The following is a 56212-nucleotide window of genomic DNA, read 5'->3' as shown; positions in this document are numbered from 1 at the left end:
GCCGACGACGGCGACGATGGCCTCGGCGCGGCCGGCGCGGAGTTCGCTGTCGAGATGGCCTCGCCGAAGGCGCCTGACACCGACCTTCCGCCGGGACCGGATAGTGAGGCGATGCAGGAGCAGCAGGCGCTTCCCGAGCAAAAGGCCGAGACCAAGGAAACCGAGCTTCCAAAGGATCAGTCGCAACAGGTCGACGATCCCGATCGGGTCGTCACCGAGAACATCTCGAAGAAGCCGCAGGACGAGGATCCGAAGATTGCGGCGGTCGAAACGCCCGCTGCGGAAGCTTCGCCGAAGTCCGTTGCGACGGCGCGGCAGACGCTCGACGAGGACGCGCGCGAGGCCGAGAAGGCGCTGGCGCCTGTGCTCGGCATCGGCAAGGATATTTTGAAGCTGACAGCCGACTGGAATCGCAAGATCAGCGCGCATCTCACGGCCCACAAGGTCAATCCGGAGGGCAAGGAGCCCAACAATCAGAAGGTCAAGGTCAGCTTCGCGATCAATCGGCGGGGCAACGTGCTTTCAGTCGACGTCGTCGAGTCGTCCGGGGATGCAGCTTACGATGCGGCCGCGATCTCGATTGTCCGCAAGTCCGATCCCATCCCGCAGCCGCCCGCCAGCCTGACCGACGACCGGTTCGAGCGCACCGTCGACATCATCTTCACGCCGCCGGACGCAAAGAAAAAGAAGAAGACGGCTCAGCGCCAGTAGAGCCTGATCCCGACATAGACCACGACAAGGCAGGCGAAGATCAGGGCCACCGGGAGCGGCCGTTTCTGGGTTGTGCCCGCGGTCGCTGCCCCGAAGAAACTGGTCTTCTTCGGCTTCGGTTCTGGGCGGCGGAAAGCGGTAACATTGTCCGCAGCCGGTTCGGCCGCCCGAGGGCGGACATCAGGCGGGGTTCCCGCGCCGCCCATCTCGGCATAGTAGGCCTTGTAGATGGCGCCGATGGTGGCCTCGGTCGCCTCACCCTCGTTCATCTGCGCCTGCAGGTTCTTGTAGCTCACGAGGAACTCCTGCGCCCCAGGAGGCAGCGCGGACGACCCGTTGAGCTTGGCCATCATCTTCCAGGTGGCGAAATCGGCGCGGGCGCGGGTATCGGCGCGTCGCGCGATCAGCATATCGGCAGCTTTGACCAAGTCGGCCTCGAGCCCTTCGGCTTGTGTTCGGGTGTGTCGCTGTTCAACTACGCATTGCCGGTCAGAATGAGAACAGCCTGAATCACATAACCGGTCAACGTTCGCAGTATTGCTGAAATAACATCAAGATTTAGACCGAACTGGGAGCCCGCCAGCGGTAGCAGGATCAGCAAGCCGATCAGGATCAGCATCCCGAACGGCTCGAGCCGCGCCAGGGGCAGGGCGAGCGGCCGCGGCAGCAGCCCGACCGCGACGCGCCCGCCGTCGAGCGGCGGGATCGGCATCATGTTGAACACCGCCAGCACCGCGTTGATCAGCAGTGCGTTCTTGAGATTGTCGAAGATCCATTGCGCCGAGTTCGCGGGAGCCCAGGGCAGGGCGTGCAGGGCAAGAGCTGCGGCCAGCGCCAGCAGGATGTTGGTGGCGGGCCCGGCCAGCGCCACCCCTACCATGCCGAGCCTGGGGTCGTTGAGCTTGCGGAAATTCACCGGCACAGGCTTGGCATAGCCGAACAGGAACGGCGAATGCGCGAACAGCAGCATCGCCGGCAATATCAGCGTGCCGAACGGGTCGATGTGCCTGATAGGGTTGAAGCTGACACGGCCGAGCTGCCATGCCGTGTCGTCACCGAGACGATATGCGACGAAGGCGTGCGCAGCCTCGTGGAAGGTGATGGCGAGCACCAGCGGCAGCACCCACACCGAGAGGTCATACAAAGAAATGTTCACGGCTCGTCCGTCCCGATTTGCCTGCGGTCTTGCAGCCGACCCAGCCAACCGGTGGTGCAGCAACGCTTCACCTCAACATAGGGTGGGCGGTTCCGAAATGCCACGCCGCAAATAATCGGCGAGACCGGCGGCCATGACGTCGAGCCTTGGCGCCGGATGAGCTACGTCGGGATCGTCCCCTCATATCGGATCATGCCGTCCTCGATCGTCACCCAGCCCATCTTTTCGCTGACCCAGATATGCTCGGTCGGCACAAACGCGTTGCGATCGTCGAAGGTCGCCAGCGCGACGCCCGCCAGTGTGCCATTGCGCCGCCAGGCGAACAGGCGCGTGCCGCAGCGTTTGCAGAACACCCGGTCGATGCGCTCGGACGACGCATAGCGGTCGGTGTCGCCCTCGACGGTCAGCGCGCGCTGGTCGAATTGCGCACGGGCGAAATAGGGCGAGCCCATCGCCTTCTGGCAGAGGCGGCAATGGCAGATGCGGACGTTGAGCGGCTCGCCCTCGGCCTTGAATCGCACCGCGCCGCACAGGCATCCGCCTTCCCGGATCATGCGACCCGCCACTCGGCGACCTGACGCGCCATGCTCCAGTTTAGCTTGTCGAGTTCGCCGTCCATGTCGGAACTCCTGCGTCTGGTGTTGGTGAAGGCGGCCCAGCAGAAGCCGCCATGGGTCCGTACCGCAATCGTGCTGGTGCCCGGCAGGCTGCCATTGTGCCACCAATTGTCTGACTTGTTGACGCAGAAGCCTTTGGCGTAGTTGGGGCTGTCAGCGGGTGCGGTGGTCATGATCTCTATGGTGCGCGGCCGTAGGATGTTCGCGGGCTTCGTGTAGCCGTCGACATGCATCAGAAACTGAACCAGATCCGCCGGCGTCGCGATCCAGCCACCATGGGAATCCATCCGCGGGACGTTCATGCCGTAGGGATTTTCGCCCTGGCCGTAATAGACGACTTCGCCGTCCTGGCGCTGCTCGCGCGTGTCGCGCGCGATGGTCATGTCGGTGACGCCGCAGCGTGCGAGCACCTCGCTGCGGACATGCTCGGCATAGGATTGGCCAGTGAGCTTCTCGATGACGCGCCCCAGCACGCAATAGCCGAAATTCGAGTAGGCGTAGCGTTGGCCCGGCAAGAGGTCCAGCGGCCGGTTGGCGAGCGTCCAGGTGATCAGCCCGGCATGATCCATCCGGGTATGCGTGAACATGGGATCGCGGTTGTCGTTGCTCCAGCCGCCGGCGGTGTGCGTCAGGAGATGCTCGAGCGTGATCTGGTCGATACCGGCAGAGTAGGGCGGCGGCCCGTATTCGGTGCCGAGCAGCGCGCCGGGGCCGAACACCCGGTCCGTCAGCTTGAGGCGGCCCGCCTCGATCAGGCGGAAGATCGTGACCGACGTGATCATCTTGCTGACGCTGGCAATCCGGAACAGATGCCGCGGCGTCACGGCCTCGTTCCGCTCGATATCGGCAACACCGAAGGCGTCCTCGTGGACAACAGTGCCGGCATAGCCGATCGCAAAGGACAGCGCCGGCACGCCATATCTGTCCATGAAGCTGTGCGCGAGCCGTGCCATGGCGTCGCGCTCGGCCGGCGACGGCGGGCCGATGTTCGCCGGGTTGGGCGTGAGTTGCGCAAGCGCATCGTGCGAAAGCAACGGCAGCGCGCTCGCCGCGAGCTTCACAAAATCACGCCGCCCAAACCGCATGGTGCGCCCCTTCGGACGGCCGTTGCCTCAGTACGTCGCCCGTCCGCCGGAGATATCAAACACCGCGCCGGTGGAGAAGGCGCAATCTTCGGATGCGAGCCAGCTCACCATCGCGGCTAGCTCTTCCACCAGCACAAAGCGCGCTTTCGGAATCTTCGACAGCATGAAGTCGATATGCTGCTGCGTCATCTGGTCGAAGATCGCGGTCTTCGCAGCCGCGGGCGTGACCGCATTGACGAGGATGTCATGTGCGGCCAATTCCTTGCCGAGCGACTTGGTCAGCGCGATCAGGCCGGCCTTGGAGGCCGAATAGTGCGAGGCGTTCGGATTGCCTTCCTTGCCGGCGATCGAGGCGATGTTGACGATGCGCCCGTATTTCTGCTTGAGCATCGCGGGCACGATCGCCTTGCAGACGATGAAAGGACCGTCGAGGTTGATGCGTAGAACTTTGCGCCATTCCTCGAGGTCGGTCTCCCAGACCGGCTTGTTGACCCCGGCAATGCCGGCATTGTTGACGAGGATGTCGATCTTGCCGAAGGCGGCAAGCGTCGCGTCGCGGGCCTGCTCGACGGCCGCGGTATCGGTGACGTCGACCTTGAAGACTTTTGTTTCGCCGCCAATTTCCTTTGCCGTCTTCTCGGCCAGCGCGGCGTCGAAATCCCAGATCGCGACCTTGGCGCCGGAGGCGACGAAGCGCTGAACGATGGCGCGGCCGAAGCCCTGCGCGCCGCCGGTGACGATGGCGACACGGCCGTTGAGATCGATCTTGTTCATGCCAAATCCCCTTATCTGTCCCTCATGGTGAGGAGCGCGCACTTGCGCGCGTCTCGAACCATAGAGCCCGTGGCCTATCCCTCGAGACGGCGCTGACGCGCTTGCTCGGGATGAGGAGTGATCAGAGCATGTAGCCGCCGTCGACCACGAGGTCGACGCCGGTAGTGAAGGCGCTCTCGTCACTGCCGAGATAGACCGCCATGGACGCGATCTCGTCGGCGGTGCCGAGCCGGCCCATCTTCTGGCGGGAGACGAACATCTCCTTGCCCTGCGGTCCTTGCGCCGCGGCGCGGTCGAGCATCGAAGGCGTCTCGACGGTGCCGGGGCAGATGCTGTTGCAGCGGATGCCCTTGGTGATGAAGTCGAGCGCGACCGCGCGCGTCAGCAGCGACACGGCCGCCTTCGAGGCGCTGTAGACGTAGCGGTTGGCCGGCGGCCGCAGCGCCGCGCAGGAGGAGATGTTGACGATGCTGCCGCCGCCGCCCGCGAGCATGTCCGGCAGGAAGGCCCTGATGGTCCGGTGCATCGACTTGACGTTGAGGTCGAACGAGAAATCAAAATCCTCTTCCGAGCATTCGAGGATGGTGCCGTGGTGCACGAAGCCGGCCGCGTTGAGCAGGATGTCGACCTTGCCGACGCGCTTGGCGAAGGCGTTGACGTCGGCGGTGCTGCGCACGTCGAGCTTGGCGACCTCGGCGATGCCTTCCTTGGTCAGGCTCGCGATGCCGCTCTCGTTGATGTCGGTGGCGATGACGGTTGCGCCTTCACGCGCGAAGGCGACGGCGCATGCGCGTCCGATGCCTGCCGCTGCAGCCGTGACGACGGCGCGCTTTCCCTTGAGGCGGTCTGCCATTTTCTTCTTTCTCCTCGATGTGCTCAGTGCCGTAGCCCGGATGAGCGCGCGAGCGCGATATCCGGGAGCCGATGTCCCGGGTGTCGCTTCGCTCACCCGGGCTACGTGTTCCTAATTCAGTGATTATCCCGCGCCACACCAAAGCTGCCGGCGACGTTCTGGTAGCGCGTGGCGAGCTCCATGCAGGCGCCGGTCGCGTGCTGGCCGACGGTGTTGCGATAAAGCTCCTGCCACGGCGTCTGGTTCGGCGGATGCTTGAAGCCGCCATTGGCCTTGAGCTCGGCGTGGCGCTTCTTCACCTCGTCGTCCGAGATGAGAATGTTGGCGCTGCCCTTGTTCAGATCGACGCGCACCTTGTCGCCGTTCCTGAGGATCGCGAGCCCGCCATTGGCGGCGGCTTCCGGCGAAGCATTGAGAATCGAAGGTGAGCCCGAGGTGCCTGACTGCCGGCCGTCGCCGATGCAGGGCAGGGACATGATGCCGCGCTTGATCAGCGCCGCAGGCGGCTGCATGTTCACGACCTCGGCGCCGCCGGGATAGCCGATCGGGCCGGTGCCGCGGATGAACAGCACGCAGCGCTCGTCGATCTCGAGCGAGGGATCGTCGATCCGCTCGTGATAGTCCTCAGGCCCCTCGAACACGACGGCGCTGCCCTCGAAGGCATTGAGATCGGTCGGATTGCTGAGGTAGCGATCGCGGAATTCCTTGGAGATCACGCTGGTCTTCATGATCGCGGAATCGAACAGATTGCCCTTCAGCACCAGGAAGCCGGCGTCCTTCACCAGCGGCTTGTCGTAAGCCCAGATCACGTCGTTGTCGGGCTTTGGTGCATTGGCGCAATTCTCGCCGATGCCGCGTCCGTTGACCGTGACCGCGTCCTCGTGGATGCGCTTGTGCTTCATCAACTCGCGCACCACGGCCGGCACGCCGCCGGCGCGGTGGAATTCCTCGCCGAGATAGAAGCCGGCCGGCTGCATGTTGACCAGCAGCGGCACGTCGTGACCGACCTTCTGCCAATCGTCGATGGAGAGCTCAACGCCGATGTGGCGCGCCAGCGCGTTGATGTGGATCGGTGCGTTGGTCGAGCCGCCGATCGCCGAATTGATCACGATACAGTTCTCGAACGCCTTGCGGGTCAGGATGTCCGAAGGCTTGAGGTCTTCCCAGACCATGTCGACGATGCGTTTTCCCGTCTCGTAGGCGATCTGGCCGCGCTCGCGATAGGGGGCGGGGATCGCCGCACAGCCCGGAAGCGAGAAGCCGAGCGCTTCGGCGAGCCCGTTCATGGTGGAGGCGGTGCCCATGGTGTTGCAATGGCCGACTGAGGGCGCCGATGACGCCACGATCTCCATGAATTCTTCATAGTCGATCTCGCCGGCGGCGAGCCGCTCGCGCGATTTCCAGACGATGGTGCCAGAGCCGGTGCGTTCGCCATTGTGCCAGCCGTTCAGCATCGGCCCGCCCGACAGCACGATCGCAGGCAGGTTGACGGTCGCCGCCGCCATCATGCAGGCTGGCGTAGTCTTGTCGCAGCCGGTGGTTAGCACCACGCCGTCAAGCGGATAGCCGTAGAGGATTTCGACGAGGCCGAGATAAGCGAGGTTGCGGTCGAGCGCCGCGGTCGGGCGCTTGCCGGTCTCCTGGATCGGATGGGTCGGGAATTCCATCGCAATGCCGCCGGCCTCGCGGATGCCTTCGCGGACGCGGTGGGCAAGCTCGATATGGTGTCGGTTGCAAGGGGAGAGGTCGTTGCCGGTCTGCGCGATGCCGATGATCGGTTTGCCGGACTGGAGCTCGGTGCGGGTGAGACCATAGTTCAGATAGCGCTCCATATAGAGCGCGGTCATGCCCGGATTATGCGGATTGTTGAACCATTCCTGCGAGCGGAGGTGGCGGCGAGCGCCGTTGCCGGCGGGGGCATGCCCATTGGTTGGTCTTTTTGTCATTGGTTTCTCCTGCAATGCAAACGCACTGGCGTCCGTTTTATGGTATCGGCTTGTGCGATGCCCAACGGCGCGAGCGACGATTTGCCTGCCCGCTGGCGGGTCGTTTCCTCACAAATCCGATACTAGTCATGGCCGCTTGGTAACGCTACCATTTTGTTCGCAGCGCCTGTGCCTGAAGCGGCTGGCCGGTTGTCCGACCGCCGGGCCGACGAGCTTTGCCGCTCGATCACCTTGAAGCCAAGATCGAGCACCGGATGTTCCGGGCGCCGTCCGTCGATCGCGTCGATCAGCATGCTGGCGGCCGTGTTGCCCATCTCGTAGCGGTTGGTGCGCACGCTCGTCAGAGTCGGGACCGCGGAGGCCATGAATTCCAGATCGTTGAAGCCGACGATCGCGATCTGTTCGGGGATGGCGATCTCGCGGCGCCTGCATTCGAACAGCACACCCAGCGCGAGGTCGTCATTGGCGCAGAACACCGCATCCATGCCTGGCTCCCGCGCCAGGAGATCGGTGAACAGGGCGCCTCCGAGCGTCACCGAGGTCGGAGTCGCCGTCGTGACGACGAGGCGTTGCTCGAATAGTCCTGCGTCCTTCATGGCCGAGACGTATCCGTCGAGCCGCCGCTGTACCCGCGGATCCATCCGCGCGCCGACGAAGCCGATCTTGCGGTGACCTTGCGCGAACAGATGTGCAACCGCCGCACGGGCTGCGTCATAGTGCGAAAAGCCGATCATCATGTCGACCGGATGGGGCCCGATCTCCATGATTTGCACGATCGGGCAGTCGGCGGCATCGAGCATCGCGCGCGATTCCGTGGTCTGGTCGATGCCGGTGACGATCAGCCCGGCCGGCTTCTGCGCGAGAAACAGGCGCAGCAGCTTCTCCTCCTGGAGAATACTGTAGCGTGTGTTGGACAGCTGGATCGAGTAACGGCTGTTTTCGGAGGCGTCGTAGATGCCGCGCAGCACGTCGGAGAACACGTTATTGGTCAGTGACGGAATCAAGACACCGATCACCTCGGTGCGCTGCGAAGCCAACGCGCGCGCCGCCAGGTTCGGCACATAGCCGAGCTCCCTGGCCGCGCTCTCGACCCGTGTCCGTTTGGCGAGCGACAGCGCCTCGGGATTGCGGAAGAAGCGGGACGCTGTGATCGGGCTTACGCCGGCGAGCTCGGCGACTTCCGCCAGCCGGATTTTGCCTGACTTGGTGCGGTTTCGACCCATTTGCTGCTCTTAACACACTCACTGTCGCAAACAAAGGAACGTTGACAGCGCTACCAGCACGGACTAACCAAAGACAAATTGCCAAAACCGCACAAACTGCCGACAATGTCGCCCGCTAAGGTTGGGCTTCGTTCGGTGAAGTCTGAAAAAACAAGACGGTCGCGGCGCGAGATGCGTCGTGGACTTTCGAGGAGGGAGCTAGATGTCGTCTGTGCAAATCCGCGACGTGCGGAAATCGTTCGGCAATTTTGAAGTCCTGCACGGCGTTTCGATTCCGATCGAGGACGGCCAGTTCGTTGTCCTGGTTGGTCCCTCCGGCTGCGGCAAGTCGACGCTTCTGCGCATGCTCGCCGGTCTCGAGAATATCACCTCAGGTACGATCTCGATCGGCGACCGCGTCGTCAACAATGTCCAGCCGAAGGAGCGGGACATTGCGATGGTGTTCCAGAACTACGCGCTCTATCCGCACATGACGGTCGGCGAGAACATGGGCTTCTCGATGAAGCTGCGGGGCGAGAGCACCGAAGAGATCAACAAGCGCGTCAAGCGCGCCGCCGAGATCCTGGCACTGTCGCCGCTGCTCGAACGCTATCCGCGCCAGCTCTCCGGCGGCCAGCGCCAGCGCGTCGCCATGGGCCGCGCCATCGTGCGCGACCCGCAGGTCTTCCTGTTCGACGAGCCCTTGTCGAACCTCGACGCCAAGCTGCGCGTCGCGATGCGCACCGAGATCAAGGAGCTGCACCAGCGGCTGAAGACCACGACGGTCTACGTCACCCACGATCAGATCGAGGCCATGACCATGGCCGACAAGATCGTCGTCATGCATGACGGCATCGTCGAGCAGATGGGTACGCCGCTCGAGCTCTACGACAAGCCCGAGAACCAGTTCGTCGCCGGCTTTATCGGCTCGCCGTCCATGAACTTCCTGAAGGGGCATGTGCGCGTCAACGGCGTTGCGACCTTCGAGGGGCCGAATGGCGTGAAGCTGCCGCTCAGGAACGCGCCGGCGGCGTCCGACGGGCGTCCTGTCGTTTACGGCGTACGCCCAGAGCATTTCACCATCGCTGACGACGGCGCCGATGCCGAGATCGTCGTGGTCGAGCCGACCGGCTCGGAAACGCAGGTGTTTGCGAAGCTCGGCGGTGAGCAGGTCGTCGCGGTCTTCCGCGAACGTCACCAGTTCAACCCGGGTGACAAGGTCAAGCTGAAGCCCGATCCTTCCGTAATTCATCTGTTCGACGAGGCGACGGGCAAACGCGTGTAGCGACGCCGAAGAACTGCCCAATACAAGACGACCCAATACAAATATAAAATTTAGGGAGAGAACGATGAGCGATTTCGACAGGCGAAGTGTGCTTAAAGTCGGTCTGGGCGGCGCGGCGCTGCTGGCCGGCCCGGGCATCGTCCCGGTGCGCGCGGCGGAGTGGACCAACACGCCCGAGGCGAACGCCTCCATCCGCGTGCTGCGCTGGAAGCAGTTCATTCAGGCCGAGTTCGACAAATTCGCCGAGCAGACCAAGGCGTTTTCCGAGAAGACCGGCGTCAAGGTCAAGCTCGAGGCCGAGAGCTGGGAGGACATCCGCCCGAAAGCCGCGGTCGCCGCCAATGTCGGCGCCGGTCCCGACCTGATCATCGGCACGCTCGATGATCCCCACAAGTTCCCGGAAAAGCTGATCGACATGACTGACGTCGCCGACTATCTCGGCGCGCAATATGGCGGCTGGTATCCGGTTGCTGAACGCTACGGCAAGAAGGGCAACAGCTGGATCGCCATTCCCCAGGGCGCGACCGGCGGCTGCCTCAACTACCGCGTCAGTCACGTGAAGGCCGCCGGCTTCGATGAATTTCCCAAGGACACCGCCGGCTTCCTCAAGCTCTGCCAGGCGCTGAAGAAGAACAACACGCCGGCCGGCTTCGCGCTCGGCCACGCCACGGGTGACGCCAACGGTTGGTGCCAGTGGGCGCTGTGGGCCTTCGGCGGCAAGGTCGTCAACGAGAAGAACGAGGTCGTGATCGACTCGCCGGAGACGATCGCCGCGCTCGAATACGTCAAGCAGCTCTACGAGACCTTCATCCCCGGCGTGCTGTCGTGGAATGACTCGAACAACAACAAGGCGTTCCTCAACGGCGAGCTCAGCCTGACGCTGAACGGCATTTCGATCTGGACCGTCGGAAAGAACTCGACCGATCCGAAGCAGCAGGAGATCGCCAAGGACATGAACCACGCGCCGATGCCGATCGGGCCCGTGGGCGTGTCGACCGAGCAGCAGAACGTACTCGTCTATTACGGCTACAAGCACTCGAAGTATCCGAAGGCGGTCAAGGAATACATCAAGTTCATGATGGACAAGCCGAACTACGACGCCTGGGAGGTCTCCTCCAACGGCTACGTGTCGCCGCCGCTTCCGGCCTACAACGACAACCCGGTGTGGACGTCGGATCCGAAGATCACGCCGTATCGCGACTGCCTGAAGCGCTGCCGCGACAACGGCTATGCCGGCGATCTCGGCTATGCCTCCGCCGCCGTGATGGGCGACTTCGTCGTCGTCGACATGTTCGCCGAGGCGGCGTCGGGCTCCGTGACGCCGAAGGCGGCAGCCGCACGCGCAGCCGAGCGCGCCAAGCGCTACTACCAGGTCTGATCAGCTCCAATCTGCACGGCGTCCGGTTCGCCGGACGCCGCGACTTTTCGTCGAGGGGAATCCGACATGGCAGTTATGGCCGAGTCCACTGTCGCGCAGGCCAAGCGCAGCAGCTTGTGGACCAGAGCATTCGAGAGCCGGCATTTCCTCGGCGCGATGTTCATGGTGCCGGCGATCGCCATCCTCATTCTGTTTCTGGCTTACCCGCTGGCGCTCGGCTTCTGGCTCGGCATGACCGACACCAAGATCGGCGGTGCCGGACGCTACATCGGCTTCCAGAATTTCGTCTCGCTGGCGAAGGACTCGGTGTTCTGGCTGTCGGTGTTCAACACCATCTTCTACACGGTCGCCGCCAGCGCGGTGAAATTCGCCATCGGCCTTTACCTGGCGCTTCTGCTGAACGAGCGGCTGCCGATGAAGTCGATGATCCGGGCAATCGTGCTGTTGCCCTTCGTCGTGCCCACGGTGCTCTCTGCGATCGCGTTCTGGTGGATCTATGACAGCCAGTTCTCGATCATCTCCTGGGTGTTGATCAAGGCCGGCCTGATCACACGCTATATCGATTTCCTTGGCGATCCCTGGAATGCGCGCTGGTCGGTGGTCGCCGCCAATATCTGGCGCGGCGTTCCTTTCGTGGCGATCACGCTGCTGGCGGGACTTCAGACCATCTCGCCCTCGCTCTATGAGGCCGCCAATCTCGACGGCGCCACCAATCTGCAGCGCTTCCGCCACATCACGCTGCCGATGCTGTCGCCGATCATCGCGGTCGTGATGACGTTCTCGGTGCTGATGACCTTCACGGACTTCCAGCTCATCTACACCATCACGCGGGGCGGGCCGATCAACTCCACCCATCTGATGGCGACGCTGTCATTCCAGCGCGCCATCACCGGCGGCAATCTGGGCGAGGGCGCGGCGATCTCGAACGCGATGATTCCGTTCCTGGTCGCGGCGATCCTGCTCAGCTTTTTCGGGCTTCAGCGTTCCCGCTGGCAGCAGGGCGGGAGGGACTGACCATGACCACAGCGGACGACCAAAGCGTCGGAATGGACTATCTGGAAAGTTTTCCGCGGAAGTTTTTTCGCGTCTACCTTCCGCTCGGCCTGATCATCTTCTTCCTGCTATTCCCGTTCTACTGGATGGCGGTCGCGACGTTCAAGCCGGACGCGGAGATGTACGACTATGAAAAGTACAATCCGTTCTGGATTGTGCATCCGACGCTGGAGCACATCAAGAAGCTGTTCTTCGACACCGACTATCCGCTCTGGATGTGGAACACCGTGATCGTCTCGGTGTCCTCGACCTTCATCTCGCTGTTCGCCAGCGTCTGCGCCGCGTACGCGATCGAACGCCTGCGCTACAAAGGCTCGCGCTATGTCGGCCTTGCGATCTTCCTCGGCTATCTCGTGCCGCCCTCGATCCTGTTCATTCCGCTGGCGGCGATCGTGTTTCAGCTCGGGCTGTTCGACGGCAACCTGGCGCTGATCCTGACCTATCCGACCTTCCTGATCCCGTTCTGCACCTGGCTCCTGATGGGTTATTTCCGCACCATTCCCTATGAGCTGGAGGAGTGTGCGCTGATCGACGGGGCGACGCGGCTGCAGATTCTGATGAAGATCACGCTGCCGCTGTCGCTGCCGGGCGTGATCTCGGCGGGCATCTTCGCCTTCACGCTATCCTGGAACGAGTTCATCTACGCGCTGACCTTCATCTCGTCGTCCGAGAACAAGACGATCCCCGTCGGCGCGATCACCGAGCTCGTCAATGGCGACGTCTACCATTGGGGCGCGCTGATGGCGGCGGCCCTGACCGGCTCGGTTCCCGTAGTTATCCTTTATTCCTTCTTCGTGGAGTATTATGTGTCGGCGATGACCGGCGCCGTGAAGGAATGATCGCGGGGCCTGCCTTGAGAGCGCGCCAGGACGAATCGCCGAAATCGGCGCGTTCCGGCCAATAAAAAGGAGTAGGCTCTTGCACATTCTGGTTCTGGGCGCCGCCGGCATGGTCGGCCGCAAATTGTGCGAACGGTTGTTGCGCGACGGCCGGCTTGGCAAGAGCGACATCACCAAGCTGACCATGCATGACGTGGTCGAGCCGAAGGCGCCGGAAAAAGCCGGTTTTGCCATCGAGACGGTGTCGAGCGATTTCGCCATGCCGGGTGCGGCCGAAAAGCTGATCGCCGGCCGTCCGGACGTGATCTTTCATCTCGCCGCGATCGTCTCGGGCGAAGCCGAGCTCGATTTCGACAAGGGCTACCGCATCAATCTCGACGGCACGCGGATGCTGCTCGATGCCGTCAGGCTCGCAGGCGGCAGCTACAAGCCGCGCGTGGTCTTCACGTCCTCGATTGCGGTGTTCGGCGCGCCGTTCCCCGATGCGATCGGCGACGAGTTCTTCCACACGCCGCTTCTGAGCTACGGCACGCAGAAGGCGATTGGCGAACTGCTGCTGGCCGACTATTCCCGCCGCGGCTTCCTCGACGGCATCGGCATCCGCCTGCCGACCATCTGCATTCGGCCCGGCCTGCCCAACAAGGCGGCATCGGGGTTCTTCTCCAATATTCTGCGCGAGCCGCTGGCCGGCAAGGAAGCGGTCCTTCCCGTGTCCGAGGACGTCCGCCATTGGCATGCCACGCCGCGCTCAGCCGTCGGCTTCCTGCTGCATGCCGGCACCATGGACCTCGCCGCGGTGGGGCCGCGCCGTAATTTGACCATGCCGGGCCTGTCGGCGACGGTTGGCGAGCAGATCGCTGCGCTGAAACGCGTCGCCGGCGACAAGGTCGCCGCCCGCATCAAGCGGGAGCCCGATCCCTTCATCGTCGGCATCGTCGGCGGCTGGCCGCGCAACTTCAATGCAAAGCGGTCGCTCGAGCTCGGCTTCACCACCGCCGAAAAGACTTTCGACGACATCATCCGCATTCACATCGAAGACGAGCTCGGCGGCAATTTCGTCGCGTGATCTCTGACTGAGCGGGTAAAGTGATGGCGAGCGTTGCTTGCATCGGCGAATGCATGGTCGAGCTCCGGCAGGCCCAGGGTGGACAATCCGGCGGGCAGGGCGGGGGCCTCTACTCGCGTGGATTCGGCGGCGACACTCTCAACACGGCCGTGTACCTCGCGCGGCTCGAGGTCAAGGTCGACTATTTCACCGCGCTTGGCGACGATGCCCTGAGCGATGAGATGATCGCGGCCTGGACAGCCGAGGGCGTCGGCACGAGGCGCGTCGCGCGGCTGCCGGGCAAGCTGCCCGGCCTCTACATGATCCAGCTGGACGCGAAGGGCGAGCGCCAGTTCTTCCACTGGCGCGACAGTGCGGCGGCGCGCCAGCTGATGAATCTGCCGGAGACGGACGATCTCCTCAACTCCCTGATGAGCTACGACATCGTCTATCTCTCTGCGATCACGCTCTCGATCTACGACGCGGCCGGGCGCGAGCGCCTGTTCGCGGCGATCAAGCGTGCGCGCCTGCTCGGCACCCGCTTCGTGTTCGACACCAATTTCCGCGCGCGGGGATGGCCGGATCGCGATGTCGCGCGCGAGGTGTTTTCGGCTGCTTTCGCGGCTGCCGACATCGTGCTGACCTCGACCGAGGATCTGCTCGCTCTCTATCCCGGCGAGAGCCACGAGCAGTTGATGGCGCGCATCCCGACCCCCGAGCTGGTGTTCCGGCTCGCGGAGCCGGTCAGCCTGCTGCGCTTTCCCGGGGGCCCCTACGAGATCCGCGCCGAGCCCATGACCAAGCCCGTGGTCGACACCACCGCGGCCGGCGACAGCTTTGCGGCGGCCTATATCGCTGCACGGCTCGCCGGTTCCGACCCGGTCGAGGCCGCCCAGGCCGGGCACCGCCTCGCCAGCCTCGTGATCTGCTATTCCGGCGCCATCATTCCGGGTTATGCCATGCCACCGAAGAAACGGCACCGGCCGGCGACCACGCGTCAAGCGACCAAGTGAAACGAAAGCCAAGATGACCACGACTGCCCAACAGAACCACCTCGCCGCGCTGTTCAAGGCCGCGACCGTCATTCCCGTCCTCACCATCGAGCGTATCCAGGATGCTGTGCCGCTGGCGCGTGCGCTGGTCGCCGGCGGCGTCCGCACGCTGGAGGTGACCATGCGTACCCCCGTTGCGATCGAGGCGGCGAGGGCGATGATGGCCGAGGTGCCCGAGGCGATCGTCGGCATCGGCACGATTCTCAATCCGGCCGACTTCACGCGTGTCGAGAAGCTCGGTGTTGCGTTCGGCATCAGCCCCGGCTTGACCCCGGACCTGTTGAAGGCCGCCACCCATAGCTCCTTGCCGTTTGCGCCCGGTATCGCCACGGCGTCCGAGCTGATGATGGCGCTGTCCTACGGCTTCGACATCGCAAAATTTTTCCCGGCCGAGCAGGCTGGCGGCATCAAGGGGCTGCGCTCTCTGGGTGGGCCGTTCCCGAACGTGCGGTTCTGCCCCACTGGCGGGGTCGGCGAGGCCAATGCGGCAACCTGGCTCGCGGAGCCCAATGTGGTCGCTGTCGGCGGTTCCTGGCTGTGCCCGACGGCGGAGATCAGGGCCGGGAACTGGGCCGGCATAACTGCCATCTGCCAGCGCACCCTCCAGGCGCTTAAACCCGCGTGAAGTCTTGCCATCCCTGAGCTAAGACTTAGGTCAGCAAGAGACCGCCAGGGAGAAAGACCATGACCGCCAGCATCGTCGGATGGGCGCATACGCCGTTCGGCAAGTTCGACACCGAGACCGTGGAAAGCCTCGTGGTGAAGGTCGCCAATGAGGCGCTGGCGGATGCCGGCATTTCGGCTGGCGATGTCGACGAGATCGTGCTCGGCCATTTCAACGCCGGCTTCTCGCCCCAGGATTTTACCGCCTCGCTGGTGCTCCAGGCCGACCCGCAGCTGCGTTTCAAGCCGGCGACCCGGGTCGAGAACGCCTGCGCCACCGGCTCCGCCGCCGTCCATCAGGGCGTGCGCGCGATCGCGGCCGGCGCGGCCAGGATTGTCCTCGTTGTCGGCGTCGAACAGATGACGCGCACGCCGGGGCCGGAGATCGGCAAGAATCTGCTCAAGGCGTCCTATCTGCCCGAGGACGGCGACACCGTCGGCGGCTTCGCCGGCGTGTTCGGCAAGATCGCCAGCTCCTATTTCCAGAAATACGGCGACCAGTCCGACGCACTGGCGCTGATCGCGGCCAAGAACCACAAGAACGGTGTCGCCAATCCCTTCGCCCAGATGCGCAAGGACTTTGGCTTCGAGTTCTGCCGCGCCGAGAGCGAGAAGAACCCCTACGTTGCCGGTCCCCTGAAGCGCACCGATTGCTCGCTGGTCTCGGACGGTGCCGCTGCCCTGGTGCTGGCCGACGCGGAAACCGCCAAGGGCATGAGCAAGTCGATCGGCTTCCGCGCCACCGCGCACGCCCAGGATTTCCTGCCGATGTCCAAGCGCGACATCCTCCAGTTCGAGGGCTGCACGGTCGCCTGGCAGCGCGCGCTGGAGAAGGCGGGCGTTACACTGTCGGATCTCTCCTTCGTCGAGACCCATGACTGCTTCACCGTCGCCGAGCTGATCGAGTACGAAGCGATGGGGCTGACGCCGAGGGGGCAGGGCGCCCGCGCCATCAAGGAAGGCTGGACGCTCAAGGACGGTAAGCTCCCGGTCAATCCGTCCGGCGGCCTGAAGGCCAAGGGCCATCCGATCGGCGCCACCGGCGTCTCCATGCACGTGATGACCGCGATGCAGCTCGCCGGCCAAGCGCCCGAGGGCATGCAGCTCAAGAATGCAAAACTCGGCGGCATCTTCAACATGGGCGGTGCGGCGGTTGCCAACTACGTCTCCGTGCTGGAGCCGCTGAAGTAAGCTCCGACCTTGTAGGGTGGGCAAAGGCGCAGCCAGCGCCGTGCCCACCATCTTGTTTGCGCTAGATCATGGTGGGCACGCTTCGCTTTGCCCACCCTACGGCACTGATTGATTCGCGGGACATGCATCATGAGCAATGACTACGAAGATTCGCTGTCGATGGACGCACTCAACGATCGCATCGCGATTCTCGAGGACAATATCCGCCAGCTCATCGAGCAGGCCGCGGCCGCCTCGGGTGAGCAGAACGAGTCGCGGATCGCAGACCGCATCAACCAGCAGAACGAGGAGCTCGACCGTCTCCTCAAGGTTCGCGAATCCCGTCAGAAGAAATAGCCCTTAGCGGCCGGCGCATGCGGCCATACGCCGGCCGCCCTTGCGCATGCGCCGCCGCTGCCGTTAGCTGGACCGAAATCGCAGGGCTCGCTTGAGCCCGCGCAATCGGGAGTGAACGATGGGGCCGCTGAAGGGCATCAAGGTCGTCGACATGACCACCGTGTTGATGGGTCCCTATGCGACCCAGATGCTCGGCGACTATGGCGCAGACGTCATCAAGGTGGAGTCTCTGGACGGTGACGTCACCCGCCTGATCGGTCCGATGCGGCACGCCGGCATGGGCCCGGTGTTCCTCAACACCAACCGCAGCAAACGCTCGATCTGCCTCGACCTGAAGAAGCCCGCCGGCCGCGAGGCCGTGCTGCGCTTGCTGAAAGACGCCGACGTTCTCGTCTACAACGTCCGCCCGCAGGCGATGGCGCGGCTTCAACTGGGCTATGACGTTGTTTCCAAGATCAATCCGCGTCTGGTCTATGCCGGCGTGTTCGGCTTCGGCCAGGACGGGCCGTATGCTGCAAAACCCGCCTATGACGACCTGATCCAGGGCGCCACCGCGCTGCCGGCCTTGATGGCGCAGACGGGCGACGGCGTGCCGCGCTATGTGCCGAACGCACTGGTCGATCGCATCGTCGGCCTCACCGCCGTGGGCGCGATCTGCGCCAGCCTCGTGCATCGCGACCGCACCGGACGCGGCCAGCGCGTCGACATCCCGATGTTCGAGACCATGGCCGGCTTCGTCATGGGCGACCACATGGGCGGGCTCACCTACGAGCCCCCGCTCGACAAGGGCGGTTACGCCCGCCACCTCTCGCGCGATCGCCGGCCCTACAAGACCTCGGACGGTTATCTCAGCGTCATCGTCTACAACGACAAGCAGTGGGAGAACTTCTTCAAGGCGACGGGACGCGACGACCTGCGGGCCGACGCGATGTTCGCGACATTCGCCGGCCGCGCCGCCAATATCGACGTCGTCTATGCCGAGCTCGCGCGCATCTTCGAGACGCGCAGCACCGAGGAATGGATCGACCTGCTGACCAAGGCCGATGTGCCCGTGATGCCGATGCACGACCTCGCGTCGATGCTGCATGATGAGCATCTGGAGGCGACCAACTTTTTCCCGGTGGTGAACCATCCAACAGAAGGGCCGATCCGGAGCATGAGGGTGACGGCGACCTGGTCCGAGACCGGGGCCGAACCGGTGCGGCTCGCGCCGCAGCTCAACGAGCACGGCGCGGAAATCCTGCGTGAGATCGGCTATTCCGCCGACGAGATCGACGCCATGGTCCGCGATGGCGTCACCCGTTCGCCGCCCCGGAATGACGATGCACTGGTGCGCCCATGAGCTTTATCAGGCGTCGGCCTCACGCCTTTCGGCAAGCACGAAGGCTCGTCCTCGCTGGACCTGATGAGCAAGGCCGCGCAGGCCGCGCTCGACGATGCCGGGCTCAGCGCGCCGAGATCGACGGCATCCTCTGCGGCTACTCCACCGTTTCGCCGCACATCATGCTGGCGACCGTCTTTGCCGAGCATTTTGGCATCCGCCCCAGTTACGCCCATGCCGTCCAGGTCGGCGGCGCGACCGGGCTCGCGATGACCATGCTCGCCCATCATCTCGTCGAAGCAGGCGTCGCCCGCAATGTGCTCGTCGTCGCAGGCGAGAACCGTCTCACCGGACAGAGCCGCGATGCCTCGATCCAGGCGCTGGCGCAGGTCGGCCATCCCGATTACGAAGTGCCGCTCGGACCGACGATTCCCGCCTATTACGGCCTGGTCGCGAACAGGTACATGCACGAATACGGCGTGACGGAAGAAGACCTTGCCGAATTCGCGGTGCTGATGCGCACCCACGCCTGCACTCATCCCGGTGCGCAATTCCAAGATCGCATCGAGGTCGCCGACGTCATGGCCTCGAAGCCGGTGGCGATGCCGCTGAAGCTGCTCGATTGCTGCCCGGTGTCCGACGGCGGCGCAGCCTTCGTCGTTAGCCGCGAGCGGACCGGAGAGGCCGGCGTGCGCATTCGCGGCTGTGCCCAGGCCCATACCCATCAGCACGTCACTGCAGCGCCCGCCCTGAGCGAGCTCGGCGCGGAGATCTCCGTCGGCCGCGCCAAGGAGGCGACCGGCCTTGCGATCTCCGACGTGCGCTACGCCGCGATCTATGACAGCTTTACGATCACGCTCGCGATGCTGCTGGAAGACCTTGGCCTTGCTGGCCGGGGCGAGGCAGCCGCGCGCGTGCGCGCAGGCCATTTCAGCCGCGACGGCGCGATGCCGCTGAACACCCATGGCGGCCTGCTCAGCTACGGTCATTGCGGCGTCGGTGGCGCGATGGCGCATCTTGTCGAAACGCATCTGCAGATGACGGGGCGGGCGACGAATCGTCAAGTGCGTGACGCCTCGATCGCGCTCCTGCACGGCGACGGCGGCGTGCTGTCGTCTCACGTCAGCATGTTCCTGGAGCGGGTGCGATGAGCGAGCGAATCGCGGATTGGACCCAAGGTGTGCAAGTCATCACCTTTCAGACCTGCACCTCCTGCAGCCATGTGCAGTATTTCCATCGCGCCTTCTGCGCCGCCTGCGGTGCGCCCGATCCGCGCGAGCAGCGTGCCAGCGGCAAGGGCAGGGTCTACGCGACGTCGCTGGTCTGCCGCGCCGCGACGCCTGAGACGCGGTCGCACGTGCCCTTCAACATCCTGCTGGTCGATTGCGCCGAGGGTTTTCGCATGATGGCGCATGGTGAGAATGATCTCGCCATCGGCGATGAGGTCAGTGCGAGCTTCAAACCGTTCGCTGGCAGGCTGGTGCCGTTCTTCGCCAAAGATGGATAGTGAAATTTGGATGCTCGAATGTAGCCCGGATGGAGCGCAGCGAAATCCGGAATTTTCACCTCACCGATAGACTTTCCCGATTGCGCTTCGCTCCATCCGGGCTACTGCAAAGCCAGCGGTGGGATTCGTCATTCGGGGGCGGTCCTGAGAGACCGAGCCTGGAACGGGAATTCTGGGCCTGGCCTGTGCGAGGGCCACCCCGGAATGACGAAAGCTCTCACCCGACTCTTAACTAGCGCCCGTAGAACAGGATGCTGGCGATGACGAGCATCGCCATCACCGCCAGCATATGCGCGAGCGCCTCCGAGGCCGCCCCCTTGGTGGCTTCCTTCATGCCATTTTCTCCCTAGACTTGGGCGTGACTCATCGATGCGCGGTTAGCGCCCAACGGCCAATTGTTTTTACTCGGAACACCCCTTGCGAGTATCCGCCGCGATCAAGTCCCCACGCGGCGAATATCGACTGTACCAAGGTCGTTCAGCAATGCGGCGGCATTTTGACTCGATGTTGTTGCTCCTGCGGACGCGCAAGAATACAGTTTCGTGGAACTTCCGCCGCTAACGACAAAAAGCATTAAAGGCTTAGGGAAAAACTTCAGGAAAATCATGGCCCGCATCAACTACAGCGACCCGTCCAAGGCATCCGACCGCACCCGCGAGATCCTCGACAAGAACCGCAACGCCAACATCTTCCGGATGATGTCGCATTCGCCGAGCTATTTCGAGCAGTACTGCCGGCTCGGCGGCGCCATCCGTCACAAGGGCGAGCTCGATCCGATCGTGCGCGAACTCGCGATCACCCGCACCGGAATTTTGTGCGAGGCGCCGTACGAGATCGTCGCGCACAAGCGCATCGGCAAGAATGTCGGCGTCACCGACGAGCAGAACGAAGCGCTCGAGAACTGGCAGGACGCCAAGTGCTTCGACGAGGTGCAGCGTGCCGCGCTCGCCTTCACCGACGAGATCGTGAAATTGAACAAGCCGACCGCGGCGATCTTCAACGCGATCGCATCGAAGCTGACACCCGCCGCACTCGTCGAGTTGCAGCTTTCGGTCGGCTTCTACATCATGACGTCAAAGTTTTTGGAGACGTTTGAGATCGATCTTCAGCCGGTCACGGAAGTGGTTGGCTGATCCAAAGCCGCGGCGAGGGATGCCGATGACGATCGATGAATATGCGGCCTGGGCCGCCACCGTTGCAAAAGTCGATGAGCATCCGTCCAACGAACGGCTGTCCTATCTGGGCCTCGGTCTCGCCGGCGAATCCGGCGAGGTCGCCGAGCACATCAAGAAGCTGCTGCGCGATGACTGGCTCGACCAGGCAGGCCTCGTCGAAGAGCTCGGCGATGTCATCTATTACTGGGCCTGCCTATGCGCAGCGACCGGCCAGCAGCCGTCCGAATTGCTCAAGGCGAGTGCGGCCAAGATCAATCGGCGGATCAGTGAGGCGGCGGGCCGCTAGGCCGCTCAGGTCGAGGTCAAGATATCCACCCTGGCGTTGGCGACGATCAGACGGTCGGCGAGAAGCTGCGCAAGATTGCGCATGATGCGTTCGCTGGCGTGCGGGTGCTGCTTGCGGAAGCGCTCGAACGCTTTCAGGGGCGCTTCGAACGCGGTCGCCGCCATGTCCACGAACACGTCGGCGGAGCGAGTGGTCTCGATCAGGGCCATTTCGCCGAAGGCCATGCCGGCGGTGAGCGTCGCCAGCCGCACGCCGTCGGGCAGCGTGACATGCACGGCGCCGCTGCGCAGGAAGAACAGAGCATCGGCGGGATCGCCCGTGGTGAGGATCTTTGTCCCGGATTGATAGGTCCGGATCGTGCAGATCGAGGCGAGGTCGGTCAGCTCTTCCTCGCTCATGCCGGCCAGCAGCGGCTGTTCGGCAAGCTCGGTGGTCTCGTGGAAATCGATCGAGCCTCCGTACCGATAGATGATCTGGTCTTCGGCCCATTCGATCGCGGTGTCGAGCAAATAGAAGTCGCGGACGTTCTTGAGCTCGGCGCTCCATTCCCGCAGGCTGTCCCATTCCTTGGAGGCGCGCCTGACGCCGGACAGTACGACGGTCACATTCAGCGCCGCCAGCTCCTCGAACGCTTCGGCCACCAGCCGCGCCCCGGCGCGCGTGGTGGAGGTGACGCGGTGGAGATCGAAGATCACGAATTGCGGCCGCGGCCGGCCCGCAAGGCGGCGCGAGACATAGTCGACCGCCGACAGCGACAGTGTGCCGACCAGCTCGATGATCCGCACCTCCTGCTCATGCGCCGCGAGAATATCGCGCTCCTGTGGGCGGCGCACGCGCCGCGACGGGCTCTTGCCGATGTCGTAATCGGCGATGACGGCATTGCGCGCATCGTCACTGCGGTTGAGCATGTGCAAATCGTAGTGCGAGGACAGCGCCTCGCAGACCTTGATGCCGCGCACGCTGTTGCCATGCTTGTCGAGCCTTGGCGAATAGCTGCCGAGCCCGAGGCGCGCGGGGAGGGCTGCGAGAATTCCGCCGCCGACGCCGCTCTTGGCGGGGATGCCGATCCGGTAGATCCATTCGCCGGCATAGTCGTACATGCCCGACGACGTCATCACCGACAGCGTGCGCGAGATTGCGTAAGGCGTCAGCACCTGCTCGCCTGTGACCGGGTTGACGCCGCGGTTGGCGAGCGTTGCCGCCATCACCGCGATGTCGCGCGCGGTGACCAGCACCGCGCATTGCCGGAAATAGACGTCGAGCACGGCAGCGACATTGTCCGAGATCACCGCGTTGGTCTTGAGAAGATAGCCGATGGCGCGGTTGCGGTCGCCGGTCTGGCTTTCGGAAGCGTAGACGGCCTCGTCGACGGCGAGGTCGCGGCCGGCAAAACGACTGAGCGCGAGGCGAATTTGCTCGAAGGCGTCCGTACCCTTGCTGTCGTGGATCAGCCCCGTGCAGGCGATCGCGCCGGCATTGACCATCGGGTTGAACGGATGGTTCTCCGAGTTGAGCCGGATCGAGTTGAAGGGATCGCCTGAAGGCTCGACGCCGATCGCGCTCTCGACCCTGTTTGCGCCGAGCAGGTCCAGCGCGAGTGCGAACACGAACGGCTTTGACATCGACTGGATGGTGAAGGGCGCCCTGGAGTCGCCGACCTCGTAGACATGACCGTCCAGGGTCGCGAGGCTGATGCCGAAACAGGCAGGATCGGCCTTGCCGAGCTCGGGAATGTAGTCGGCGACCGCGCCCGAGGTCTCCGCCGAGAATTCGCTGAGGCAATTGTCCAGAAACCGCAGCAAAGGCGGCTTGGAGCGGGTCCAGGCGGTGGCGAGAGGCGAAAGCTGTTTCATCGCCTCTCTTTGTGCAACGCAATCAGGGCACGCGCAACCCGTCCGGCACCATGGTCTGCCGCCGGACCAGCAGCAGGGCGAGCAAAACCGTGGGGACGAGGATGGCGAGGCCGAGCAGCGTCACCTGCATCTGCGACAGCGGCATGATGCCGCCGCCGGGGGTGGCCACCACGAACCCGCCGATCACCAGCAGTACGCGGATCGGCCATTCCAGCGCACCGGCGCCGCGGAGATCGCCAACGAAGGGCTGGTAGCCCTGAATGCCGCCGCAGATGAACAGCGTGCCGAACGCCGCGAGCGCCATCAGCCCGAGACCGGCGAGATAGGGGCTCGGCCCCTGCAGCACCAGCGCGGGATTGAGCACGAAGAAGAACGGGATGAAATAGATGATGCTGCCGACCCACATCGATTCCCAGCCCGTCTTCATCGCCGGCGAACCGGCAATGCCTGCGGCCGCGAACGAGGCGATCGCGACCGGCGGGGTGATCGACGACAGCATGCCCCAGTAGAAGATGAACATGTGCACGGCCATCTTGTTCAGCCCGAGTTTCTCCAGCGCCGGTGCGACCAGGATGGCGAGGAAGATGTAGCAGGCCGTCGTGGTCAACCCGAGGCCGAGGATCAGGCTGGTGAGGGCGCACATGCCGAGCAGCAGGAACGGATTGTCACCGGCAATGCGCAGCAGGTCGTTGGCAAGGCTCGACACCACGCCTGTCATCGAGAAGGCGCCGATCAGCAGGCCGCAGCCGGCGAGGATGCCGACAAGCTCGACGAAGGTGCGGCCGTTGACCTCGAGGAATTTGCCGATGGTCGCGACAGTCCAGCGCGTGTCCTTCGAGAACAGCTGGTTGAGGACCAGAAGCAGGGCGGTAGCGTAGAACGGCGCATGGCTCTCGCGCTTGAAGTAGAGCAGCATCACGATCAGCAGCGCGATCACGAAGACGTAGTACCAGCCGTCCTTGATTGTATCCATGACCCGCGGCAGCTCCGCGCGCGGAATGCCCTTCAGCCCGCGTCGTGCGGCGTAGGAATCGACCTGCATGAACAAGCCGACGTAATAGAGCGCGGCGGGAATGATGGCCGCAATCGCGACGTCGGCGTAGCTGACATTGAGGAACTGCGCGATCACGAACGCGGTCGCACCCATCACCGGCGGAGCCAGCACCGCGCCGGTCGAGGCACACGCCTCGATCGCGCCGGCGTAGGAGGCGCGGAAGCCGCTCTTCTTCATCACCGGAATGGTCATGGTGCCGGCGGTGAGCACGTTGGAGATGATCGAGCCCGACATCATGCCGAGCAGGCCGCTGGCGAAGATGCAGACCTTCGCCGCGCCGCCGCGGAAGGTGCCGCACAGCGCGAAGGCGAGATTGATGAAGAACTTTCCGGCGCCGGTCATCATCAGCGCCGTGCCGAATACCAGGAAGCCGATCACGGTGTCGGCAAACGCCTGGATGGGAATGCCGAGCAGGCTCTCGCCCGACAGCACGTGATAGGCGGTCGCCTGCTCCAGCGTCGATTGTGTGCCGCGGAACGGCCCGAGCCAGCTGGATTCCGCGAACAGCGGATAGACGGTGAAGGGGAGCACGCTCAGTAGCAGGCTCCAGCCCCCGGTCCGCCGCAGCGCCTCCATCAGCATCACCCACATCACGAGACCCGCCGCGGTCACGCTGTTCGGCGCGCCGCCGAATTCCCAGCCGGCCTCCGCGGCTTTGCGGACGTTCAACATCAGCAGCAGCGCCGCGGCAAAAGTTACGACGAAGCAGAGAAGGTCGTACCAGGGAATGCGGTCGAGCGGCGCGCGCGGGGTTCCCGGGAAGATCAGGAACGTGAACGGCAGCATCAGGGCGATCAGGAGATAGAAATACTCCGTGTTGAGCTGGGTGTAGCCGACGAAGAAGCGCAGCGAGAATTGCTGGTTGATGCAGAGCAGGATGGTCGCGGCGGTCGCAACGACGAGCGTCCAGCGCCACGCGCCGCGCAAGCTTCGCACGCGCGTGACCTCCGCTTCCTGCATGTTGGCGGCGGCGCCATGCGGGTCCTCGAACACGATCCGCTTGCCCTCGTCCTGCGGAGCGGTGGACTCTGAAGCAGACATGATCGACCCCGCGCGTGGGTTGCTAAGTGCTGACGAATGCGAATGGGTTGAAGCGGTCGGGCCGTGGGCTCCTCAACCTCTCCCGCTTGCGAGGGCTTTGCTTAATTGGCCGAGCGGGAGTGAGGCTCGATATGGGGTATTTTTTTGTGCGGCCTCGGATGGCGCGCGAACGCAGACGGTCTTGTTTTCGTGGCCGATCGATGGCCTTGGGCTGTGGCGGTCACACCACACCTCCCGCGGGACACAGGACCGCCCATCGTTTGAGGTTCATGGCCAGGCAGAGAAGACGCAGATGGGTATGATTGCGTGCCAGGCCCAGATAGCGGGCTCGCGCCCAGCCGTAGACGCCCTTGAGGCGCGCGAAGACCTGCTCGACCGGGGCGCGGCGCCGTCCCACGGCGTCGTTGAAGCGCTTCTGCCGTTCGGTCAGGGGATGATGCTTGTTGGGCCGGAACATCAGCCGCGGCTTGATGCCCCGGGCAGCCAGCCCGGCGCGACGCTCATGCTTGTCATAGGCCTGGTCGGCGTAGACCGCCTTCTCGTCACCGCTGATCAATTCGTCGGCGGGCACCGTATCGTTGACCGCAGCGTCGGTCAGCTTGCTGCGACGAATGATCGCCGAGCCCTGGTCGACACCGACATGCGCCTTGTAGCCGAAGTATCGCTTGCCACCCTTCTTGGTCCATCGCGCATCCGTATCGCGCTCGCTATTGACCAGCTTGCTCGGCGGGCGTCCGTCCGGGCCGGGAGGCAGCGGGTCCTTTGGCGGCTTCGGCGGTTTCACGGCCGCCGGGATCAGGCTGGCGTCGATCAATGTGCCTCGGCGCAGCACCAGCCCGCGCGCGTCGATCTGGCGCAGCATCTCGGCAAACAGCGTCTCGTCCAGGCCAGCCTGCTGCAAAGCTTCGCGGAAGCGCCAGATCGTCGTGTGGTCGGGCGTCTCGTCGCCCAGCGCAAAGCCGCAGAAGTCGCGGAACGAGGCCCGGTCATCGAGCGCTTCTTCCAGTTCCGGATCGGACAGACCGTACCATTGCTGCAACAGCACAGCCTTGAACATCACCAGCCGAGGATAGGCCGGCGCGCCACGCTCCGGCTCCGGCAGGCCGCTCAGCACGCGCTCGACAGCCGCCCAATCCACCAGTTCGCCAATCCGCCTCAGGACCGCACCCCCTTTGCCCCGCCGCGACGCCAACGCATCTGCGAAGCTCGGTTGCCCCACCTGCCGATATGCCATCCCCAGATCCTCTTCAGATGTCTCTTAGAGAATCGCAGATTCGCGATTTACGCAAAGCCCTCGCTTGCGGGAGAGGTTGCGCCGAAGGCGCGGGTGGGCTCTCTCCTCTGGGGGAATCCCAACGTTGAGGCACCCTCTCCCCAACCCTCTCCCGCAAGCGGGAGAGGGAGCGCAGCTCGCGGGTGGCAACCATCAGGCCCATCGCGAAATTATTCCTCGAACCCGTTCGGCATGTCGGCCTTCGCAAGCGCTGCGGCACGCGCTTTCATCCAGCCGTCGAGAAACGCCTTGTCATCCGCAGGCGGGTTGGACTTTCCGTAGTCGGTCCACGCTGCGCCAAGCACCTCCTGGCGCTTGATCAGTCTGTTGTTGTGCGTGTCCTGCGCGTCGCTCCATTGCCCGGCTTCCTTCAGCGCCTTTACCGCGCCGGGATGCACCGGCACCACCCAGTTCTTGGTCTGGCGATCGGCCGCAAGCCCGCCGGCGCCGGGTGCGGCGTCCTTGTAGGAATCGTAGTTCACGATCATCGCTTTGGTGATCGCATAGACCTGGTCGGGGGCTTGCGAGGCGTAGGCGACGAAAATCGGGTAGGGGTAGTTGCCGAGCTCGATCGGTTTGTCCGGCGAGATGCCGGCGCCGCAGGTCGCGGTCTGCGGGAAGAAGAACGAGCCGACCTTCTGCATCCGCGCCCAGCCTTCCTTGTCCTTGGCGGGCAGCGGCGGCCAGATCAGGCCGCGCGGCGAGGCCTCGGCTTCCTTGGCGGGGCCGGTGATGGTGGTGCCGAAGGCTGCGTCGGTGTCGTTGTTGATCAGGCCCTTCCACATCGCGCCGTAGCTTGCGAACTCGACGACCTTGACGTCCTTCTGCGTCAGGCCGGCGAAGGCGAGCACCGCGAGCGAGTTCTGGTTCAGCGCCGGCGAGCCGACGACGAAGCCGACGCGCTTTCCCTTGAGGTCCTTGAGCTCCTTCACGCCTGTGTCCGCGGCCACGCCGAGCGTGCCGCAATTGCAGTCGACGGATGAGAGCATGATCTGGAGCAGTTGCGGGCCCCATTCCCTGGAGCCGAACTCGAACACGCCTTCCTGCGCGAAATAGGTACCCGATCCCATCGCGGAAGAAACCGCGCGCTTGGCGCGCAACGGCGCGAGACGCGCGACGTCGTTGCCTGCGGGGAGCACGCGCACGTCGGTTGAGTATTTGTCCTTCATCATTTTGCCGACGCCGACCGCGATGTTGAAGCCGGCGGTGCCAGTGTCGTAGGCGGTGAACGTCAATGTCGCCGGCAGCTTGATATCTTCGGCGAATGCATAGCGTGTAGACGCAAAAGAAAGGCCCGCCACCAAAGCAGGCGCGAGCATGACCAGCCCACGACGCATGTTTCCCTCCAATGATCCTCGCGTTTGCCGCGACGATTTTCTTTCTTTGTTTGAAACAGGTTTTGTTTGAAACGGATCATGTCATCGCGATCAGGCGATGGCAACGCCGTAGCGCGAACGCCGCAATGAAGCTGACAGATTGTCGCGGAAACGACGGATAATGCAGTCAGTTCGCGACGATCGCGATCGCCTGTCCCTCGGCAACGACGTCGTCGAGCTTCACCAGAAGCGATGTGATCTCGCCGCTCACAGGAGAAAGCACAGGTATCTCCATCTTCATCGCTTCGACCACCACAATCTCATCGCCATCCGCAACGGTTCCTCCAACTTGCACGGGAGTTGCGCAGACGCGTCCCGCGATATCCGTGACGATCTTAATTTCTGGCATGCCATCGCCTTTTTGTTGTGGTCGCAAAATGCCTGAGGTAGTTTCTTCTGCAAGCGGAATTTAATTCCGCACAGCGGAACAAGCGGTAGGGATCATGGGACGACGTTCGGAGCGGTTGAGTAGGCAAGGTGCGCTCGCTGGCGAAGCCGGTGAGGGCGATGTCATCCAGGTGGTGTCGCGCGCGTTCGACGTGTTGCGATGCTTCGAGGGCCACGATAGCAGGCTCGGCAATCTCGAAATTTCAAACCGCTGCGGCCTGCCGCGCTCGACCGTGTCGCGGCTCACGCACACGCTAACGCGGATGGGTCAGCTCGTGTACCTGCCGCGTGATCAGAAATACCGCATCGGTCCAAGCGCTGTGGCGATGAGCGCCTCGATGATGAAAGGCGCACAGCTGCGCAGCATGATTCGCCAGCGGCTCCAGGAAGTCGCAGAGCAATTGCCGGGCACCGTCGGCTTCGTGGTCCCCGATCGCTTCCATCTGGTCTATCTCCAGTTCGCGCGTTCGGCGACTGCACTGGGCCTGCACGAGGGCACCGGCAGCCGCATCTCGATGGCTTCGACCGCTGCGGGCGCGGCCTATACCGCGGCACTAGCGCCCGAGGTCGGCGATGCCTTCATCGCGGACATGGAGCGGGAAGCTCCCGAGGCTGCAAAGATCCTCAAGCCCCGCATCGAGGCCAACCGGCAGTCGCTGCGCGAGCGCGGCTATGTCGTGGCCTGCGGCTTGTGGAGCCCACATATCAACGGCCTCGCGATGCCGATCTGGTCGCCGCAGTACCAGACCTTCGTTGTCATCACGATCGGTCTGCTCTCGGCGATGTATGACGAAGAGCGTCTGCATGCCGAAGTCGCGCCGCTGATGCTCGCGCTCGGCCGTTCGCTCGGCAGCCTGATGGACGGCGCAGAGGGCGACGTCTTCAACGCCCGCATCCCGCGTAAACCAGTCGCCATGGCCGTCCATAACAATAACAAGCCGATCAATTCGGAGGGAGTGAATGAACTGGAAGCCGGAACTCGACGAGCTCGCCCGGCGCGAAGCCTTCGCGCGGGAGATGGGCGGCGTTGACAAGGTCAAGCGTCAGCATGACCAGGGCCGACTGACTGTTCGGGAACGTATCGACAGACTGACCGACAAAGGCAGCTTTCACGAGATCGGCGCCGTCTCCGGCGTCGGCGAATACGATTCCAGTGGCGAGTTGCAGAAATTGACGCCAGCGAACTGCGTGTTCGGCCGCGCGCGCGTCGAGGGCCGCACCGTCGTCGTGGTCGGCGACGATTTCACCGTGCGCGGCGGCTCGGCGGATGCGTCCATCTCCGCAAAACCGCTGATGGCGGAGGAGATGGCGCATGATCTCCGCCTGCCCATCGTCCGCATCATCGAAGGCTCCGGCGGCGGCGGCTCGGTCAAGACCATCGAGACCAAGGGCGCGGCGAACTTGCCGGGTGGCATCGGCGGCACACGCTGGTATCGCTTCACAACGGAGAATTTGTCGCGCGTGCCCGTGGTCGCGCTCGGCCTCGGCTCGGTCGCAGGGCTCGGTGCCGCGCGTCTTGCCGCCAGCCACTATTCCATCATGACCCGGAAGTCCGCGATGTTCGTCGCAGGCCCGCCGGTGGTGAAGGCGCTGGGGCAGGACCTCTCGAAGGAAGAGCTCGGCGGCGCCGACATCCAGACCCGCGCCGGCGCGGTCGATCATGCTGTCGACACCGAGGAGGAGGCCTTTGCCTGCGCGCGGCGATTCCTGTCTTATCTGCCGTCGTCGGTTGACGGGCTGCCGCCGACCTTGCCCTGCACCGACAATCCGGAGCGCACCGAAGAGGCGCTGATGAGCGCAGTGCCGCGTAATCGCAAGCAGGTCTACAAGATACGGCCGATCGTCGAACAAGTCGTGGACAAGGGCTCGTTTTTCGAGGTCGGCAAGAATTTCGGCAAGCCGATCATTGTCGGTCTCGCGCGGCTCGAGGGCAGGGCGGTGATGGTGCTTGCCAGTGACAGCTTTCACTATGGCGGCTCCTGGACGGCGGACGCCTGCCAGAAGGTGGTCCGCTGGGTCGACTTCGCCGAGACCTTCCATTTGCCGATCGTCTATCTCATGGACTGCCCCGGCTTCATGATCGGGCTCGATGCGGAGAAGGCGGGCACCATCCGCCATGGCGTTCGCGCCATGGCCGCGGTCAACCAGACCACGGTGCCCTGGTGCACGGTGATCCTGCGCAATGCCTTCGGCGTCGCCGGCGTGGTGCATCAGCCGGCCGACCGCTTCTCGATCCGCTACGCCTGGCCGTCGGCCTATTGGGGCTCGCTCCCACTGGAAGGCGGCATCGAAGCCGCCTACCGCGCGGACATCGACGCGGCCGAAGACAAGGCGGAGAAACTGAAAGAGATCGAGGACCGCCTTAACAAGCTGCGCTCGCCGTTCCGCTCCGCCGAAAAATTCTGGGTCGAAGAGATCATCGATCCCAGGAAGACGCGGTCGCTGCTGTGCGAGTTCGCGCGGCTGGCGGAGCCATTGCGAAAGCCAGGGCCGCCGGGGAATTTTTCGATCAGGCCGTAGCTTCAGCGGCCCCTGCGAGCCGCGGATGCCGACCTCAGCCCAATTGCATTTGGGCAAAATTGATCTAGCGCAACGCCACGCGTCCCATTGTCTGCAAGCGTCTCGTTTGGAACGAGGGAGAGACGTCATGACAAATGCGGGTAACGCGCTGCTTTGGACGGCTATATTTTTCTGTCTGTCGTTCGCTGCAATTTTTGTAGTCTGGTTTGCCGAGCGGTTGCGCGCGGGCTTCGTGAGGAAGCCGTAAAGCGCCCTGGGTTCGCCCCCTCGTCACCTGCTGACCGGACGGCGGATGCCTGCCGCCGGGCGGTGCCTTCGGCGTCGCCGGCATCTGTGCTCGCGCTTTGCCGTGGCAGCGATGACGTGACCTCAAAACAATAACGCGCTACGCTTCCCGGGCAAGAACAAGGGAAGCGCCAATCGTGTACGACTTCATTATCGTGGGCGGCGGCTCGGCGGGGTCCGTGCTGGCCCACCGGCTCTCGGCGAGGAGCGCCAACAAGGTTCTGCTCTGCGAGGCGGGACAGGACACACCGCCCGGAGACGAGCCGGCCGAGATCAGGGACAGCTATCCGGGGACGGCCTATTTCGATCCGCGCTTCCACTGGACCGAGCTCAAGGTCACGACCCAGATCGTCAGCCACAACAATCCGAACGAAGGACGTCCGCCCTTACGCAAATACGAGCAGGCACGCGTGCTTGGCGGCGGCTCCTCGATCAACGGCCAGATGGCCAACCGCGGCGCGCCGACCGACTACGACGAATGGGACGCGCGCGGCGCTGCGGGGTGGAGCTGGAACGATGTGCTGCCCTTCTTCAAGAAGGTCGAGCGCGACCTCGATTTCGACGGTCCCTACCACGGCAAGGACGGCCGGATCCCGGTCCGCCGAATCCCCAGGGAGCACTGGACGCGGCATTCGCAGGCGTTTGCGCAAGCCTTCCAGCAGGCCGGACATCAGTTCCTGCCCGACCAGAATGGCGAATTCGTCGACGGGTTTTTCCCGGTGACGCACTCGAACCAGGCCGAGCAACGCGTCTCGGCTGCCATGGGCTATCTCGATCGCGACACGCGCAAGCGCGCCAACCTCACGATCTCCACCAACACGCAAGTCAGGGAATTGCTGTTCGAAGGCACGCAATGCGTCGGCGTGAAGGCTGTGGTCGACGGACGAGAGCAGGAATTCCGCGCCCGCGAGATCATTCTCTCCAGTGGCGCCATCCATTCACCGGCGCATCTGTTGCGCGCCGGCATCGGCCCGCTCGGTCACCTCAAGGATATGGGCATTCCCGTGCTAATGGGGCTGCAGGGCGTCGGCCAGCGCCTGATGGATCATCCCTCGATCTCGCTGTCGTCCTTTGTCCGCCGCGGCGCGCGAATGAACGAGCACACCAGGCGCCACATGCAGCTTGGCTTGCGTTACTCGTCCGGGCTCCAAGGCGTACCGAAAGGCGATATGTTCGTCGTCCTGCTCAGCAAATCGGCCTGGCACGCCGTCGGTGAGCAGATCGGATCGCTGCTGACATTCGTCAACAAGACCTATTCCGAGACCGGACAGGTCAAGCTTGCCTCGCGCGATCCGGTCGTCGAGCCGATCGTCGAGTTCAACCTGTTGTCCGACCGGCGCGACCTCGATCGGCTGATGAGCGGTTTCCGCAAGATGGCGGCCGTGCAGATGAGCGACGTTGTCAGGGCCGTGACGGACAAGCCGTTCCCGGCCTCCTATACCGACCGCGTGCGCAAGATCGGCGTGGTCAACACCAAAAACAGGATTCTCACCAGGATCGCCGCGGCCCTGATGGACGGACCGGCAGTGCTGCGCCACTACATGATCGACAATTTCGTGGTCGAGGGCTTCACCTTCGACGACGTCATCAACGACGACGAGGCGCTGGAAGCCTTCGTGCGCAAGGCGACCATCGGCGTGTGGCACGCCTCCTGCTCGTGCCGCATGGGCCGGGTTGACGATCCGATGGCGGTGGTCGATCCAGAGGGGCGCGTCAAAGGCGTGCAGGGCCTGCGCGTCGTCGATGCCTCGATCTTCCCGGTGGTGCCGTGCGCCAACACCAATTTTCCGGTCCTGATGTCGGCGGAGAAGATCGCAGCCGCGATCATGCAGTGAGCTGGCATGGCTTTTCGCGCCGGCGACTGCCTTGTCGATGCTGACCCTCCAGGACCGCTAGTCGGACCGCAATAGCTGAAATGGTGGGCGAGAACGGTTCCGCGGCCGACGGTCTGGCGGACATGCGCCCGGGAGGCGGAACTTGGAACCCGGCTTGGGCGTTCTTTGCCAGATTTCGCCTTACGGCTGAGACAGGGCCGCTGATCGCGCGTCCCATCTCGGGGCCGGAGCGCATTTTCGGCGACGGAGCTTCACGGGGGTTCAATGATCAATTCATCGAGCCGGGCGCAAACCAGCGAGCCCGGAGAGTTGCCCAGGATTTCGACCGGCAGTGACGGTCTCGACGATATCCTCTACGGCGGGCTCGATCCCAATCGCATGTACCTCTACGAGGGCCGGCCCGGCTCGGGCAAGACCACAATGGCACTCCAATTCCTTCTCGAGGGCGCCCGTTGCGGTGAACGCGTGCTCTATATCTCCTTGTCGGAAACCAAGCGTGAGTTGACGCTGGTTGCACAGCGGCACGGCTGGTCGCTGCAAGGCGTCGACATCTTCGAACTGGTGCCGCCGGAGACGACGCTCGATCCGGAACGCGAGCTCACCGTCTTCCACCCCGCCGAAATGGAGCTGAGCGAAACCACGGGCCTGATATTCAAGGAGGTCGAGCGGATCAATCCCGCGCGCGTGGTGCTGGACAGCCTGTCCGAGCTGCGCCTCCTTGCGCAGAACCCGCTGCGGTACCGGCGCCAGGTTCTGGCCCTGAAGCACTTTTTCACCAACCGCAATTGCACGGTCATCCTCCTCGACGATCTCTCATCGTCCCAAGACGATCTGCAGCTCCATTCGATCGCGCATGGCGTGGTGATGCTCGAACAGCTCGCCATTGATTATGGGGCAGAGCGCCGGCGGCTTCGCGTGATCAAGATGCGCGGCATTCGATTTCGCGGCGGCTTCCACGATTTCACAATCGAGGCGGGAGGGGTGCGGATATTCCCCCGTCTGGTGGCAGCGGAACATCACACCTCGTTTATCGGTGAGTTGACGCCGAGCGGCAATGCGCAACTTGACCAGCTCCTGGGAGGAGGGCTCGAGCGCGGCACCAGTGCACTGCTCTTGGGCGCCGCCGGTGTCGGCAAGTCTTCTCTCGCGCTGACCTATGCGATCGCAGCGGCAGATCGCGGTGAGCATGCGGTGTTCTTTGCCTTCGATGAAGGTCGCGGTACGGTGGAGGCCCGGGCTCGAACGCTAGGCCTGCCCCTTGAAAGCCATCTGCAATCGGGACTCATCCGATTTAAGCAAATCGATCCCGCCGAGATGTCGCCCGGCGAATTCGCCGCCAATGTGCGCAACAGCGTCGAAAAGGATAACGCCCGAATTGTTATCATTGACAGTCTGAACGGCTACCTCAACGCAATGCCGGATGAGCGATTTCTCATCCTCCAGATGCACGAGCTCCTGAGCTACCTCGGACAGAAAGGCGTGCTGACCGTCCTGATCCTCGCTCAGCATGGGCTGGTCGGTCCGATGGAGACGGCTCTCGATATCAGCTATTTGAGCGATGCCGTGCTCATGCTGCGCTATTTCGAAGTCGGCGGAGCGGTGCGGCGTGCCCTCTCGGTCGTGAAGAAGCGCAGCGGCAATCATGAAAATTCCATCCGCGAGTTTCGTCTTGGCAGTGCCGGCATCACGGTAGGTCCTCCGCTGAGCGGGTTCAGCGGCATCTTTTCCGGGAATCCACGTTACTCGGGCACGGAGATGCCGGAAGGGCTGTCGGAATGAGCGCCGACCGCGATCATTGCGTCCTCGTGTTTGCTCCGATCGGCCGCGATGGACCGGCATCGGTCGAGCTTTTCCGTAATTCGAATCTCCTGGCAATCAATTGTCGTGGTCTGCCTGAACTGGTCAGCGAGATGTCGGCGGGCGTGGGCGCGGTCCTTCTCGCCGAGGAGGGCTTGTTCGGGAAGGATACCCAGCCGCTGGCACATTGGATCGAGCGGCAGCCGCCCTGGTCCGACCTGCCCTTTGTCATTCTCACCAGCCACCGCGAGCAGCCGGCGGTGGTTGCCTGGCGCCGCAGCATCGTCGAGACGCTCCGCAACGTGTCGCTGCTCGAGCGCCCGGTTCAGCCGATCACGCTGACGAGCGCAATTCAATCCGCAATGCGGGCCCGCCGGCGGCAATATGAAATTCGAACCTTGCTGCAGGCGCGCGAGCGGACGGCCCAGGAGCTCGAGAAGCTCGTGGTCGAGCGCACCCGTGCCCTCGAGGAGGCCAACAAGCATCTGCGGGCCGAAATGGAAGAGCGCGCCCGCGTCGAGGAGACCCTTCGTCAGGCCCAGAAGATCGAAGCCATCGGACAATTGACCGGCGGAGTAGCTCACGACTTCAATAATCTGCTGATGGTGATCTCCGGCGGATTGGACATGCTCGACCGGCAGACTGATCCTGATCGGCGGCGTCGGCTGTTGGAAGGAATGGTTCAGGCGGCGCAGCGTGGTGCGGGCCTGACCAGGCAGCTTCTGGCTTTTTCACGGCGGCAGAAGCTCCGGCCCGAGGCCGTCGACATCCCGGCGCAGATCGGCGGCATGCGCGAATTGCTCGATCGGAGCCTGAGAGGCGACGTTCACGTCGAGTTCGATTTTCCGGAGGGGCTTTGGCCGGTGGAGGTTGATCCGGGAGAGCTCGAACTGGTCATTCTCAACCTGGCCGTCAACGCCCGCGATGCGATGCCGAACGGTGGCACGATCGTCGTCCGTGGCGAGAACCTGGCCGGCCTGAACGAGAACGAGATCGCGGGCGATTACGTTCGCCTGTCCGTGGTCGACAGGGGCGTTGGAATGAGCCCCGAGATCCTGGCGCGGGTCTTCGAACCGTTCTTCACGACCAAGGACGTCGGTAAAGGCTCAGGCCTGGGGCTTGCTCAGGTCCACGGATTTGCGACGCAGTCACGCGGAATGGTTCGAATAAAATCGATCGTCGACGAGGGCACCAGCATTGAGCTCTATTTGCCGCGATCCAGGAATGTCCCCTCGGGTGAACGGCATCTCATCGACCTGAACAGGGCGCGTCCCAAGAGGGCTAATCATGGCCGGGTTCTTCTCGTCGAAGACGACGACGAGGTCGCCGCGCTGGTCAGCGAGATGCTTGCGCAGCTCGGTTACCAGGTCACGCGCGCGGCCAGTGCCGCGGCGGCTCTCGGTGCCCTAGCGGACGGCCGCTCCGTCGATCTGGTGTTTTCCGATATCGTGATGCCGGGCGGCATGAACGGTGTCGAACTCGCGTCCGAGATCAAGAGAAGGCGAAGCGACATCCCGGTCCTGCTGACGAGCGGATACGCCGAAGCCGCGGTTCACGACGCCGAAATGGCCGGCATCCGGATCCTGTCGAAGCCCTACCACATCGACGAGCTCGCCGCAGCGCTCAGCGCTGCAAAGTTGGACTTTGCGACAACCGCAGGATCTGCCTTAGCGAAGACTCGGGGCTGACCATTCGCGCGACAATCAACGGCGGGGCTATGGCTTGCGGGCGCCCCTCCGCAATTGTGCGCTCGGCCATCGTGCCGCGGCGTACAACAATGCGACGCACGAATGCAACGCGGTCGCCTCTCGGTTGCGAAGACACGCATTCGTCCTCTGCGGGTTAAACATTTCCGCCGCTACGCTTGGGCTGTGATGATTGCCAAAATCGGCCCGCAAATGCAGCCACTTTCAGTCGCTATTTGAGACCATTTCAGCCAAACTGTTATTGGTTTCTTTGCAGGGGCAGGGACCTTCAGTTTGGAGCCCTGCAATGTTCAAGTCGGTTCTTTCCGCGTGTCTCGTCGTTGCCTTTAGTTTCGTCGCTTCTGAAGCACGGCCCTATCGCATTCATCAAGCAGCCGAATGCAACGTCACGATGCCCTGCGACTTCTCGTATTCGCAAACGCGCCGTGAGAGGACTTCCAGGTCGTTCCTAACTCCCAGGTCCTCACTCCAATCCTATCGCGCGACGCAACTGACAGCGGCCGACGCAGGCGGCGCCGCGACGGCGAGCCTCTCGGGCGGTCGCATCGTCGGTAGTCGTCCCGCAGGTTGCCCTTCCTCCTTCTGCGGCTGCGGGGCTGCTCTGCGCGTGTTCGGCCGTATCGTGCCGGAATTGAATCTTGCGTCGAACTGGCTGCGCTTCCCGCGGACATCACCCGCACCGGGAATGGTCGCAGCCCGACACGGACATGTGTTCGTCCTCGAGCAACACCTAAGCGGGGATACCTGGCTGGCTTACGACGCCAACTCGGGCGGACACGCGACGCGAATGCATGCGCGTTCATTGCGTGGCTACACGATCGTCAACCCGCGCGGCGGTTCGGTCGCTTGAGACGCCGGGCGACAGGTGCGTCACGAGACCTGGTGCGCCATCGCGCGAAACGCCTTGTCAACCCCGCACTGAAGTAATATTCGTATTTATAGAAGTTCGGATAAGGCGTAGTTTGTGCGCATCCCAGCCTGCTACAAGGGCGTTTCGCGATCGTCACGAGACGTGGGCCGGGAGGCGGTGGCCGCGACTGCGTCGACGCGCTGGGCAGGCTGCAGGGCGGGTTTTCCCGTGAGCAGCTGCACACGCGGTACGACACGGCGCTGACAGCCTCCTCGTTCGGTCTCGATGGCGAGCGCACGCCAGGCATCGAGGACAGGGGCGGGGAGGTGCGCGGACGGCAAAATCGTGTGGTCCTGACGCCCGGGGTCTGTGCGTCAAGTCTTGTGGTGATGCTCTGCCCAACCGGGTCAGCACATCAGCCATCCGCAAGGCGACGGGGGCAATAGTGCATCGCTCCCCGGGGAGAGCGCGTCATAAGCCGTAAAACCATTCGCGCAGGGAAGGCCGGTTGCCGGCGTCACCTGTCGTCCACCCCGTGCGCGTCTTGCTCGCACACGGGACTACGGGTGCCAGCCGGCGCCCGGCCTTCCCTGCGCCCTTTCTTTCGAGAGGGTGCTAAGACTAGAGCAAAGCTCGGGCAAAATGAGCCGCGAGAATGCGAAAGTGTGCCTGCAAGCCGGGAACGGGAATTGGGTGATCGCGACGGGACGATAGAGCTACGCGCTCTCCGTCTCCCGGTGCACGTCGTGCACCACGAGGCCCATGCCTTCGTCGGGCATCTTGATCCAGTCGCGGCGCTTCAGGGTGCGCTTGGTGTCTTCGTAGCCGGAGGTCCAGTGCTCGCGCATCGAGGTGCCCGAGAATTCGTGGTCCTTGGCGTCGCCCTCGTAGGCCTTCTGCTGGTAGATCAGATGCAGGATTGCGATCTCAGGCATGTGGCGCAGGCTCGACTTGAGTTTGCGCTCCTCCTCGGAGAGCTGCTCGTCGGGCAGCTTGGCCAAGGCCTTGTAGAGCAGGACCTTGAGGTTGTGGGTTCGGCGGTAGACGTCGGTGTTGTGGCGGGTGCGCGAGGAATACATGATGTCCTTGTGGCGGGCCATCACGTCCTGGATCGAGCGCGGCAGCACGCCGCGTGCGCTGAACAGGTCGACCTGGAACACCAGCGAATTGAGCGCGTCTTCCTGGTCGAGCAGGTGCTGAAGCGGCGTGTTGGAGACGATGCCGCCGTCCCAGAAATGATCGGTGCCGATCCGCACCATCGGCAGTGCCGGCGGCAGGGCGCCGGAAGCCATGATGTGCTCCGGCTCGATCTCGTCGTGGGAATTGTCGAAATAGATGAAATTGCCGGAGAGCACGTTCACGGCGCCCACCGCGAAGCGAACCTTCTTCTCGTTGATGAGGTCGAAGTCGACGAGCTCGAGCAGGCTCTCTTTCAGCGGCATCGTGTCGTAATAGCTGGTGGCGGTCCGGGCGCCGACCGGGCTCAGCCAGGGATTGACCTGATGCGGGCTGAAGAAGCCCGGTTGGCCCATCGCCGACGTCATCCACGCGCTGGTGAGATTGCGCCACTGGCGGAAGATGTCTCCGTCAGGCGTGTAGTGCCAGATCTTGCGGTTGGTGATGCGCTCCCAGAAGATGCGCAGCGCCTCGAGCCGCTTCTCCGGCTTGTTGCCCGCGATGATGGCGGAGTTGATCGCGCCGATCGAGACGCCACAGACCCAGTCGGGCTCGATGCCGGCCTCGTGCAGCGCCTGGTAGACGCCGGCCTGGTACGCGCCGAGCGCGCCGCCACCTTGCAGCACCAGCGCAACGCGGTCGCAACGCTCGGGCCGCCAGCCTCGTGCGGGAGGCTGATGCGTCTGATGGGGCGGTTGCGAGGTGCGAGCGTCCATGGTGATGCCTCCTGCTTCTTCAAACGATTGCGTTCCGCGGTGACGCCGTGATGACAATTCTGGCGTCGACGCATCGCTTGCATGCGCCATCGCCGCCTTGGGAATGGCTGCGGTCGTGCGGCTGACGGAAATCCTTCACATCGCAGTCAATGACGGCGGCTAGCAATCTGCATCGCCGCCTGACGCTGTCGGGCGGGCATCACATGAGCACCACGAGAGGAGACCGGCGATGCGTAGGGAAGAGTTACTGAGGCTTCCATCCATGCCGGCGGCTGGGCCGAGCTATCCGGCAGGGCCCTATCGCTTCGTCAACCGCGAATTCCTCGTCATCACCTACGAGACCGATCCGGACCTCATCCGCGCCGGCCTGCCTGAGCCGCTGGAGCCGATCGACCAGCCGATCGTGCATTACGAATGGATCAAGATGCCGGATTCCTCCGGCTTCGGCAGCTACACCGAATCCGGTCTCGTCATCCCCGCGCGCTTGCACGGCGAGGAGGTCAACTTCGTTTCGCAGATGTATCTGGACGACGATCCGCCGATCGCCGCCGGCCGCGAGATCTGGGGCTTTCCCAAGAAATACGCCCATCCCAAACTCGAGATCGTCAAGGATACGCTGACGGGCAGGCTGGAATATGCCGGCCAGCTCGTCGCCATGGGCACGATGGGCTACAAGCACGAGAGCATGGCCGGCAATGGCGACCTCACCCGTGCGACCCTGTCGAAGACGCAGATCAATCTGAAGATGATTCCCGGCGTCGATGGCCGCCTCGATATCTGCCAACTGGTCGCGATCAACCTCATCGACATCGTGCCGAAGGGCTCCTGGATGGGGCCCGGCCGGCTGCATCTGGTGCCGCATGTCAATGCGCCCGTCGCCGATTTCCCGGTCCGCCGCTGCCTCGGCGCGCATCATTACATCGCCGACCTGACGCTGCCGTTCGGCCGCGTCGTGCACGACTACATCAGGGAAGCAGAGGCGGCGGCTCCGACCGTGCTGGCGGCCGAGTAGGGCGCTATCATCAAACTGTAACAATGCCGTAATTGAGTACCCGCATGGATCCGGACGGTGCCGTCAGCAATCTTCCGGAGCGGGGCATTCGTTGACGGTTGGGGTTGGTCATGGCTGAGCCGGCGAAGCTTGTCAGCGCGATATCGGATGCCGTGCCTGGCATTCCCGGCCTGGTGTGGGCGTTCCGCCTCCACGGCGACGGCAGTGCCGAGGCGCTACCGGTCGACCAGCCGATCGAGTTCAGCCACGACGGCCGGCTCTGGCTGCATTTCAACCTCACGGACACGCGCGCACGGCCGTGGATCGCCGCGTCGCAACTGCCGCCGTTGGCGCGCGAGCTGTTGCTCTCGAACGACACCTTCCAGCAGCTTCACGTCATCGACCACTGCGTCTACGGCGTGTTCTCCGACCTCGTGCGCGACATCGGCAGCGCGACGGAGGAGACCGCGTTCCTGCGCTTCGCCATGACCGAGCGGCTCCTGATCAGCGGCCGCCATCAGGCGCTGTGCTCGGCGGATGCGACACGCCGGGTGCTCGAAGGCGGCTACCGCGTCGACAATGTCGCCCATCTCCTCGAAAAGATCGTCGATGAGGTCGCCGACACGCTTGATAGGATGGCCGATAAGCTCGGTCAGGAGATCGACGAGATCGACGAGATCGAGGAGCGGATTCTGGCCGACGACGCCAAGCCGGAGATGCGCCGCAATCTTGGCCGGCTGCGCCGGACCTGCGTCAGGCTGCATCGCCAGCTCACCGGCCTGCGTACGCTGTTCCATCGCCTCGACCAGAAGAACACCGACCACCTTTCGCCGGACCTGCGTATCCAGGCCGGCAAGCTGGCGCAGCGGCTGGACGGCCTCGACCACGACATCGTGGAGCTGCGCGAACGCAGCCGCCTGCTCGAGGAGGAGCTGCGCTTCAAGAACGAGGAGCAAAGCAACAACCACCTCCACACGCTCTCGATCGTGACCTCGCTGCTGCTTCCGCCGACGCTGATCACCGGCATCTTCGGCATGAACACCAAGGGCCTGCCTCTGACCGAGGTCGAGAGTGGATTTTTCTGGGCGGCTCTCCTGATGGCCTCGTCGGTCGGCGCGGCCTATCTCTTCATGCGGCGTACCGGTATCTTCAAGTAAAGCACGCCAGTCGGTATCAGCCGTGATCGGGACCGCACATCTATTTCCGCTGCGAAATGCGGCCGCGATTGTGCTGGCCTGGACGATCGCGAGCACCAGCGCGCTGGCCGGCGCCAAGGACGAGAACGCGGCGGAGTGGCTAGCTCCAAAATGGTTCAACGAGTGGCATGACGGCCTCGCCAACAAGGGCCTGAATTTCGGCGCCGCCTACATCGCCGACAACATTGGAAATTTGTCCGGCGGCGTTAGGCGCGGCGCTATCCATTTCGGCCGGCTCGATCTTTCGGTCGATGCCGATCTCGACAAGCTGGTCGGCTGGAGCGGCGGCCGCTTCTACGCCAACGCGTTCGTGATCTACGGGCGAGGCCTCAGTCGCAACTACATCATGAATCTCGCGACCATCAGCGAGATCGAGGCGTTGCCGGACCAGCGGCTCTACAATGCCTATTTCGAGCAGAGCTTCTTCAACGACCGCTTGAACATCAGGGCCGGCCAGCAGGCCGCCGATGTCGAGTTTTTCGACAGCCAGACCGACGATCTCTTCATCAACGGCACCTTCGGCTGGCCCGCGATCAAGGCCTCGAATCTCCCGGCCGGCGGCCCGGCACCGCCAATCGCAGTCCCCGGCATTCGCATCAAGGCCGCGCTGACCGATCAGATCACCGCGTTCGGTGCCGTGTTCAATGGCGATCCGTCAGGCCCGGGCAATCAGGATCCGCAGCTGCGCGACCATCATGGTCTTGCCTTCCGCGTCAACGACCCGCCTTGGGTGATCGGGCAGGTCCGCTTCAACTACGACCTCGATATCGGCGGCCGTTCGCTCGCCGGCAATTTTACGCCGGGCGCCTGGAAGCATTATGGCTCGTTCGACAGTCAGCGCTTCGCCACGGATGGGCGGTCGATCGCCGATGCCGACGGCAGCGGCATTCCGGCAAAGCTTCGCGGCAATTACGGTATCTTCGCGGTGATCGAGCAGGTGCTGTACCGGCCGCCGGAGGTCAGGGAGAGCACCACTTCGGCCTCGATCCCGGGTGTCACCGCGTTCGGCCGCATCGCCTACAGCCCGCCGGACCGCAACCTGATCGATCTCTATCTCGACGGCGGCATCGGCTTTGTCGGCTTCGTATCCGGTCGTCCGCTCGATCGCTTCGGCGTGGCGGCGGCCTACATGCGCATCTCGAACTCCGCGCGCAACCTCGACGTCGATACCCAATTCTTCACGGGCATCCAGAGCCCAGTGCGCAGCAACGAGACCCTGATCGAGATGATCTATGAGGCGCACATCAAGCCGGGCTGGCTGATCGCGCCGTACTTCCAATATGTGTTCCGTCCCTCGGGCGGCATCCCGAATCCGGACGACCCGAGCGGTGTTGCGCGGATTGGTGACGCCGCGGTCTTCGGCGTCACCACCACGATCAGGTACTAAGCCATCGCGGCTTGCGGCTTTGGCTTCGGTTGTCGCGAGAGCGTCAGCACGATCAGCGAGGCGAACACGCAGAGCGCGCCGGCGATGAAGAAGGCGGGCAGGTAGCTCTGATAGACCGTCCGCGAGAAACCGGCCCCGAAGGCGGCGGTGCCTGCACCGAGCTGGTGGCCGGCAAAGATCCAGCCGAACACCAGATTGGCGCGCTCGGGCCCAAATTTCTGCGCGATGAGGCGCACCGTGGGCGGTACGGTTGCGATCCAGTCGAGCCCATAGAACATCGCGAAGATCGAGAGCCCATAGAACGAGAAATCGCTGAAGGGGAGGAAGATCAGCGAGAGCCCGCGCAAGCCGTAGTACCAGAACAGGAGGTAGCGGTTGTCGTAGCGGTCCGACAGCCAGCCCGACATGATGGTGCCGAAGAAGTCGAAGATGCCCATCGCGGCCAGCAAGCCCGCGGCCTGCACCTGCGGGATGCCGAAATCGAGGCACATCGGAATCAGATGCACCTGCACCAGGCCATTGGTGGATGCACCGCAGACGAAGAACGTCGCAAACAGGACCCAGAACGCGCTGCTCTTCGAGGCGTCGCGCAGCGTGCCGAGTGCAACGCCCGTGATCGAGCCATGGCTGACGGGCGGCGCGGGCAGGGGTGTGGTGCCTTTGTCGCCAAACGGGCGCAGGCCCAGATCGCTCGGACGGTCGCGCATCGCGAGCAGGACCGCCAGGGCAGAAACACCAAGCGCGATGCAGACGAAGCCGAGCGCAAGCCGCCAGCCGAAACGTTCGGTCAGGCTTGCCAGCAGCGGCAGGAACACGAGCTGACCGGTGGCGACGCTCGCGGTCATGATGCCGACGACGAGGCCGCGCCGTGCCGCGAACCAGCGCGTCGCGATGGTGGCGCCCAGCACCAGCGCAGTCATGCCGGTGCCGATCCCGATCACGACGCCCCACAGCGCGACGAGCTGCCAGACCTCTGTCATGCCGAGCGAGAGCACCAGCGCCGAGACCACGATGAGCTGTGCGGTCAGAGTGACGTTGCGCAGGCCGTAGCGGTTGAGCAGGGCAGCCGCGAACGGCGCCATCAGCCCGAACAGGATGAAGCGGATCGACAGCGCGGAGGAGATCTCCGCCGTGCTCCAGCCGAACTCCTTCTGAAGCGGAACGATGAACACGCCGGGCGCGCCGACCGTTCCGGCGCTGATCAGCGCGGTGAGGAAGGTTACGGCGACCATCACCCAGCCGTAGTGGATATTGCGGCGGCCGAGCGTCGCCGCGAGCCAGTTCGAGATCATTGGGCCTCAATCTTGATGGGCAGGATTTGAAACACCTGCGCGAGTTTGCAGAATGGCACGGGACGCGTCCGTCTGAAATGACGGAGTTCCCTCATTTCCGGACTTTTACGTCAGTGCGTCAGGCGCTCCACCGCGATCGCGGTGGCTTCGCCGCCGCCGATGCAGAGCGCCGCCACGCCGCGCTTGAGGTTTCGCGCCTCGAGCGCATGCAGCAGCGTCACGATCAGCCGTGCGCCGGTGGCGCCGATGGGATGGCCGAGCGCGCAGGCGCCGCCGTTGATGTTGAGCTTGTCGCGGGGAATGCCGAGATCGCGCTGGGCCGCCATCGCCACCACGGCGAAGGCTTCGTTGATCTCGAACAGATCGACATCGCCGGCGCTCCAACCGATCTTGTCGAGCAGCTTGCGGATCGCTGGGATCGGCGCCGTGGTGAACCATTGCGGCTCCTGGCTGTGGGTGGCGTGGCCCTTGATCTCTGCGAGAGCCGGCAGGCCGCTGCGATCGGCGAGCGAGCGCTTCGTCAGCACCAGCGCGGCGGCGCCGTCGGCGTTGGCGGAGGAGGCCGCCGGCGTGATGGTGCCGTTGGCGCGGAACGCCGGCTTCAGCCCGGGGATCTTTGCGGGATCGACCTTGATCGGATGCTCGTCATTGGCAACGATGCGGGGACCTGCCTTCTCGCTCAGCGTGATCGGCGCAATCTCGGCCTTGAACGCGCCGCCCTCGACCGCCTTGCGCGCGCGGCCCAATGTTTCCATCGCATAGGCGTCCTGGTCCTTGCGGGTGAACTGATAGGCTTCGGCGGTAGCCTCGCCGAAATCGCCCATGGAGCGGCCGGTCTCGTAGGCGTCTTCGAGGCCGTCCATCATCATGTGGTCGATGATGCGGTCGTGGCCGGCGCGGTAGCCGCCGCGCGCCTTGGCGAGCAGATACGGCGCATTGCTCATGCTTTCCATGCCGCCGGAGACGACGATCTCGGCCGAGCCGGCGCGGATGATGTCGTGCGCCAGCATGGTCGCCTTCATGCCGGAGCCGCAGACCTTGTTCACGGTGGTCGCGCCGGTGGCGTCGGGCAAGCCGGCGGCACGCGCGGCCTGGCGCGCCGGGGCCTGGCCCTGACCCGCGGGAAGGACGCAGCCCATGAAGACCTCGTCGACCTTCTCCGGCGCAAGCTTGGCACGCTCGAGTGCCGCGCCGATCACGTGCGATCCGAGCTTGTGCGCGGGGAGCGGCGACAGCTCGCCCATGAAGCGGCCGAGCGGGCTACGGACGGCGGAGACGATGACGACGGGATCGGCGGCTTCGGCCATGGAGGAGACTCCCTAAAATGTCACATATGTAAGATTATGATCATCATATGATGCGGCGCAAAAAATGCAACTGCGTCGGCATGAGAAAATCTTGTGGTTCGCATGAGATTTGGTCGTGCGAACGGAAGAGGTTGTCCCATAACCTGCTGTCATCGCCCGCGCAGGCGGGCGATCCAGTACGCCGAGGCGGTTGTGATTGAACCGATGGCGCTCGGAGTACTGGATGCCCCGCCTTCGCGGGGCATGACACCGTTGCTGATGGCTCTACCGCTTCCGATTCACAAACGCGCCCATCAGCCGCGTCGGCTCGTCCGTCAGGAACGACTCGCCGAAGACTTTGACGCTCAAATTCACCGACTCCGTCAGCGGCAGCTCCTCCCATTGCCGCAGTAGCGCTTTCTGCGAGCGCAGCGCCTCGGGGCCGCATTCGAGGAGGGCCTTCACGAGATGCTCGACCTCGGCATCGAGCCCGCCCTCCGGCGCGACCTTGTCGACCAGTCCCCACGCCAGAGCCGTCGCCGCGTCGATGTTCTCAGCGGTCATCACCAGCCAGCGCGCGCGGGCCCACCCGATCAGGCGCGGCAGCAGCGCGGCATGGATCACCGAGGGAATGCCGACCCGCACCTCCGGCATACCGAAATGCGCGTCATGGGCGGCGATGCGGAAATCGCAGGCGGCCGCGACTTCGAGCCCGCCGCCGAGGCACCAGCCGGGCATGCGCGCGATCATCGGGGCCGGGAAGGCGCGCACGGCCTCGCAGAGGTCGCGCAGGCGGCTGATGAAAGCCTCGGCGGACTTCTGGTCGAGCCTGGCCATCTCCTTGATGTCGGCGCCGCCGATCATGCTCTTCTCGCTCTGGCCGCGCAGCACCACGACCCGGATGCTGCGGTCGGACGAGAGCTGCTGCAAGCCTTCGCGCACCGCATCGGTGATGGGCGAGCCCAAAATGTTCAGCGAGCCGGCGTTGCAGATCGCGACATGAACGACGCCGCGCGCATCGCGCGTCACGCCGCAGTGGTGGTTGAGCATTTCCATGAGGGGATCTCTGAGTTCGTGGACGCGCGAATACGCCGGTCGGATCACACTTCCGGGCCGAAACGCATTGCTTGTCAAGCGGGCGGGGAGGGAGTTGCCAGCGCGAAGTCCGCGGCATAATATGATGTAAATCATACAAAGAGGCCGCAATGACCAACATCGATCAACTCGACCTGTTTTCGCCCGCGCAGCGGCGCGAGCGGGTGGTGGAGTGGCAGGTGCCTGCGCCGGTTGCGAAAGTGGCGATGGGCCTGTCAGGCATGGATGCGATGCTGGGCATCCGCGACGGAAGGCTGCCGCCGCCACCCTTTGCCAAGCTGATCGGCTTCGTCATGGCCGTGGTCGAGCCGGGCCGGATCGTCATGGAACTCGAACCGCGCGAGGATCTCGAGAACACCATCGGCCTCCTGCACGGAGCCACAGCCGCCGCGCTGATCGACACCGCCATGGGGTGTGCGATCTCGACCCGGCTGGAGCCCGGGCAGGGCTCCGTCACCCTCGATCTGAAAATGACCTTCCTGCGTCCGCTCTCGGTCCGGTCCGGGCTGATCTCCGCCGAAGGCAAGGTGATCAAGCTGGGACGCCAGACCAGCTACACCGAGGGCTCCGTCCGCGACGGTAAGGGGGCGCTTGCTGTGCACGCAACGGCGACCTTTTCCATGATCGGCAACAATTTTACCGGGAATTAATGCGCCGTCCTGCCGATATCCGTGTTATTAGATGACCTCCGACATCCAATGAGATCCGCATGCGCTATTCCCGGGAACACAAGCAGGAAACCCACGACCGCATCGTGAAGAAGGCCTCCGTGCGGCTGCGCGAAAAGGGCGCCCACGGCATCGGTGTCGCCGACCTCATGAAGGAAGCGGGCCTGACCCATGGCGGCTTCTACGCCCATTTCGATTCCCGCGAGGCGCTGGTGATCGAGGCCTTCGACTACGCCATGAATCGCTCGATGGAGCACTGGCGCAAGCAGTCCGATCAGGTCGCGCCGGAGAAGCAGCTCACTCAGATCGTCGAGACCTATCTCTCGACGGTGCATCGCGACAACCCCGGTCACGGTTGCTCGATCCCCGCGCTCGGCGCGGAGATCGCCCGCGAGAGCCCGAAGACGCGAAAGGCCTTTGCCGGCAAGCTCGACGAGATGATCGAGATGATCACGGACTTCATCCCGAATCTGCCGCGCAAGGCTGCGCGCAAGCAGGCGATCGCGACGCTGGCGACGATGGCCGGCACCATGTTGCTCGCGCGCATCGCCGGGTCGAGTGAGCTGTCGGACGAGGTGCTGAAGACGGGCAGGGACAGCGCGCTGGACGGCGCGCGGCGTGAGCCGAAGGCTGCGGTTGCAAAGAAGCCGAAGCAGAGCTAGGCCGAGGTGCCGTTGAATGCGTAGGGTGGGCTAGCCGAAGGCGTAACCCACCCTACGAAGTCCGCCCCGCAAACAACGTCCGCTCGCGCTCCACAATCTCGGAAATATAATCCGCCACCGCGCGGATCCGCGCCAGGTCCTTGCTGTCGGCGTGCATCAGCATCCAAAAGGTGCGGGTGATCGAGACCTCTTCCGCCAGCACCGCAATCAGCTTCGGATAGTCGGCCGCCATGAAGTGCGGCAGCACCGCAATACCGAAACCGGCGAGCGTGGCGTTGAGTTGCGCGATCAGATTGGCGCTACGCAAGCGTGCGGAGATCTTCGGCGACACCTGCGGCAGATAGTCGAGCTCGGGCGTGAACAACAGCTCCTCGATATAGCCGACGAAGCGATGCTGCGGCAGGACCTCGCGCGAGGTGATTTTCGGGAAGCGGTCGAGATAGGCGGGCGCGGCATAGAGTCCGAGGCGGTAGTCGAGCAGCTTGCGGCCGACGATGCGGCCTTCCTTCGGCATGGTCAGGCTGATGGCGATATCGGCCTCGCGCTTGGAGAGGCTGAACAGCCGCGCGGTGGCCACAAGTTGCAAATCGAGATCGGGATACCGGTCGGCGAACTGAGCGAGCCGCGGCGCCAGGAAGGCGGTCCCGAAGCCGTCGGGGGCGCCGATCCGCACCGTGCCGGTCAGCCGCGCCACGGAGCCACCGACCTGCTCCTGGTTGGCGACAATGGTCGATTCCATCGCTTCCGCGCTGTCGGCGACGCGCTGGCCGGCCTCTGTCAGCAGGTAACCGGTCTTGCGCCGGTCAAACAGCTTGGCCGAGAGGTGCTTTTCTAGCCGGTCGACGCGGCGGATCACGGTGGCATGGTCCACGCCGAGCTGCTTCGCCGCAGCCGAAACCGAGCCGCCCCGCACGATGGCCAGCACGAAGCGGAAGTCATCCCAGTCGATAGCGCCTTGATCCAGCATTTTCGCACATCTATGGTGCATTATCTCAGACTTGAATCCTATAAAATGCAGGTCGATAGGATTTGTCAAAGCGTTCAAGCTCGCCTTAAGGAGACGATTCCATGCGTTCAGTCGGACATTTCATTGGTGGCAAGGAGGTCAAGGGCACCTCGGGCCGCACCGCCGACGTTTTCGAGCCGATGACCGGTGACGTCCAGGCCAAGGTGGCGCTGGCGTCCAAGGCCGAGGTCCGCGCCGCCGTGGAAAACGCCCGCGCTGCTCAGCCGGAATGGGCTGCGACCAACCCGCAGCGCCGCGCCCGCGTCATGATGAAGTTCGTTGAGCTGGTGCAGCGCGACTACGACAAACTGGCCGAACTGCTCGCCCGCGAGCATGGCAAGACCGTTCCTGACGCCAAGGGCGACATCCAGCGCGGCCTCGAAGTGGCGGAATTCGCCTGCGGCATCCCGCATCTGATGAAGGGCGAATACACCGAAGGCGCCGGCCCCGGCATCGACATCTACTCGATGCGCCAGGCGCTCGGTGTCGTCGCCGGCATCACGCCATTCAATTTTCCGGCGATGATCCCGATGTGGAAGTTCGCGCCTGCGATTGCCTGCGGCAACGCCTTCATCCTGAAGCCGTCGGAGCGCGATCCCGGCGTGCCGATGATGCTCGCGGAACTGATGATCGAGGCGGGCCTGCCGGCCGGCATCCTCAATGTCGTCAACGGCGACAAGGAAGCGGTCGACGCCATCCTCGACGATCCCGATATCAAGGCCGTCGGCTTCGTCGGCTCCACGCCGATCGCGCAATACATCTACGAACGCGCCGCCCAGACCGGGAAGCGCTGCCAGTGTTTTGGCGGGGCCAAGAACCACGCCATCATCATGCCCGACGCCGACATGGACCAGGCGGTCGACGCACTGATCGGCGCCGGTTACGGTTCGGCCGGCGAACGCTGTATGGCCGTGTCCGTCGCGGTCCCGGTCGGCAAGTCCACTGCCGACCGCTTGATGGAAAAGCTGGTCCCGCGCGTCGAGTCGCTCAAGATCGGCACCTCGATCGATCCGTCGGCCGATTACGGTCCGTTGGTGACGCGCGAGGCGGTCGAGAAGGTGAAGGGCTATATCGACATCGGCATCAAGGAAGGCGCGACGCTCGCCGTCGACGGTCGGGGCTTCAAGATGCAGGGCTACGAGAATGGCTTCTATCTCGGCGGTTCGCTGTTCGACAACGTCACCAAGGACATGCGAATCTACAAGGAAGAGATTTTTGGCCCCGTGCTCTCGGTCGTGCGCGCGCATGACTACAAGGAAGCGCTGGCGCTGCCGTCGGAGCATGACTACGGCAACGGCGTTGCGATCTTCACCCGCGACGGCGATGCCGCGCGCGACTTCGCGGCCAAGGTCAATGTCGGCATGGTCGGCATCAACGTGCCGATCCCGGTGCCGATCGCCTATTACACCTTCGGCGGCTGGAAGAAGTCCGGCTTCGGCGATCTCAACCAGCACGGTCCGGATTCGGTCCGCTTCTACACCAAGACCAAGACGGTGACCTCGCGCTGGCCGTCCGGTGTCAAGGAAGGCGCGGAGTTCTCGATCCCGCTGATGAAGTAAGGCTGTAGCCCAGCCCGTCATTGCGAGCGTAGCGAAGCAATCCAGACTTTCTCCTCGGACACATTGGATTGCTTCGTCGCTTCGCTCCTCGCAATGACGAGAACAGTGAGCAGCCCATCATGCAGTTCGCTCTGAACGAGGATCAGATCGCGGTTCGCGACATGGCGTTGGCGTTTGCGGCGGAAAAGATCGCGCCGTTCGCGCTGCGCTGGGACGAGGAGAAGCATTTTCCCGTCGAAGTGATGCGCGAGGCAGCAGCGCTTGGCATGGGCGGCATCTATATCCGCGACGATGTCGGCGGCTCCGCCATGTCGCGGTTCGACGCGGCGCTGATCTTCGAGGCGCTGGCGACGGGCTGTCCGACCACCTCGGCCTTCATCTCCATCCACAACATGGCGTCCTGGATGATCGATGCCTACGGCAGCGACACCCAGCGCCACACATGGTTGCCCAAGCTCTGCACCATGGAGCTGATTGCTAGCTACTGCCTGACCGAGCCTGGCGCCGGCTCGGACGCGGCAGCGCTGCGCACCCGCGCCGTGCGCGACGGCGATCATTACGTCCTCAACGGCCAGAAACAGTTCATCTCCGGCGCTGGCGGCACCGATCTGCTGGTCGCGATGGTGCGCACCGGCGGCGATGGCCCCGGCGGCATCTCGACGCTGGTGATCGACGGCAAGACGCCGGGCGTCTCGTTCGGCGCCAACGAGCGCAAGATGGGCTGGAACGCGCAGCCGACCCGCGCCGTGATCTTCGAGAACGCCCGCGTGCCGGTCGCCAATCGCTTGAGCGAGGAGGGTGTCGGCTTCAAGATCGCGATGGCCGGCCTCGACGGCGGCCGTCTGAACATCACGGCCTGCTCGCTCGGCGGCGCGCAGACCGCGCTGGACAAGGCGCGCGCCTACATGAAAGAGCGCAAAGCGTTCGGCAAGCGTCTCGACGAATTCCAGGCGCTGCAATTCAAGCTCGCCGACATGGCGATCGAACTCGAGGCCGCACGCACGTTCCTGTGGCGTGCCGCCGCCGCGCTGGATCGCAAGGACCCCGACGCCACCATGCTCTGCGCGATGGCCAAACGCTTCGGCACCGATGTCGGCTTTGAGGTCGCCAACCAGGCGCTCCAGCTTCATGGCGGATACGGCTATCTCAGCGAATACGGCATCGAGAAGATCGTGCGCGATTTGCGCGTGCACCAGATTCTCGAAGGCACCAATGAAATCATGCGGCTGATCGTGGCGCGCAAATTGATCGAGGGCGCACGATGAGTGGAGTGGAGGAGGGCGATCTGGTCGCACGGGTCGAGGGCTCGGCCGGCATTGTCAGGCTCAACCGTCCGAAGGCGATCAACGCCGTGACGCTGGAGATGTTTCGCGACATCGATAAGGCGCTCGACCGTTTTGAGGCCGATCCAGCCGTTGCCGTGATCGTGCTGGAAGGTGCCGGCGAGCGCGGCCTGTGTGCCGGCGGCGACATTCGCGCGCTCTGGGAGAGCTCGAAGGTCGACGGCGATCTCGGCAAGATTCTGTGGCGAGAAGAGTACATCCTCAACGCCCGGATCAAGAAATTCCCGAAACCCTATGTCGCCTTCATGGACGGCATTGTGATGGGCGGCGGCGTCGGACTCTCGGCGCATGCGAGCCATCGCATCGTCACCGACCGCACCAGGCTTGCGATGCCCGAGGTCGGGCTCGGTTTCTTTCCCGACGTCGGCGGCACCTGGCTGTTGTCACGCTCGCCGGGCGAGATCGGCACTTATTTTGGCCTGACCGGCCAGACCATGAACGGCCCCGATGCGATCCACGCCAGGTTTGCCGATGCGGAGGTACCGGCGGCCAAATGGCCCGAGTTGCGCGACGCGCTGACCAAGGTTCGCCAGGGCGTCACCGCGGCCGATGTCAGCAAGCTCATCAACGGTTTTGCGACGGGGGAGACCGCGGGGCCGGTCGCCGCAAAGGAGCCGGCGATCGACGCACTGTTCGGCTTCGACCGCATGGAAGACATTTTTGCCGCGCTGAAGCGCGACGGTTCCGAGTTCGCGCTGGCGACATTGAAGAGGCTCAACGAAAAATCGCCGCGCGGCATGGTGGTGACGCTCAAGCTGCTGCGGCTCGGGCGCACCGCGTCGAGCCTGGAAGAATGCCTGGTGCGCGAATATCGCGCTGCGCTGGAAGTTTTCCGCAGCGACGACTTTCGCGAAGGCGTGCGCGCCGCCGTGATCGACAAGGATCGCAATCCGACCTGGTCGCCGTCCCGCATCGAGGATGTCACTCCGGACCTGCTTGCGCCGTATCTCGCCGAGATTGGCGCCGACGAATTGAAGTTCAACTAACCAACGAAACGTTCAGCGGAGGAAACCAAGATGGCCACGATCGCATTCATCGGTCTCGGCAACATGGGCGGGCCCATGGCCGCCAATCTGGTCAAGGCCGGCCACAAGGTCGTCGCTTTCGACCTCGCCGAGGCCTCCCGGAACCAGGCCAAGGCCGACGGTGCCGGCATCGCCGACAGCGCGGCGGGCGCCGTGAAGGGCGCCGATGTGGTCGTCACCATGCTGCCGGCCGGCAAGCATGTGCTCGGCGTGTGGGGCGAGGTCGTTCCTGTCATGACCAAGGGCGCGTTGGTCATCGACTCCTCCACCATCGACGTCGAGAGCGCGCGCCAGGCGCATGCGCTGGCGGCCAAAAGCGGCGTGCTTTCGGTCGACGCGCCGGTCTCCGGCGGCACCGGCGGCGCCAAGGGTGCGACGCTCACCTTCATGTGCGGCGGCGAGGACAACGCGTTTGCAGCGGCAAAGCCCGTGCTGGAGAACATGGGCAAGAAGATCGTGCATTGCGGCGGGGCCGGCGCAGGCCAGGCGGCAAAAATCTGCAACAACATGATCCTTGGCATTTCCATGATCGCCGTGAGCGAGGCGTTCGCGCTGGCCGAGAAGCTCGGGCTCTCGCACCAGGCGCTGTTCGATGTGGCCTCGACCTCGTCGGGCCAGTGCTGGTCGCTGACGACCTATTGCCCGGTGCCCGGTCCAGTGCCGACCTCGCCCGCCAACAACGGCTACAATCCGGGCTTTGCCTCGGCGCTGATGGTGAAGGATCTGACGCTGGCGCAGGACGCGGCGAAGGCCGCGGGCGCCGCAACCCCGCTCGGCAAGCATGCGCAGGAGATCTATCAGTCATTCGACGCAGCCGGCCACGGCGGGGTGGATTTTTCCGGAATTATCGAGCACGTTAGGAGTCTAGCCGGGAAAGCTTGATGACGACATTTCAGGAAGCGCGCGCGCTTCTGCTTCACAACCGCACGGACTATGAGACAGCGGTCAAGGACTTCCGCTGGCCTGATCCGGTCCCCTTCAACTGGGCACTCGACTGGTTCGACGCCGAGCTGGCGGCGAATGCGGACAGCAAGGATCGTCCTGCGCTTTGGATCGTCGATGCCGCGCAGGACCGGCAGACCAAGCTCTCGTTCGGGGCGTTGTCACGCCGCTCCAACCAGGTCGCGAATTTCCTCCGAGCACAGGGCTTGAAGCGCGGCGATCATCTCCTGCTGCTGCTCGGCAATGTCGTTCCGCTGTGGGAGACGATGCTGGCCGCGATGAAGCTCGGCGTCGTCGTGATTCCCGCAACGACGCTGCTCACCGCCGACGAGCTCCGCGACCGGCTCGATCGCGGCAAGGCGAAGGCGGTGGTGGCAGCGCAGGACCAGGTTGCGAAGTTTGCCAGTCTTGGCGCCGAGAATATCGTCCGCATCGTCGTAGGCGAGGCCTCCGATGGCTGGCTTTCCTATGATGACGCGGCAGAGGCGTCGGAGAGCTTTGCAGCGGACGGTCCGACCAACGCTGACGACCCGATGCTGCTCTATTTCACCTCGGGCACCACGGCAAAGCCAAAACTGGTTCGGCACAGCCAGCGCAGTTATCCCGTCGGCCATCTCTCGACCATGTATTGGATCGGGTTGAAGCCCGGCGACGTCCATCTCAACATCTCCTCACCCGGCTGGGCCAAGCATGCCTGGAGCTGCTTCTTCGCGCCGTGGAACGCGGGCGCAACCGTCTTTGTGGCCAATCAGCCGCGCTTCGACGCCAAGGGGCTGCTTGCCACCATCGGCCGCTGCGGCGTCACTACGCTGTGCGCGCCGCCGACGGTGTGGCGGCTGTTCATCCAGGAGAACTTGGCGTCGTTCAAGGTGGCCTTGCGCGAGGTCTGCGGCGCCGGCGAGCCGCTCAATCCTGAGGTGATCGACCAGGTGCAGGCCGCCTGGGGCCTCACCATTCGCGACGGTTACGGCCAGACTGAAACGACGGCGCTCGCCGGCAACTCGCCGGGGCAAAAGATCAAGATCGGCTCGATGGGCCGGCCGCTGCCGGGCTATCGCGTGCAGGTCAGCGACGCCGATGGTCATCCGGCCAAGGAGGGCGAGGTGGCTCTGGTGCTCGGCGAAAACCGTCCCGCCGGCCTGATGCAGGGCTATCAGGGCGACAACGGCGGGCTGTCCGGCGCCGAAGGCGAGCTCTATCGCAGCGGCGACGTCGTGTTCGAGGACGATGACGGCTATCTCACTTTCGTCGGCCGGTCCGACGACGTGTTCAAATCCTCCGACTATCGCATCAGCCCGTTCGAACTTGAGAGCGTGTTGCTCGAGCACGAGCTCGTCGCGGAAGCCGCAGTCGTGCCGAGCCCGGATCCGATCCGGCTCGCGATTCCCAAGGCCTTTGTGCTGCTGACATCCGGCGCGGAGCGCTCGCCGGACACCGCGCTCTCCATCTTCAAGCATCTGCACACGCGCCTGGCGCCGTTCAAGCGCATCCGCCGCCTCGAGATCGTCACGGAGCTGCCGAAGACGATCTCGGGTAAGATCCGCCGCGTCCAGCTCAGACGTCTCGAGCGTGACGACGATCGCAACGATCCCCTGCGCGGCCGGGAATTCCGCGAAGAGGATTTTCCGGAGCTGCCGAAAACACGGAGTGAGACCTAAGTGAACGAAGTCTGGAAGAAGCCGCCGATTACGCTTAAGGCCTACCAAGCCATGGTCGGCAAGGAGATCGGCGTGTCGTCATGGCACCTGGTCGATCAGCCACGCATCGACACCTATGCCGACGTGATCGAGGATCATCAGTTCATTCACGTCGACCCGGAGCGTGCGAAGAAGGAGACGGCGTTCGGCACCACCATTGCGCACGGTTTCCTGACGATGTCGCTGCTGTCGATCATGTCCTACGAGGTGATGCCCGTCATCGCGGGCACCACGATGGGCGTCAACTACGGTTTCGACAAGCTGCGTTTCATCTCGCCGGTGCGTTCAGGAAAACGCGTTCGCGGCCGTTTCGTGCTGGCGGAAGCCAAGCTGCGCAAGCCGAATGAATTGCAGTCGCGCACCAACGTCACCGTGGAAATCGAAGGCGAGGACAAGCCCGCGCTGGTCGCGGACTGGCTCGGGTTGATCTATTTCGCCTGACGCTGCCGGGCTTGACCCGGCAACCCATCGCTGCTCAAAAGCTGTCCAAATCGGTGCGCTCGAACCCTCTCCCCTTGTGGGAGAGGGTGCCTCGCGTGTCCAGACCGGATAGATAGGTAACACAGTAGACCAGATGGATGGGTGACAGTTCTCTGTCGGCTGGGAGGATCAGCCGATGCCTTGGAGAGAGAGCTGCGCAATGGACCAACGGGTTAACTTCATTTCGGAACAGCGAACCGGCTTGTGGACGATGACGGAGCTTTGCGAGCGTTACGAGA

At 63.9% G+C, this 56212-nt stretch carries 49 protein-coding genes and 1 pseudogene (1 of these 50 running past the window's edge); 32 read left to right on the top strand and 18 right to left on the bottom strand.

Features of this window, described 5'->3' with window-relative positions; all coding sequences use genetic code 11:
- On the top strand, positions 1-711 hold the 3' portion of the coding sequence (locus BRA1253DRAFT_RS06475; RefSeq protein ID WP_007592345.1) for an energy transducer TonB. The gene continues 105 nt to the left of window position 1, outside the view; the window shows 711 of its 816 coding nt (coding positions 106-816); the start codon falls outside the window, past its left edge; the stop codon is at positions 709-711.
- On the opposite strand, the gene BRA1253DRAFT_RS06470 is transcribed toward BRA1253DRAFT_RS06475, so the two are convergent.
- The 8 genes from BRA1253DRAFT_RS06470 to BRA1253DRAFT_RS06435 form a co-directional block, all read right to left on the bottom strand.
- Positions 699-1121, bottom strand: a complete 423-nt coding sequence (locus BRA1253DRAFT_RS06470) for a hypothetical protein (protein WP_035992870.1) — start codon at positions 1119-1121, stop codon at positions 699-701. The two genes, BRA1253DRAFT_RS06475 and BRA1253DRAFT_RS06470, sit on opposite strands and share 13 nt — an antisense overlap.
- A gap of 65 nt (positions 1122-1186) precedes the next feature.
- Positions 1187-1867, bottom strand: a complete 681-nt coding sequence (locus tag BRA1253DRAFT_RS06465) for a site-2 protease family protein (protein WP_007592341.1) — start codon at positions 1865-1867, stop codon at positions 1187-1189.
- Positions 1868-2028: 161 nt separating this feature from the next.
- On the bottom strand, positions 2029-2421 hold the full coding sequence (locus BRA1253DRAFT_RS06460; protein WP_007592339.1) for a GFA family protein: 393 nt from the start codon (positions 2419-2421) through the stop codon (positions 2029-2031).
- Positions 2418-3569, bottom strand: coding sequence for a serine hydrolase (locus tag BRA1253DRAFT_RS06455; RefSeq protein WP_007592338.1), 1152 nt, complete (start codon positions 3567-3569; stop codon positions 2418-2420). The genes BRA1253DRAFT_RS06460 and BRA1253DRAFT_RS06455 overlap by 4 nt, the downstream gene beginning before the upstream one ends.
- A 27-nt stretch (positions 3570-3596) precedes the next feature.
- Complete coding sequence (locus tag BRA1253DRAFT_RS06450; RefSeq protein ID WP_007592336.1) at positions 3597-4343, bottom strand: SDR family NAD(P)-dependent oxidoreductase; 747 nt, start codon at positions 4341-4343, stop codon at positions 3597-3599.
- 121 nt (positions 4344-4464) lie between these two features.
- On the bottom strand, positions 4465-5196 hold the full coding sequence (locus BRA1253DRAFT_RS06445; protein ID WP_007592333.1) for an SDR family oxidoreductase: 732 nt from the start codon (positions 5194-5196) through the stop codon (positions 4465-4467).
- Positions 5197-5312: 116 nt separating this feature from the next.
- A complete protein-coding gene (locus BRA1253DRAFT_RS06440; RefSeq protein ID WP_007592331.1) occupies positions 5313-7142 on the bottom strand; it encodes an IlvD/Edd family dehydratase in 1830 nt (609 codons plus the stop codon).
- Positions 7143-7264: 122 nt separating this feature from the next.
- A complete protein-coding gene (locus BRA1253DRAFT_RS06435) occupies positions 7265-8365 on the bottom strand; it encodes a LacI family DNA-binding transcriptional regulator (protein WP_007592329.1) in 1101 nt (366 codons plus the stop codon).
- 202 nt (positions 8366-8567) lie between these two features.
- Between BRA1253DRAFT_RS06435 and BRA1253DRAFT_RS06430 the strand changes: the two genes are divergently transcribed.
- From BRA1253DRAFT_RS06430 to BRA1253DRAFT_RS06365, 14 genes and pseudogenes are all read left to right on the top strand, one after another.
- Positions 8568-9629, top strand: coding sequence for an ABC transporter ATP-binding protein (locus BRA1253DRAFT_RS06430; protein WP_007592328.1), 1062 nt, complete (start codon positions 8568-8570; stop codon positions 9627-9629).
- A 64-nt stretch (positions 9630-9693) separates the two neighbouring features.
- Positions 9694-11007, top strand: a complete 1314-nt coding sequence (locus BRA1253DRAFT_RS06425; protein WP_007592326.1) for an ABC transporter substrate-binding protein — start codon at positions 9694-9696, stop codon at positions 11005-11007.
- A 66-nt stretch (positions 11008-11073) separates the two neighbouring features.
- Complete coding sequence (locus BRA1253DRAFT_RS06420) at positions 11074-12021, top strand: carbohydrate ABC transporter permease (protein ID WP_007592324.1); 948 nt, start codon at positions 11074-11076, stop codon at positions 12019-12021.
- Between the two features lie 2 nt (positions 12022-12023).
- On the top strand, positions 12024-12899 hold the full coding sequence (locus BRA1253DRAFT_RS06415) for a carbohydrate ABC transporter permease (protein ID WP_007592322.1): 876 nt from the start codon (positions 12024-12026) through the stop codon (positions 12897-12899).
- Between the two features lie 79 nt (positions 12900-12978).
- Positions 12979-13965 carry a D-erythronate dehydrogenase gene (gene denD, locus BRA1253DRAFT_RS06410; RefSeq protein ID WP_007592320.1) on the top strand — a complete coding sequence of 329 codons (987 nt, stop codon included), beginning with the start codon at positions 12979-12981 and terminating at the stop codon, positions 13963-13965.
- Positions 13966-13988: 23 nt separating this feature from the next.
- A complete protein-coding gene (locus BRA1253DRAFT_RS06405) occupies positions 13989-14957 on the top strand; it encodes a sugar kinase (protein WP_007592318.1) in 969 nt (322 codons plus the stop codon).
- Positions 14958-14970: 13 nt separating this feature from the next.
- Positions 14971-15621 carry a bifunctional 4-hydroxy-2-oxoglutarate aldolase/2-dehydro-3-deoxy-phosphogluconate aldolase gene (gene eda / locus BRA1253DRAFT_RS06400; protein WP_007592316.1) on the top strand — a complete coding sequence of 217 codons (651 nt, stop codon included), beginning with the start codon at positions 14971-14973 and terminating at the stop codon, positions 15619-15621.
- Between the two features lie 59 nt (positions 15622-15680).
- A complete protein-coding gene (locus tag BRA1253DRAFT_RS06395; RefSeq protein ID WP_007592314.1) occupies positions 15681-16850 on the top strand; it encodes an acetyl-CoA acetyltransferase in 1170 nt (389 codons plus the stop codon).
- Between the two features lie 129 nt (positions 16851-16979).
- A complete protein-coding gene (locus tag BRA1253DRAFT_RS06390; protein ID WP_007592312.1) occupies positions 16980-17186 on the top strand; it encodes a hypothetical protein in 207 nt (68 codons plus the stop codon).
- Between the two features lie 118 nt (positions 17187-17304).
- Positions 17305-18528 (top strand): CaiB/BaiF CoA-transferase family protein, encoded by a 1224-nt coding sequence (locus tag BRA1253DRAFT_RS06385; protein ID WP_007592310.1) that lies wholly within the window; start codon positions 17305-17307, stop codon positions 18526-18528.
- A gap of 54 nt (positions 18529-18582) precedes the next feature.
- Positions 18583-19658: pseudogene (locus BRA1253DRAFT_RS06380) on the top strand (thiolase family protein).
- A complete protein-coding gene (locus BRA1253DRAFT_RS06375) occupies positions 19655-20014 on the top strand; it encodes a Zn-ribbon domain-containing OB-fold protein (RefSeq protein WP_007592309.1) in 360 nt (119 codons plus the stop codon). The pseudogene BRA1253DRAFT_RS06380 and the gene BRA1253DRAFT_RS06375 overlap by 4 nt, the downstream one beginning before the upstream one ends.
- Before the next feature lie 605 nt (positions 20015-20619).
- Positions 20620-21147 (top strand): carboxymuconolactone decarboxylase family protein, encoded by a 528-nt coding sequence (locus BRA1253DRAFT_RS06370; protein WP_007592305.1) that lies wholly within the window; start codon positions 20620-20622, stop codon positions 21145-21147.
- A gap of 25 nt (positions 21148-21172) precedes the next feature.
- Positions 21173-21475 carry a nucleoside triphosphate pyrophosphohydrolase family protein gene (locus BRA1253DRAFT_RS06365; protein WP_007592303.1) on the top strand — a complete coding sequence of 101 codons (303 nt, stop codon included), beginning with the start codon at positions 21173-21175 and terminating at the stop codon, positions 21473-21475.
- 5 nt (positions 21476-21480) lie between these two features.
- Here BRA1253DRAFT_RS06365 and glsA read toward each other — a convergent pair whose 3' ends face one another.
- The 5 genes from glsA to BRA1253DRAFT_RS06340 form a co-directional block, all read right to left on the bottom strand.
- Entirely contained in the window at positions 21481-23328 is a 1848-nt protein-coding gene (gene glsA / locus BRA1253DRAFT_RS06360) for a glutaminase A (protein ID WP_007592301.1), read from the bottom strand.
- Between the two features lie 22 nt (positions 23329-23350).
- Positions 23351-25423 carry a TRAP transporter permease gene (locus BRA1253DRAFT_RS06355; protein ID WP_007592300.1) on the bottom strand — a complete coding sequence of 691 codons (2073 nt, stop codon included), beginning with the start codon at positions 25421-25423 and terminating at the stop codon, positions 23351-23353.
- A 220-nt stretch (positions 25424-25643) separates the two neighbouring features.
- Positions 25644-26657 carry an IS5 family transposase gene (locus tag BRA1253DRAFT_RS06350; RefSeq protein WP_007592298.1) on the bottom strand — a complete coding sequence of 338 codons (1014 nt, stop codon included), beginning with the start codon at positions 26655-26657 and terminating at the stop codon, positions 25644-25646.
- 209 nt (positions 26658-26866) lie between these two features.
- Positions 26867-28033 carry a TAXI family TRAP transporter solute-binding subunit gene (locus BRA1253DRAFT_RS06345; RefSeq protein ID WP_007592295.1) on the bottom strand — a complete coding sequence of 389 codons (1167 nt, stop codon included), beginning with the start codon at positions 28031-28033 and terminating at the stop codon, positions 26867-26869.
- Positions 28034-28199: 166 nt separating this feature from the next.
- Positions 28200-28421 (bottom strand): acetyl-CoA carboxylase biotin carboxyl carrier protein subunit, encoded by a 222-nt coding sequence (locus BRA1253DRAFT_RS06340; RefSeq protein ID WP_007592292.1) that lies wholly within the window; start codon positions 28419-28421, stop codon positions 28200-28202.
- A gap of 94 nt (positions 28422-28515) precedes the next feature.
- Here BRA1253DRAFT_RS06340 and BRA1253DRAFT_RS06335 point away from each other — a divergent pair, with 94 nt between their 5' ends.
- The 6 genes from BRA1253DRAFT_RS06335 to BRA1253DRAFT_RS45055 all read left to right on the top strand — a co-directional run bounded on the left by BRA1253DRAFT_RS06335 (position 28516) and on the right by BRA1253DRAFT_RS45055 (position 37452).
- Positions 28516-29490: an IclR family transcriptional regulator gene (locus tag BRA1253DRAFT_RS06335; RefSeq protein ID WP_007592290.1), complete on the top strand. Its 975-nt coding sequence runs from the start codon at positions 28516-28518 to the stop codon at positions 29488-29490.
- Positions 29420-30979 carry an acyl-CoA carboxylase subunit beta gene (locus tag BRA1253DRAFT_RS06330; RefSeq protein ID WP_035992865.1) on the top strand — a complete coding sequence of 520 codons (1560 nt, stop codon included), beginning with the start codon at positions 29420-29422 and terminating at the stop codon, positions 30977-30979. Before BRA1253DRAFT_RS06335 ends, BRA1253DRAFT_RS06330 begins: the two co-directional genes overlap by 71 nt.
- A 422-nt stretch (positions 30980-31401) precedes the next feature.
- Positions 31402-33099: a GMC family oxidoreductase gene (locus BRA1253DRAFT_RS06325; protein ID WP_007592286.1), complete on the top strand. Its 1698-nt coding sequence runs from the start codon at positions 31402-31404 to the stop codon at positions 33097-33099.
- Positions 33100-33363: 264 nt separating this feature from the next.
- Positions 33364-34878 carry an ATPase domain-containing protein gene (locus BRA1253DRAFT_RS06320; protein WP_035992861.1) on the top strand — a complete coding sequence of 505 codons (1515 nt, stop codon included), beginning with the start codon at positions 33364-33366 and terminating at the stop codon, positions 34876-34878.
- A complete protein-coding gene (locus BRA1253DRAFT_RS06315; RefSeq protein ID WP_007592282.1) occupies positions 34875-36584 on the top strand; it encodes a response regulator in 1710 nt (569 codons plus the stop codon). The genes BRA1253DRAFT_RS06320 and BRA1253DRAFT_RS06315 overlap by 4 nt, the downstream gene beginning before the upstream one ends.
- Before the next feature lie 304 nt (positions 36585-36888).
- A complete protein-coding gene (locus tag BRA1253DRAFT_RS45055; RefSeq protein ID WP_007592281.1) occupies positions 36889-37452 on the top strand; it encodes a hypothetical protein in 564 nt (187 codons plus the stop codon).
- Between the two features lie 716 nt (positions 37453-38168).
- On the opposite strand, the gene BRA1253DRAFT_RS06310 is transcribed toward BRA1253DRAFT_RS45055, so the two are convergent.
- The gene (locus tag BRA1253DRAFT_RS06310) at positions 38169-39344 is read right to left on the bottom strand and encodes a patatin-like phospholipase family protein (RefSeq protein ID WP_007592278.1); all 1176 of its coding nucleotides are present in this window, start codon (positions 39342-39344) and stop codon (positions 38169-38171) included.
- A 229-nt stretch (positions 39345-39573) separates the two neighbouring features.
- On the opposite strand from BRA1253DRAFT_RS06310, the gene BRA1253DRAFT_RS06305 reads away from it, so the two are divergent.
- From BRA1253DRAFT_RS06305 to BRA1253DRAFT_RS06295, 3 genes are all read left to right on the top strand, one after another.
- Entirely contained in the window at positions 39574-40356 is a 783-nt protein-coding gene (locus BRA1253DRAFT_RS06305; protein ID WP_007592277.1) for an acetoacetate decarboxylase, read from the top strand.
- Between the two features lie 110 nt (positions 40357-40466).
- On the top strand, positions 40467-41492 hold the full coding sequence (locus BRA1253DRAFT_RS06300; RefSeq protein ID WP_007592275.1) for a transporter: 1026 nt from the start codon (positions 40467-40469) through the stop codon (positions 41490-41492).
- Between the two features lie 22 nt (positions 41493-41514).
- Positions 41515-42918 (top strand): carbohydrate porin, encoded by a 1404-nt coding sequence (locus BRA1253DRAFT_RS06295; RefSeq protein ID WP_007592273.1) that lies wholly within the window; start codon positions 41515-41517, stop codon positions 42916-42918.
- Here BRA1253DRAFT_RS06295 and BRA1253DRAFT_RS06290 read toward each other — a convergent pair.
- From BRA1253DRAFT_RS06290 to BRA1253DRAFT_RS06280, 3 genes are all read right to left on the bottom strand, one after another.
- Positions 42915-44210 carry an MFS transporter gene (locus BRA1253DRAFT_RS06290; RefSeq protein ID WP_007592271.1) on the bottom strand — a complete coding sequence of 432 codons (1296 nt, stop codon included), beginning with the start codon at positions 44208-44210 and terminating at the stop codon, positions 42915-42917. The genes BRA1253DRAFT_RS06295 and BRA1253DRAFT_RS06290 overlap by 4 nt on opposite strands.
- A 110-nt stretch (positions 44211-44320) precedes the next feature.
- Positions 44321-45517, bottom strand: a complete 1197-nt coding sequence (locus tag BRA1253DRAFT_RS06285; protein ID WP_007592270.1) for an acetyl-CoA C-acyltransferase — start codon at positions 45515-45517, stop codon at positions 44321-44323.
- A gap of 264 nt (positions 45518-45781) precedes the next feature.
- Positions 45782-46552: an enoyl-CoA hydratase gene (locus BRA1253DRAFT_RS06280; RefSeq protein ID WP_007592268.1), complete on the bottom strand. Its 771-nt coding sequence runs from the start codon at positions 46550-46552 to the stop codon at positions 45782-45784.
- A gap of 149 nt (positions 46553-46701) precedes the next feature.
- Here BRA1253DRAFT_RS06280 and BRA1253DRAFT_RS06275 point away from each other — a divergent pair, with 149 nt between their 5' ends.
- Positions 46702-47241 carry a PaaI family thioesterase gene (locus tag BRA1253DRAFT_RS06275; RefSeq protein ID WP_007592266.1) on the top strand — a complete coding sequence of 180 codons (540 nt, stop codon included), beginning with the start codon at positions 46702-46704 and terminating at the stop codon, positions 47239-47241.
- Positions 47242-47300: 59 nt separating this feature from the next.
- Positions 47301-47921 carry a TetR/AcrR family transcriptional regulator gene (locus BRA1253DRAFT_RS06270; protein ID WP_007592265.1) on the top strand — a complete coding sequence of 207 codons (621 nt, stop codon included), beginning with the start codon at positions 47301-47303 and terminating at the stop codon, positions 47919-47921.
- A 52-nt stretch (positions 47922-47973) separates the two neighbouring features.
- Here BRA1253DRAFT_RS06270 and BRA1253DRAFT_RS06265 read toward each other — a convergent pair whose 3' ends face one another.
- A complete protein-coding gene (locus BRA1253DRAFT_RS06265; protein WP_007592263.1) occupies positions 47974-48888 on the bottom strand; it encodes a LysR family transcriptional regulator in 915 nt (304 codons plus the stop codon).
- Positions 48889-48989: 101 nt separating this feature from the next.
- Here BRA1253DRAFT_RS06265 and BRA1253DRAFT_RS06260 point away from each other — a divergent pair, with 101 nt between their 5' ends.
- The 6 genes from BRA1253DRAFT_RS06260 to BRA1253DRAFT_RS06235 all read left to right on the top strand — a co-directional run bounded on the left by BRA1253DRAFT_RS06260 (position 48990) and on the right by BRA1253DRAFT_RS06235 (position 55934).
- Entirely contained in the window at positions 48990-50486 is a 1497-nt protein-coding gene (locus BRA1253DRAFT_RS06260; protein WP_007592262.1) for a CoA-acylating methylmalonate-semialdehyde dehydrogenase, read from the top strand.
- Between the two features lie 119 nt (positions 50487-50605).
- Positions 50606-51751: an isobutyryl-CoA dehydrogenase gene (locus BRA1253DRAFT_RS06255; protein WP_007592260.1), complete on the top strand. Its 1146-nt coding sequence runs from the start codon at positions 50606-50608 to the stop codon at positions 51749-51751.
- Positions 51748-52815, top strand: coding sequence for an enoyl-CoA hydratase/isomerase family protein (locus BRA1253DRAFT_RS06250; protein WP_007592259.1), 1068 nt, complete (start codon positions 51748-51750; stop codon positions 52813-52815). The genes BRA1253DRAFT_RS06255 and BRA1253DRAFT_RS06250 overlap by 4 nt, the downstream gene beginning before the upstream one ends.
- 30 nt (positions 52816-52845) lie before the next feature.
- Positions 52846-53736, top strand: coding sequence for a 3-hydroxyisobutyrate dehydrogenase (mmsB, locus tag BRA1253DRAFT_RS06245; protein ID WP_007592257.1), 891 nt, complete (start codon positions 52846-52848; stop codon positions 53734-53736).
- Entirely contained in the window at positions 53736-55454 is a 1719-nt protein-coding gene (locus BRA1253DRAFT_RS06240; RefSeq protein WP_007592255.1) for an AMP-binding protein, read from the top strand. Before mmsB ends, BRA1253DRAFT_RS06240 begins: the two co-directional genes overlap by 1 nt.
- Positions 55455-55934 carry a MaoC family dehydratase gene (locus BRA1253DRAFT_RS06235; RefSeq protein WP_007592253.1) on the top strand — a complete coding sequence of 160 codons (480 nt, stop codon included), beginning with the start codon at positions 55455-55457 and terminating at the stop codon, positions 55932-55934.
- The last annotated feature ends 278 nt before the right edge of the window (positions 55935-56212 follow it).

Origin of the sequence: Bradyrhizobium sp. WSM1253 (assembly GCF_000244935.1) — a bacterium.
Lineage (GTDB): Bacteria > Pseudomonadota > Alphaproteobacteria > Rhizobiales > Xanthobacteraceae > Bradyrhizobium > Bradyrhizobium canariense.
Note: the sequence above shows the minus strand (reverse complement) of the source record. Positions and strands in the feature narration are given on the sequence as shown.

What these genes read in the sequence shown, in the direction of transcription:
- BRA1253DRAFT_RS06470 (WP_035992870.1), bottom strand. Translation starts at nt 1,121, where the DNA reads ATGCTGATCGCGCGACGCGCCGATACCCGCGCCCGCGCCGATTTCGCC.
- BRA1253DRAFT_RS06460 (WP_007592339.1), bottom strand. Translation starts at nt 2,421, where the DNA reads ATGATCCGGGAAGGCGGATGCCTGTGCGGCGCGGTGCGATTCAAGGCC.
- BRA1253DRAFT_RS06455 (WP_007592338.1), bottom strand. Translation starts at nt 3,569, where the DNA reads ATGCGGTTTGGGCGGCGTGATTTTGTGAAGCTCGCGGCGAGCGCGCTG.
- BRA1253DRAFT_RS06450 (WP_007592336.1), bottom strand. Translation starts at nt 4,343, where the DNA reads ATGAACAAGATCGATCTCAACGGCCGTGTCGCCATCGTCACCGGCGGC.
- BRA1253DRAFT_RS06445 (WP_007592333.1), bottom strand. Translation starts at nt 5,196, where the DNA reads ATGGCAGACCGCCTCAAGGGAAAGCGCGCCGTCGTCACGGCTGCAGCG.
- BRA1253DRAFT_RS06440 (WP_007592331.1), bottom strand. Translation starts at nt 7,142, where the DNA reads ATGACAAAAAGACCAACCAATGGGCATGCCCCCGCCGGCAACGGCGCT.
- BRA1253DRAFT_RS06435 (WP_007592329.1), bottom strand. Translation starts at nt 8,365, where the DNA reads ATGGGTCGAAACCGCACCAAGTCAGGCAAAATCCGGCTGGCGGAAGTC.
- BRA1253DRAFT_RS06430 (WP_007592328.1), top strand. Translation starts at nt 8,568, where the DNA reads ATGTCGTCTGTGCAAATCCGCGACGTGCGGAAATCGTTCGGCAATTTT.
- BRA1253DRAFT_RS06425 (WP_007592326.1), top strand. Translation starts at nt 9,694, where the DNA reads ATGAGCGATTTCGACAGGCGAAGTGTGCTTAAAGTCGGTCTGGGCGGC.
- BRA1253DRAFT_RS06420 (WP_007592324.1), top strand. Translation starts at nt 11,074, where the DNA reads ATGGCAGTTATGGCCGAGTCCACTGTCGCGCAGGCCAAGCGCAGCAGC.
- BRA1253DRAFT_RS06415 (WP_007592322.1), top strand. Translation starts at nt 12,024, where the DNA reads ATGACCACAGCGGACGACCAAAGCGTCGGAATGGACTATCTGGAAAGT.
- BRA1253DRAFT_RS06405 (WP_007592318.1), top strand. Translation starts at nt 13,989, where the DNA reads ATGGCGAGCGTTGCTTGCATCGGCGAATGCATGGTCGAGCTCCGGCAG.
- eda (WP_007592316.1), top strand. Translation starts at nt 14,971, where the DNA reads ATGACCACGACTGCCCAACAGAACCACCTCGCCGCGCTGTTCAAGGCC.
- BRA1253DRAFT_RS06395 (WP_007592314.1), top strand. Translation starts at nt 15,681, where the DNA reads ATGACCGCCAGCATCGTCGGATGGGCGCATACGCCGTTCGGCAAGTTC.
- BRA1253DRAFT_RS06390 (WP_007592312.1), top strand. Translation starts at nt 16,980, where the DNA reads ATGAGCAATGACTACGAAGATTCGCTGTCGATGGACGCACTCAACGAT.
- BRA1253DRAFT_RS06385 (WP_007592310.1), top strand. Translation starts at nt 17,305, where the DNA reads ATGGGGCCGCTGAAGGGCATCAAGGTCGTCGACATGACCACCGTGTTG.
- BRA1253DRAFT_RS06375 (WP_007592309.1), top strand. Translation starts at nt 19,655, where the DNA reads ATGAGCGAGCGAATCGCGGATTGGACCCAAGGTGTGCAAGTCATCACC.
- BRA1253DRAFT_RS06370 (WP_007592305.1), top strand. Translation starts at nt 20,620, where the DNA reads ATGGCCCGCATCAACTACAGCGACCCGTCCAAGGCATCCGACCGCACC.
- BRA1253DRAFT_RS06365 (WP_007592303.1), top strand. Translation starts at nt 21,173, where the DNA reads ATGACGATCGATGAATATGCGGCCTGGGCCGCCACCGTTGCAAAAGTC.
- glsA (WP_007592301.1), bottom strand. Translation starts at nt 23,328, where the DNA reads ATGAAACAGCTTTCGCCTCTCGCCACCGCCTGGACCCGCTCCAAGCCG.
- BRA1253DRAFT_RS06355 (WP_007592300.1), bottom strand. Translation starts at nt 25,423, where the DNA reads ATGTCTGCTTCAGAGTCCACCGCTCCGCAGGACGAGGGCAAGCGGATC.
- BRA1253DRAFT_RS06350 (WP_007592298.1), bottom strand. Translation starts at nt 26,657, where the DNA reads ATGGCATATCGGCAGGTGGGGCAACCGAGCTTCGCAGATGCGTTGGCG.
- BRA1253DRAFT_RS06345 (WP_007592295.1), bottom strand. Translation starts at nt 28,033, where the DNA reads ATGCGTCGTGGGCTGGTCATGCTCGCGCCTGCTTTGGTGGCGGGCCTT.
- BRA1253DRAFT_RS06340 (WP_007592292.1), bottom strand. Translation starts at nt 28,421, where the DNA reads ATGCCAGAAATTAAGATCGTCACGGATATCGCGGGACGCGTCTGCGCA.
- BRA1253DRAFT_RS06335 (WP_007592290.1), top strand. Translation starts at nt 28,516, where the DNA reads ATGGGACGACGTTCGGAGCGGTTGAGTAGGCAAGGTGCGCTCGCTGGC.
- BRA1253DRAFT_RS06330 (WP_035992865.1), top strand. Translation starts at nt 29,420, where the DNA reads ATGAACTGGAAGCCGGAACTCGACGAGCTCGCCCGGCGCGAAGCCTTC.
- BRA1253DRAFT_RS06320 (WP_035992861.1), top strand. Translation starts at nt 33,364, where the DNA reads ATGATCAATTCATCGAGCCGGGCGCAAACCAGCGAGCCCGGAGAGTTG.
- BRA1253DRAFT_RS06315 (WP_007592282.1), top strand. Translation starts at nt 34,875, where the DNA reads ATGAGCGCCGACCGCGATCATTGCGTCCTCGTGTTTGCTCCGATCGGC.
- BRA1253DRAFT_RS45055 (WP_007592281.1), top strand. Translation starts at nt 36,889, where the DNA reads ATGTTCAAGTCGGTTCTTTCCGCGTGTCTCGTCGTTGCCTTTAGTTTC.
- BRA1253DRAFT_RS06310 (WP_007592278.1), bottom strand. Translation starts at nt 39,344, where the DNA reads ATGGACGCTCGCACCTCGCAACCGCCCCATCAGACGCATCAGCCTCCC.
- BRA1253DRAFT_RS06305 (WP_007592277.1), top strand. Translation starts at nt 39,574, where the DNA reads ATGCGTAGGGAAGAGTTACTGAGGCTTCCATCCATGCCGGCGGCTGGG.
- BRA1253DRAFT_RS06300 (WP_007592275.1), top strand. Translation starts at nt 40,467, where the DNA reads ATGGCTGAGCCGGCGAAGCTTGTCAGCGCGATATCGGATGCCGTGCCT.
- BRA1253DRAFT_RS06290 (WP_007592271.1), bottom strand. Translation starts at nt 44,210, where the DNA reads ATGATCTCGAACTGGCTCGCGGCGACGCTCGGCCGCCGCAATATCCAC.
- BRA1253DRAFT_RS06285 (WP_007592270.1), bottom strand. Translation starts at nt 45,517, where the DNA reads ATGGCCGAAGCCGCCGATCCCGTCGTCATCGTCTCCGCCGTCCGTAGC.
- BRA1253DRAFT_RS06280 (WP_007592268.1), bottom strand. Translation starts at nt 46,552, where the DNA reads ATGGAAATGCTCAACCACCACTGCGGCGTGACGCGCGATGCGCGCGGC.
- BRA1253DRAFT_RS06275 (WP_007592266.1), top strand. Translation starts at nt 46,702, where the DNA reads ATGACCAACATCGATCAACTCGACCTGTTTTCGCCCGCGCAGCGGCGC.
- BRA1253DRAFT_RS06270 (WP_007592265.1), top strand. Translation starts at nt 47,301, where the DNA reads ATGCGCTATTCCCGGGAACACAAGCAGGAAACCCACGACCGCATCGTG.
- BRA1253DRAFT_RS06265 (WP_007592263.1), bottom strand. Translation starts at nt 48,888, where the DNA reads ATGCTGGATCAAGGCGCTATCGACTGGGATGACTTCCGCTTCGTGCTG.
- BRA1253DRAFT_RS06260 (WP_007592262.1), top strand. Translation starts at nt 48,990, where the DNA reads ATGCGTTCAGTCGGACATTTCATTGGTGGCAAGGAGGTCAAGGGCACC.
- BRA1253DRAFT_RS06255 (WP_007592260.1), top strand. Translation starts at nt 50,606, where the DNA reads ATGCAGTTCGCTCTGAACGAGGATCAGATCGCGGTTCGCGACATGGCG.
- BRA1253DRAFT_RS06250 (WP_007592259.1), top strand. Translation starts at nt 51,748, where the DNA reads ATGAGTGGAGTGGAGGAGGGCGATCTGGTCGCACGGGTCGAGGGCTCG.
- mmsB (WP_007592257.1), top strand. Translation starts at nt 52,846, where the DNA reads ATGGCCACGATCGCATTCATCGGTCTCGGCAACATGGGCGGGCCCATG.
- BRA1253DRAFT_RS06240 (WP_007592255.1), top strand. Translation starts at nt 53,736, where the DNA reads ATGACGACATTTCAGGAAGCGCGCGCGCTTCTGCTTCACAACCGCACG.